Raw genomic sequence first — 56,519 nt, 5'->3', positions numbered from 1 at the left:
CAGGTGAAGAAGGCGGCGCTCCCGTGAAGAAGAGCATCCTCGCGCTGGCAGCAGCGGCGCTCGCCGCCCCATCGGCAGCAGCGGCGTACGAGCGGACCGAGATCCCGGGCGCGCGGAATTCGTGCCTCTACTGGGAGAGCAGGGGCATCTCCTGGAGCCCCGCCGCGCGGCTCGGCGGCAACCTGCCTGCGGAGGAGGCGCTGGATGCGATCCGCCTCTCCTTCGACGAATGGGAGTCGCAGGGCTGCAGCGACCTGGTCTTCGTCGAGAAGGGCGCCGCCGGTCGCGACGTGGGTTATACGCAGCGCGGCAGCAACAGCAACGTCGTGCTCTTCCGCGACGCGCCTTGCGACGAGGTGGTCCCCTCCCGCGATCCCTGCCTCGGCGACGGCTCGTGCGCCGACGAATACGATTGCTGGGACTACGAGAGCCGGCTCATCGCCGTGACGACCACGACCTTCTCCCAGTGCACCGGGGAAATCGTGGACGCCGACGTTGAGTTCAATGCAGCCGCCTTCGAGTTCACCACGGGCGACGGGGCTGCCTGCGGGGACCGGGTCGTCAGCGGCTGCGTGGCAACCGACGTTCGCAACACCCTGGTCCACGAGATCGGCCACATGATCGGGTTGGACCATTCGCGGGATGGGACCGCGACAATGTACGCGTCCGCGCCACATGGTGAGACGCAGAAGCGCAGCCTCGCCGCGGACGACGTGGAGGCGCTGTGCGACATCTACCCGGCCGGGGAGGCGACCTGGATCTGCGAGCCGGCACGACCTGCAGAGGCGTGCTCCTCCGGATCGGACAGCTCGGGATCCACGGGTAGTGGTTTGGGATGTGCCGCAGGTGGTGGTGGGCTGGCAGCGCTCGGGTTGCTGCCGGCGCTGGCGTGGGCGAGGAGGCGGAGGTCGCGGTGAGGTTTCGGTGGTTTCGTTGGGTCGTTGTAGCAGCGGCGCTGTGGGCACTCGCGCCGGCACCGGCCCGGGCCTACGAGCGGAGCCTCGTCGGAGGCACGCAGGTTTGCCTCTTCTGGGATGAGCCCGAACTGCCGTGGACCCTGGGCGAGCGGGGCGCGCGAGACGTGGATCGGGCAGCGCTGGAAGCGGCGCTGCAGCGCTCCTTCGACACCTGGGAGGCGGTGGAGTGCAGCCACATCGCCTTCCGGCAGGAGGCGCCGAGCGGCGCGCGCTCGGTCGGCTTCGACGAAGACGACGGGCGCGACAACCTGATCCTCTTCCGCAGCGAGCTCTGCGCGGAGGTGGTGAGCCGCAACGATCCCTGCTGGGACGACGGCGACTGCGCCAACGAGCACGACTGCTGGGCCTTCGGCGACGGCGTCATCGCGGTGACTACCACGAGCTTCCGCCAGGACACCGGCGAGATCCTCGACGCGGACATCGAGTTCAACGAGGGCTCCTTCCTCTTCACCGTCGCGGACGGTGCGCCCTGCGCCCGCGGCGAGACGGAGGGGTGCGTCTCCACCGACGTGGGCAACACCGCGACGCACGAAATCGGCCATCTGCTCGGCCTCGATCACTCGCGGGTGCCGGGCTCGACGATGTTCGCCTCGGCGCCGCTGGGCGAAGTGGCCAAGCGCGACCTCTCCACCGACGACATCGAGGGGCTCTGCTCCATCTACCCGGCGGGCGGGCGGGCCGACGTCTGCGAGGAGGCCTTCGGCCAGCGCCGGGAGGACGGCGGGGGCGGCTGCGCCACCGCCTCCGGCCTCGCCGGACTCGGCGCAGTCGGCGCTGCCCTCGGCCTGCTCGGATGGCGGCGCAGGCGCACGTAGATTGCGCTACAGCGCGCTGCGCAGCGCCGCGAGGAGCCGGTCGAGGTCGAAGGGCTTCTTGAGGATCGGGAGACCCTCCGGGGCCTTGGAGGGGTCCGAAGTGGAGACGATAACGGGGATGTTGGCGAGGGCCGGGTTGGCCTGCATCGCGCGCCAGGCCTCGGCCCCGGTCATCACCGGCATCGCGAGATCGAGCAGGACGAGGCAGGGCCCGCCGATGCAGGCCAGCTTCTCGAGGGCCGCCCTGCCGTCGCCTGCAGCCTCGACGCGGTAGCCCTCCTCCTCGAGGAACTCGACGAGGGAGTCGCGGATGTCGGCTTCGTCCTCCACCACGAGGATCGTCTTCTCGCTCAGCTGCATGGCGCTCCCGGAGTCGCGGTCGGCCCGCCGCTCGCGACCGCAGCGGCGTCGCGGGGAAGCTCGACCACCACGCTCGTGCCCGAGGCTTCGGACGATTCCACTGCGATGCTGCCGCCGTGGGCGAGCACGATCTGCCGGCTGATGAAGAGCCCGAGGCCCAGCCCGCTCGACTGTGCCGTCCGCCGCTCGTTCGCCTCGCGGAAGGGCTCGAAGATCACCGGCAGGATCTCCGCCGGGATCCGGCCCTCGTTGTCGAAGCGCGCCACGACGCTGCCGGGCGCCGCGCCGTCGATCCCGATTCGCACCGTCGAGCCGAGGCTGCGGTGGAGCAGGGCGTTGCCGGCGAGATTGGAGACCAGCTGCGCGAGTCGGTCGGCATCCCAGCGCCCCGTGGTGTCGCCGGCTACCTCGAAGACGATCGGCGCTGCGCCATCGGTCGCCTGCAGCTCGTCGAGGACGCTCCGGAAGAGGTCCGCCAGATCGATCGGCCGCGATGCCAGCGGAAAGCCTGCGCCCAGGCGCACCCTGGTGAAGTCGAGGATCTGGTCGATCATGCGGGACATGCGCCCGGCGCTCGACTGGATCCGCCCGATCGGCTTTGCCAGCTTCTCGCACTCGGAGCGCCGCTCGAGCAGCGACGCCGCCGTGCCGATCGCCATCAACGGATTGCGGAGATCGTGGCCGAGGATCCCCACGAAGAGCTCGCTGAAGCGCGCGTTCGCCTGCAGCTGCTCGATGAGCGCGTCGCGCTCGCCGAGCGCGGCTTCGAGGGCGGCGTGAGCGTCTTCGAGCGCTCGTCTGGCCTGTCCCTGCTCGGTGACCGAGCGCCGGAGGTCGGAGACCGCCGTGCGTAGCGCCGCTGCGAGCCGCTTGCGGTGCTCGATCTCGGCGGCGAGCTCCCCGGCGTGCCGCACGGGAGGAGGGCCTGCGCCCTGCTCGCCCGGAAAGACGTGGGTGTGCAGCGCGCAGATCGCGCGAATCGACTCGCCGTGCGTGTCCTTGAGGAAGCGGTCGACCACGTAGGCGCAGAGCAGGGCGAATTCGTGTCGATGGGAGAGATCGTTCCAGAGCTCCTCGAGCCGGATCGCTGCGGGCAGGTTCCCATCCCGCCAGAGGAGGTCGACCATCTCGCCGAAGGCGCGCACGCGGGGGGCGCCGCCTGCTGCGACCGCCGCGACGACGCTGGCGACCTCCTGCTCGAAGCGCCCGGGATCGGGCATGCCGTCGACCAGGAGCCTGTCGAGCAGCGCGTTCGCGTCGAGGATGGCGAGGCGCCGCGCGTCGGGATCGAAACCGGCCTCGGCGAGGAGCGCGCGGACCCGGGCGGCGTGGTCGGCGGTGACCACGGCGATGGCGGTTTCCCCAGCGGCGAGCCCCGCCCCGAGGTAGTCGGCGATCGCGAAGCAGAGGGCCTCGTCTTCCTCGTAGAAGCGGACGCCGTGGGCGTGGGCGGGAGGCGAGGGGAGCTCCTGCCAGCTGGTCTCGTCCGGGCGGAGCTGGTCAGGCTGGATCATCGAGGCCTCCTCGTGCGGGACCGTGAAGAGAGGTGCAATCCAGCCGAACGGGGCGCGGTGCCTCGAAATGCCCACCCGTGCCTACATAGGCGCCCCGGGCGGCGCCGGGCAGCCCCCCACCACCAGCCAGGGGCGGACGACCGGGACGGCGCCGGCTTGCTCGACCCAACGGGCGGGGGCGGCCCCCGGGATCCCCCGGATCGCCCCCTTGAATGCGGGGCGGCGGCGCTGCGTCTTCCCCTGCGTGGTGACGCTCGCGCCGGTCGGCGGGCCCCGGGACGAAATTCCGGAGCCCGGTGGTTCGGCGGGGGCATGGAGACCGGGCTCACGTTCGGCTTGCCCGGTCGTGAAGGGTAGGAGAGAGAAGGCCTCGTGATCGAAAGTCTCGGCTTCCTTCTCACCCATTTCACCTACGCCGCCCTCGTGCTCCTGATGCTGGCAGCGGGGCTCGGCCTGCCCATGAGCGAGGACCTCGTCCTCCTCGTGGTCGGCTACCTCGCGCGGACGGGGATCGTCGATCCCTGGGTCACGCTCTTCCTCGGCTACGGAAGCGTGATCGCCGGCGACTGGATGATCTTCCGCATGGGCCGCAGGTTCGGCCCGGCGCTGACGACGCATCCGCTCACGCAGCGGATGTTTCCGCCGCGGCGCCTCGCCCGGCTGGAGGCGCACTACGCACGGTGGGGCACGCTCACCGTGGTGGTGGCCCGCCACGTGGCGGGGTTGCGGGCACCGGCGTTCGCCCTGGCGGGCGCCGGAAAGATGAGCGAGCGGCGGTTCCTCTTGGCCGACGCTCTCTCCGCACTCGTGACGACGCCACTGATGGTGTGGCTCGGTTACGCGTTCGGGGACCGGATGGAGAGCCTCTTCGGCAACGTCCGGCAGGTGCAATGGGTGCTGCTCGGCGGCCTCGCCGCGACCCTTTTGGTCGCAGGCGCAGCGCGCTGGATGCGGCGGCGCCCGGTGGCAGCGGTCCCGGCGACCGCTGCGGTGGACGAAAACCCGGAGGCGGGGAAAGCGAAGGCTGCATGAAGAATCGGTGGACGACGATCCTGGCGGCGGTGCTCCTGGTGCCGCAGTTCGCGCTTGCAGACGAGATTCCGGCAGCGGCTTCCGCCGTGGAAGAGCAGCCGGTCGCGGCGGAGGCGATGCCCTTCGCCGACGGCGAGCGCCTCCTCTACGAGGTGAGCCTCCTCGGCATCACCGCCGGCGAGGCGGAGCTGCGGGTGGAGGGGCTCGCCGACGAGTGGCGCCTCCACGCCAGCGGCAAGACCGTCGGCGCCACCGATTCGATCTTCGGCCTCCGCCAGAGCGCGAGCTGCACCGTCAGCGACGAGCTCTCCCCCGAGGTCTGCCTCTTCACCTCGCGGCAGCGCAAGGGCATGCGCCGCAGGGAGATGCGCTTCGACAAGAAGACCGGCGAGGTGCGCGAGCGCACCCTGCAGGACGGCAAGCGCTCGGAGAAGACCCGGAAGTTCGGCGAGGGTGGCGTGCAGGACGCGCTCTCGGGGCTCTACCTCCTCCGCAAGGACCTGCCGGCGCAGGGGGAGACGATGAGCTTCCGCTCGCTGCGCAAGGGCAAGGCGATCACCGTGCAGGCGACGGCGATCGGCGAGGAGACCGTGGAGACCGAGGCGGGCCGCTTCCTCGCCACGGTCATCGACCTCCGGATCATGGACAAGGTGGACAAGGACGCCGCCACGCGCGCCAAGGTCTGGTTCTCGGCGGACGACCGTCGCTTGCCGGTGAAAATTTCGCTGGATGCGCCGGTCGGCAGTCTCGAGGCCGAGCTCACCGCCGCCTCCGGTACCCGCGGCGGCAGCCTCGCAGGACGCTGAGCAAGGGCAGGCGCTGCACTGCAGAAAGGCGACGCCCCGGTCACGCCATGCGTGCCGGGGCGTCTTTGCGTCAGGACACCGGCGGCCCCTGCGGCCAGGGGGAGGCTTCGGGGCCTGCCGACGCCTGTCGCTACTCGTTCGCCGCCGTGGCGTCGACGGGCGCCGTCTCCTCCGCGGCGGCCTCGGGGGCAGGGGTCGCCTCGGTCTCCAGCGGGATCTCGGGGACGGTGGGGATGGCCTCGCTCTCGGTGGCAGGGGCCTCGAGGGCCTGGTGCTCGGACTGCGCCTCCACCGGCTTCGGCTGCGAGGTGGCGCAGGCGGCGAGGGCGACGAGGGGGAGGGCGGTGAGCAGAACCTTGCGCATGGTGACTCTCCTTGCGGCCGGGCGGGGCCAGCGGTCGTTGAGCGCCGGGGCCGCGCGCCAGGGGGGCAGGCGTGCGGCCGACGGTTTGGATAGTTTGGTTTGATTATTTTGAGATGTAAAGAGTCCTGTCGGAGGTAGATAGCCCCGCTGGGGGCTTCCCTCTCCACCGTGTGCGCCCACCCTCCCGTGGTGCGCCTCCTTCCCGTCGCCTTCCTCCTGCTCGCCGCCACCACGGCATCCGCCCACGAGGAGCGGATCCGCACCGACCCGAGAGAGATGGCCGAAGGCGCCGAGCTCGTGCTCCGGGGGCGCGTGGTCCAGGTGGAGGCGGATCGAGGGACGCGGGGCCCGCGCTGGGTCTCGGTGGTGATCGAGCGGGCGCTCCGCGGGGATCCGGGAGCGGAGGCGATCACCTTCCGCGCGCCGCCGGAGCACGGACCGGGCTGGCTGGTGGGCGAAAACGCGCTCTTCTTCCTGCGGCGCTTCGACGGACGCTGGGTGCCCACCGCCATCGCGGCGGAGAGCCCGAAGGCGGGGCCGGACGGCGGCGCCGGTCTCGACGGGCGCTGGCAGCAGGCGGCGGGGGAGGAGGAGGCGGCGCTGGCCGCGGGGGAGGAGGAGGCGGCGCTGGCCGCGGGGGAGGGGCTGTCGTTCCCGGCACTCCTCGCCGGCGCGCTCTGCTTCCTCGGGCTGATCGGCCTGGGGCGCTGGCGGGCGCGCAACCTGGCGCTGCCGAAATAGCAAGAGCGCCCGCTGCCCTGGGGCAGGGGCGCTCTCGCGCAGCTGGACCTGGCGCCCGTTGCCGGGCGCGCTGGCCTACTTCTCCTCGAACTCGGCGTCGACGACGTCCGGGCCGCCCTTGGCCGCGCCACCCGCAGCGCCTGCGCCCGGAGGCGGCGCGCCGCCCACGTCGGGGCCGGCGCCAGCGGCTGCGCCGCCAACGTTCTTGTACATCTCCTCCGCCATGCGGTGGGAGACGGCGGTGAGCTCGTCCATCGCCTTCTGGAGATCCTCGGCGGAGGCGTTCCGCTCGAGGGCGGCGCGCAGCTCCTTGACCTTGCCCTCCACCTCGGCGGCGACCTCGGCAGGGAGCTTGTCCTTGTTCTCGGCGAGGAGCTTCTCGGTCTGGTAGGCGACCGTGTCCGCCTTGTTGCGGGTCTCCACCTCTTCGCGGCGCTTCTTGTCCTCCACCTCGTGCGAAGCGGCGTCCTGCACCGCGCGCTCGATGTCGTCCTTGCTCATGCCGGAGGACGCGGTGATGGTGATCTTCTGCTCCTTGCCGGTGGCCTTGTCCTTCGCGCTCACGTGCACGATGCCGTTGGCGTCGATGTCGAAGGTGACCTCGATCTGCGGCACGCCGCGGGGGGCGGGCGGGATGCCGTCGAGGTGGAAGCGGCCCAGGGTCTTGTTGCCCGCGGACATCTCGCGCTCGCCCTGCATCACGTGGACCTCCACCGAGGTCTGGCTGTCGCTGGCGGTGGAGAAGGTCTCGCTCCGGCGGGTCGGGATGGTGGTGTTGCGCGGGATCAGCTTGGTGAAGACGCCGCCCAGGGTCTCGATGCCCAGGGAGAGCGGGGTCACGTCGAGGAGGAGGAGATCCTTCACCTCGCCGGAGAGGACGCCGGCCTGGACCGCGGCGCCGATGGCGACGACCTCGTCCGGGTTCACGGAGCGGTTCGGCTCCTTGCCGAAGAACTTCTTCACCGCCTCCTGGACCCGGGGAATGCGGGTCGAGCCGCCGACGAGGACGATCTCGTCGATCTCGCCGGGCTGCTTGCCTGCGTCGGCCAGCGCCTTGCGCACCGGCTCCATGCTCCGCTCGACGAGGTCGTCGATGAGCTGCTCGAGCCTGGCGCGGGTGAGCTTGAGGGCCAGGTGCTTGGGGCCGGTCTGATCCGCGGTGAGGAAGGGCAGGTTGATCTCGGTCTCCATCGTGGAGGAGAGCTCGATCTTCGCCTTCTCCGCCGCCTCCTTGAGGCGCTGCAGGACCATCTTGTCCTTCGAGACGTCGATGCCCGTGTCCTTCTTGAACTCGGCGATCAGGAACTGCATCACCCGCTCGTCGATGTCGTCGCCGCCGAGGTGGGTGTCGCCGTTGGTGGAGATCACCTCCACCACGTTCTCGCCGACCTCGAGGATCGAGATGTCGAAGGTGCCGCCGCCGAAGTCGTAGACCGCGATGATCTCGTTCGACTTCTTGTCGAGGCCGTAGGCGAGCGCGGCAGCGGTGGGCTCGTTGACGATGCGCTTGACGTCGAGGCCCGCGACCTTGCCTGCATCCTTGGTGGCCTGGCGCTGCGAGTCGTTGAAGTAGGCAGGCACCGTGATCACGGCCTCGGTGACCGGCTCGCCGAGGTACTGCTCGGCGGCGCGCTTCAGCTTCTGGAGGATGCGCGCGCTGATCTCGGGCGGGGTGTAGTGCTTGCCCTTCACCTCGATGGCGGCGTCGCCGTTGGCGTCGCGCACCACCTTGTAGGGCACGCGCTCGGCCTCCTGCTTCACCTCGTCGTACTTGCGGCCCATGAAGCGCTTGACCGAGTAGACGGTGTTCTCGGGGTTGGTGATCGCCTGGCGGCGCGCCACCTGGCCGACCAGCACCTCGTCGTCCTTGGCGAAGCCGACGACCGACGGGGTGGTGCGGTGCCCCTCCTCGTTGGCGATCACCTTGGGCTCCTTGCCCTCCATGATCGCGACGACGGAGTTGGTGGTGCCGAGGTCGATTCCGATGATCTTTCCCACGTATTCCTCGCTGTTCGAATCTTCTCCCCGGCTGTCGGGGGCTTTCGAACCGCCACCTTAAGAACGGCATCGAACCTGTCAACGAAGGCCGGGGCGCTTTTTTCCCCAGGCGGTCTGGCCGCTTGGCGGGCCTCTGGTAGAGTCGGGGGCCCCCCTTTCGACAGTCGGAGCGAACGTGCGCGCGCCTGAAATCGCGCTGCCAGCCAGATTCGGCCGCTACACCCTCCTCGAGCGGGTGGGGGGTGGCGGCATGGCCACGGTCTTCCGGGCCTCGCTCTCCGGCGAGGGCGGCTTCGAGAAGGAGGTGGCGGTCAAGGTCGTGCGCCCCGAGCTCGCCTCCGAGGCCGACTTCGTCGAGATGTTCCTGGACGAGGCCCGGCTCTCCGCCAGGCTCGGCCACGCCAACCTCGTTCACACCTTCGACTTCGGGCAGGTCGACGGCACCTGGTTTCTCGCCATGGAGTTCGTGCGGGGGCCGACCCTCGCCCACCTGCAGCGGATCTGCCGGACCCGGGGGATCCGCTTCGGCCCCGCCCGCAGCGTCCACGTCGCCGGCGAGGTGGCCCGGGGGCTGGGCTACGCCCACCGGCTCTGCGACGAGCAGGGCCGCCCGCTCGCGCTGGTCCATCGCGACGTGTCGCCGCAGAACGTGCTCCTCTCCCGGGAGGGCGAGGTGAAGCTCGCCGATTTCGGGATCGCGAAGGCGGCGTGGCGCTCCACGGTGACGCGGCCGGGCCATGTCCGGGGCAAATGCGCCTACATGGCGCCGGAGCAGGCGCGCGGGCTCGCGCTCGATGCGGGGGCGGACGTCTTCGCACTCGGCGTCGTGCTCTGGGAATGCCTCACCGGGCGGCCGCTCTTCGACGGCGCTTCCGACGGGGCGGTGCTCCTCCAGGTGGTGCAGCGGGAGATCCCGCCGCCCTCGCGCTTCGCGCCGGAGGTCCCCGGATTCCTCGACGACCTGGTGCTGCAGTTGCTGGAGCGGGATCCGGCGCTGCGGCCTGCCAACGGCGACGAGGCGGCGCGGGCGCTCGCCGAGTGCAGGCAGCGGCTGGTGCGCTCGCCGGCGGAGACCGACCTGGCGGCGTTCCTCCGGGAGCTGTCGTCGGGGACCGCGGTCGTCGGCGCCGCGGGTCAGGGCGGGGCCGCGGAGCCTGCCTCGGTGGAGATCGTCTCGGCGGAGCTCGAGCCGGTTTCGCAGGGCTGGTTCGATCCCGAGGCGGCGACGGTGCAGCCGGGGGCGGTGCGCGAGGGGCCGGTGGCCGGGCTTCGGCCTCTGCCGCCGCCGGCGCCGGCTGCGACGGCGGTGGCGCTGCGGCCTGCTGGCGGAGGGCAGGAGGAGGCGGCGCGCGTCGGCGGGGGGACGCGGTGGCGGGGCCGCGCTGCGCTGGCGGGGGTGTCGCTGCTGCTGGTTGCCGGCGGGAGCTGGTGGGCAGCAGGGCGGCAGGGCTCGGTGGCGCCGGTGGCGGAGGCGACGACGATGGCGCCGGTCGCGGCGCCGGCGCCCGGCGTGGCGCAGGAACCCACGGCTGCAAAAGCGCCGCCGGTCGTGGCGGAGGAGCCGGACGAGCCGACGGAGCCATCCGCTCCGAGCGTGGGGGATCCGCCCGCACCCGCGGAGGCCGTCGGCACCGGGCAGGATGCTGCGCCAGGCGGCGGGGCCGTGGAGCGGGTCGCACCCCGGGCGCCTGCCGAAGCGGCTCCGGTGAGCCCCGCGCTCTCCGTTGCCGTGGCGGAACGGGCTGGCGGCGGAGAGGAGGCGGCAGTCCGCGCCGCGCCAGCTCCGGAGACGACCCGCCGACCGGCGCCGCGCAAGGCTGCTGCGCCGGAGCCGGCGGCGGATGCACCGGGGCCGCTGGGCCGGCTCGTCCTCTCGAGCTGGACGCCCGCGGTGGCCCTCGTCGACGGGGCGAAGCTCGCTGCGCTGCGGACGATGCCCGCGGTCTTCGACGTGCCCGCCGGGGCCCACCGGCTCGAGTTCCGCGTCGGCGCCTCGGGGATCCGCTGCGCGCTCGCCGTGGAGATTCCTGCCACCGGCCAGCTCGCCCTTCGGCTCGAGGAACAGGGCGTGGTCGAGCTGGCGCGGGATGCGCGCATCCCGCGGCGCTGCGCGGAGGACTGACCGTCCAGGCCGGCAGAGGAATACAGAAAAAATAAGCCGGGGCCGCCAGGCGCCTCCTGCCACGCTCGTCGTTTCACCAGCAGTTCGAGCACGGGAGGGGAGCTTGGGCTTCAGGCATCTGGCTGTGGTGGTATCGCTTTGCGGCGTCTTCGTCGGTTGTGGCGGTGGGGAGCCTCCTCCGCCCGCGGCGGGGGGCACCGGCGGCGGCGGCGCCGGGGGCGGAGCGGGCGGCATCGGGGGGATGGGCGGCGCCGGGGGGAGCGGTGGCAGCGGCGGCGCCGGGGGCAGCGCCGCGATCTGCGGAGACGGCATCCTCGAGGGGGACGAAGCCTGCGACGACGGCGAGGCGAACAGCGACAACGCCCCCGACGCCTGCCGCACCGACTGCACGGAGGCACGCTGCGGCGACGGCGTGGTCGACAGGGGGGAAGTCTGTGACGACGGCAACCGCGAGGCCGGCGACGGCTGCGGTCCCACGTGCCGCAACGAGCCCCATTGCGGCGACGGCGTGATCAACCAGACGACGGAGGCCTGCGACGGCGGGGACCTGGGCGGCGCCAGCTGCACCGGGCTCTCCTTCTCGGGCGGCACCCTGGGCTGCACCGAGGCCTGTGCCTTCGACACCAGCGCCTGCCTGCCCTTCGAGGATTGCAGCGTCGCCGGCGACGAGGACGAGAACGGCGACGCCGACTGCGCGGACGACGAATGCAGCGGGCATTTCGAGTGCCCCATTTGCGGCGACGGTGTCCTGCAGCGCGGCGAAGTCTGCGACGGCGCGGCCCCTGCCGGCGAGGATTGCAGCACCTGGGGCTTCAACAGCGGCACCCTCGGTTGCACGAGCGCCTGCACCGTCGACACCGGGGGCTGCGCCAACGTCGAGCGCTGTGGGGAGCCGGGCGACGAGGATGGGGACGGCGCCTACGATTGCGACGACCCCGATTGCGACCAGGTCGCGCCTTGCCCGGTCTGCGGGAACGGAGCGGTCGAGGCGGGGGAGAGCTGCGACGACGGCAACACCACCGCCGGCGACGGCTGTGACGCAAGCTGCGCCGAGGAGATCTTCGTCGTGGCGCCGGTCGGGCAGTCGAGCGCAAGGACCGGCAGCGTCCCCGCGACCAGCCCGACCTACGCGCGGATGGGGGAGGGCTGCGGTCGCCAGAGCGGCGGTGCGCACTACTACGTGCTCGTCGAGCTGGTGAACCCCGGCGTCCATCCGGTGGTCGTGAACGTTCTGGCGAATTGGGGCGGAAGCGTCGACGGCTTCCTCGAGATCTCCTCGGTGCCCTTCGATCCCACCGATCCGGCCGCCTCGTGCGTGGCGGCGAACGACGACTGGAACAACACCCTCGACAGCCTCGTCACCTATGTCGACGTGCCGGCAGGCGGCAGCATTGCCGTCCTCGCCACCACCTTCGATGCGCTGACCACGATGCCTTCGTTCACGCTCACGGCGGAGACCATCGCCGCCTGCGGGGACGGCCTGGTGGGGACGGGCGAGACCTGCGACGACGCCAACGACACCGCGGGCGACGGCTGCGCCGGTTGCCAGGTCGAGCCCGGCTGGGTCTGCGACGCGACGGGCTGCAGGCTCGCCGTCTGCGGCGACGGCGCCACCGAGGGGCTGGAGGAATGCGACGACGGCAACCGGGTGGACGACGACGCCTGCTCCAACGCCTGCGTGGTGGCACGGTGCGGCAATGGCACCGTCGACATGTCGCCGGCCCTGGCGACGGTGGAGAGCCCGGTGGTGACCAACCCCGGCGGCAACGCGGGCCACGTCTGCGACGACGGTGGCTCCTGCACCGGCCCCTGCTCGATCGACGTGAGCACCAACGGCAACGCGCCCGAGCACGGCATCTGCCAGAGCCTCGGCTACCTGCGCGCGGCGAGCGTGAGCTGGGGCGGCGGCGCCGGCGAGGACGACGACCCCATGCCGCACGCCTACAACTGGGAGTGCGTCGCCTTCGTCTGCACGGCGAGCACCAACCCGATCGACTACGACAACTGCGGCGTCGCCGAGATGCTCGACGCCATCACCTGCCTGGGGGCGCCGGCGATGGAGGCCTGCGACGACGGGAACACGGACGACACCGACGCCTGCACCAGCGCCTGCACGGTGGCTACCTGCGGGGACGGCTTCGTGCAGGCAGGCGTGGAGGCTTGCGACGACGGCAACACGGCCGACGGCGACGGCTGCAGTGCGAGCTGCCAGGCAGAGAGCCTGCGGGTGCCGGCAGCCGGAGGCCACGGCTGGCTCATCGGGTCGCTGGACTCCTCCGATCCGCAGTGGAGTCGCCCCGACGAGGCCTGCACCGCGACGGCGAACATGGTCCACTACGACGTGTACCACTACGAGAACCTCACCGGCGCGGCGCAGACCGTGACCCTCCACGTCGAGTGGAGCGGGGATGGCTACCTCCATGCCTTCACCAACGGCTTCGATCCGGCCCACCCGACGCTGGGCTGCACCGCAGGCAACGACGACGCGAACCCCAATGGCACGGGGACCAGCCGGCTCACCGTCGGCGTCGCCGCCGGTGACCACCTCTACGTGGTGGCCAGCACCCATGGAGCGGCCGCGACCGGGGCCTATACGCTCTACGTCCATTCGGCGCCGACCCTCGCCGAGACGGAGCCCAACGACAGTTCGCTCACCGCCAACCCGATCGCCGCCGGGGAGCAGCTCGACGCCGACGTCGGCCCGGGAGACCGCGACTACTACTCGTTCACGGTGAGCGCCGGAACCACGTACGAGATCGAGACCTACGCCGGGATCGCCGGTGGCTGCTTCCGCGTGAACGGGTCGAGCAACGACACGAAGATCGTCCTCTACGACGTCGATGGCACCACGATGATCCTCGAGGCGGACGATGGCGGCTGGGGCAATTGCTCCCTGCTCAGTTGGACGCCGCGGGCCAACGGCACCTACTACTTCCGCGTGCAATACGCCGATGATGCCGACGTCACCACGACGGTCGAGCCCTATTTCGTCGAGCTCCGGCAGCGGTAACGCCGCAGCGGTCGAGCGCTGAAGCGCCAGGGGCGCCATCCCGCGAGGGGTGGCGCCCCTTTCTGTTGGCAGCTTCGCTCCGGGCGATTCCTCGCACCGCATCGGAGACGCCGCGTGAGCGGACGGCCCGGAGCGGAAGCAAGGCGCTTCCGGGCGCCGCGGCCGATGGCCCGCGGCGAATCCACGCACTCCCTTCGAACGACTCCATTCACGCGTGACGAGCGTCGACGAGAAGCGCGGGGAATTCACTGACCGATCCATCTTCGAAAAGAATCCACAGGGTCTCCCGACGACAAAGTTGACCGTCCATTGACGCAATTCCACTCAAGCGAGACTATCCAAGCGATATCGCGGAACGAGGCCCGATGCGGACGATCCTTTCGCCAGCCGAAATCCAGGAGATGGAGCGCGAGCTCGGTGCGAGCGGCGTCACCGCAGCCGAGGTGCTGGCGATGTTCCGCTCGCGGGGCGTGCGCCTCAGCGAGGGCACGTTCCGCAAATACGTGCAGGTGGGGCTGCTTCCCCGCAGCAGGCGGGTCGGCACCAAGGGCAAGCACCGCGGGAGCCGGGGCGTCTACCCGGTGGCGGTGATCCGGCGGCTCAACGCCATCAAGGCGATGATGGCCGAGGGCATGACCCTCGACGAGATCCGCGGCAGCTTCCTCTACCTGCGGGGCGAGCTCGACGTGGTCGAGCAGGGCCTCGACGAGATTGGGGCGCGCCTGGAGCGCTCCGTCGCGGAGACGCAGCTGGCGCCGCGCCAGCGCGAGCGGTTGCAGCAGGATCTGGCGCGCGTGCGGGAGTCCGCCGCGCGCCTCACGGAACGGATCGAGCGCCTCGCAGGCCACCTGGTGGCGGCGCGGGCTGCAGCGCACACGGATCGGGAGGGAACATGAACAAGCTCGAGATGACGCTTCCCACGAACGACGAGAGCCAGATCGAGGAGAGCGCACGGCAGCGCTCGAAGACGATGTCCCGCAAGGAGATGGCGCGCGACCTGCGGCGCCGTCGGATGATGGGCCTCGTCGATCCCGAGGAGCAGCAGCTGCTCGGCGAGATCGAGTCGCACCGTCCCAGGACCCGCTCGCAGTGCGCGAACGGCCCGCGCCCCTGCATGTTCGTCTCCTGCAAGCACCACCTCTACCTCGACGTCAACCCGGAGACCGGCTCGGTCAAGGTGAACTTCCCCGACAAGGAGGTCTGGGAGCTCGAGGAGACCTGCGCCCTCGACGTCGCCGACCGCGGGGGGATCACCCTCGAAGAGGTCGGCGCGATCATGAACCTGACCCGCGAGCGGATCCGCCAGGTGGAGAGCCGCGGCCTCTACAAGCTGCGCGTCGCCACCACCGACGAGTGGGACGAGGAGCCCGCAGGCTGCGCCGGTCGTTGAACGGCAGGGCCGAAGCTGGTAGAGGGCGCCGCGGATCCCATCCCGGAGGCATCTCATGGCCGGCGTTCGGCGCGCTCTCCTCTCTGTTTCGGACAAGGCGCACCTCGTTCCCTTCGCCCAGGGGCTCGTCGCCCTGGGCTTCGAGCTCGTCTCGACGGGCGGTACCGCCCGGCAGCTCAAGGAAGCCGGCCTGCCGGTGAAGGCGGTGTCGGAGGTGACGGGGGCTCCCGAGATCCTCGGCGGCCGCGTCAAGTCGCTCCACCCGAAGATCCACGGCGGCATCCTCGCCCGTCGCGACGTCGAGTCCGACCTCGCCGAGCTCGCGGCGCAGCAGATCACACCGATCGACCTCGTGGTCGTGAACCTCTATCCCTTCCGCGAAGCGGTGGCCCGTGGCGCCTCCTTCGGCGCGTGCGTCGAGGAGATCGACATCGGCGGCCCGGCGATGGTCCGCGCCAGCGCCAAGAACGCGATGCACGTGGGCATCGTCGTCGATCCCGCCGATTACGACCGGGTGCTGGGCGAGCTCCGCGCAGGCGGCGCGCTCTCGCGCTCCACGCGCATGGAGCTGATGCGCAAGGCCTTTGCCCACACCGCTGCCTACGACGCCGCGATCTCCGAATACCTCGGCGGCCTCGCCGAGGAGGGGCAGGAGGCGCCGAAGGCGTCGAGCTTCCTCTCCGTGATCGGGCAGGAGGGCAAGAGCCTCCGCTACGGCGAGAACCCCCACCAGGCCGGCGCGTTCTACCGCACCCATCCCGCGCCGCAGGAGCCTTCGATCGCCTGGGCCGAGGTGCTGGGCGGCAAGGAACTCTCCTTCAACAACCTGCTCGATCTCGAGTCGGCGCTCGCCTGCGTGAAGGAATTCGACGAGCCGACCTGCGTGGTGATCAAGCACAACAACCCCTGCGGCGTCGCCAGCGCCGCCACGCCCGCGGAGGCCTTCCGCCTCGCCCGCGAGATCGATCCCACCTCCGCCTTCGGCGGCATCGTGGCGCTCAACCGCCCCGTGGATCGCGCCGCGGCGGAGGCCCTCAAGGAGCTCTTCCTCGAGTGCGTGATCGCGCCCTCGTACGACGACGAGGCCCGGGCCGCCCTGGCGGATAAGAAGAACCTCCGCCTCCTCGCCAACCCGCTCCTCGGCCAGCCCCGCTCGAGCTGGAAGCGCGCGGGCCGCGAGGTCCGCTCCTTCGTCGGCGGCCTCCTCGTCCAGGACCGCGACCTCGGCGAGGTGACCGAGGCCGAGCTACGCGTGGTGACGAAGCGGCAGCCCACCGCCGAGGAGCTGAAGGGCGCCCTCTACGCCTGGCGGGTCTGCAAGCACGTGAAGAGCAACGCCATCGTCTTCGGCGCCCCCGACCGCATCCTGAGCCTCGGCGCCGGCCAGACCTCCCGCGTCGACTCGGTGCGCATCGCCCGCCTCAAGACCCGCTTCCCCCTCGAGGGGAGCTCGGTGGCCTCCGACGCCTTCTTCCCCTTCCGCGACGGCCTCGACCAGGTCGCCGAGGCAGGCGCCACCTGCGTGATCCAGCCCGGCGGCTCGGTACGCGACAACGAGGTGATCGCCGCCGCCGACGAGCGCGGCATCGCCATGGTCTTCACCGGGATGCGCCACTTCCGGCACTGATCCCGGCGAGGTTTCGGGCCTTCCGAGGGACCCTGCCTGCCCCGTGCCGGCAGGGTCCGTCTCGTTCGGGCGTCGGATCGGGCCCCGCCGGTCCGACAGCCGTTGCGGTTCGTGCGGCGACCTGGCACAGCCGGTGGGTGCGATATCGGCCTGGGGGGCGCCATGCGGATCGACTGTCCGAAATGCGGAGAGGCCTTCCTCCTCGACCGCGAGCGCCTGCCGGCGGAGGGGCTTCGCGTCCCCTGTCCCCGGTGCAGGGGGAATGTGCTGCTGCGGCCGCGGCCCGCCTGGGGCCCGGGCAAGCAGCGGTCCCCGCGCCGCGCCGCCGCCGAAGCACCAGCAGCCGGATCCGGCGCCGGGACTTCCGCGCGCCAGGGCGAACCGCCCCTGGAGCCGGGCCAGGTGACGCCAGGGCCCGGCGGCTCCTTCCGTTTCACGCCGGGGCCGCGGCACGCGCCGGTGGCGCCAGCACCGCCGCCGGCGCCCGAGGAGGCGCCGCCACCCCCGCTGCCCCCGCCGCCCCGGGGCAACCAGAACCTCCTCCTCGCCACCCTCGGCGCCCTCCTGGTGGTGGCGGGGCTCGGCGCCGTTGCCGGCGTCGTGGCCGCCGGGTCACGCCCGTCGCCCGAGGATCACGCCGGGCAGGCCCGGCTCGCTGCCTGGGCGCTGGCGGAGCCCACGCTCGCCGGCAACGCCGCGGCCCGGCTCGCGGAGGGCAGGGCGGGGCTGGCCACCGACACTGCCGCCTCCCTGGACGCCGCCCGGCGCGCCTTCCGCCGCGCAGCGGTGCTCGCCCCGGCGGAGCGCGAGGCTGCCACGGGCTGGCTGGAGGCGGTCGCCCTCCTCGAGGCGCCGCTCGAGGATCCCGCCACCCGGCAGACGGCGCTCGACCTCGGCGCCTGGCTTCTCCGCGGCGGGCAGCCCGATCCCGCCATCGAGCGCGCCTGGGCCCACGTGCTCCTCTCCCTCGGCGGCGACGAGCGCCGCAAGCTGGCGCAGGTGCACGCCGCCCGGGCGGTGGAACTCTCGGGCAGGAGCCCCGGCGCGCTGGTCGCCCTGGCCCGCAGCTGGAGCGAAGCGTCCCCGTCGCGGGCCCTCGCCCTGGCCGAGGAGGCGCTCCGGATCGATCCGACCCGCTCCCGGGCGCTCCTCCTCCGCGGCCTCGCCAGGCTGCAGCTCGGCGATCCCGCCGGTGCCGCCGCCGATCTCCAGTCGCGGCTGCGGAGTGATCCCGCCGACGCGAAGGCCTTCCGGGCCCTGGCCGAGCTGGCCCTCTCCGTCGGATCCGTCGACGCGGTCCGCACCTGGGCCGAAGCGCTCCGCGCCACCCAGCCCGACGAGGCGGCGCTGCAGCTCGCCCGGATCACCTGGCAGATCGACGGGGACGCCACCGCAGCAGCAGCTGCCGGCAGGCTCCTCGATCGCGGCGCCGACCTCGACCCGGCCGTCCGCGCCGGCGCGGCAGCGCTCCTGCTCGCGGTGCGGCGCGCGGACGGCGACCTGGCCGAGGCGCTCGCCAGGACCCGCGACGCCGATCCCGCCAGCGCCGCCTCGCTCGCCTGGCAGCTCGCGCTCCACGCCCTCGACGCAGCGGCCCCGGCGGAGGCCGCCGCCTTCGCCGCGCTGCTGCCGGCGCAGGACCCTGCCGTGCGCCTGCTCCTGGGCCGGATCGCGCTCGCCGCCGGCAACACGGCGGATGCGATCGCCGCCTTCCGCGCCCTCCACGAGGAGAGCCCGTGGCGCCGCCTGCCGCTCCTCTTCCTCGCCGCGGCGGAGGCCCGGGCCGGTGGCGCCGCTGCGGCCTACGGCACCCTGCGGACCCTGGCCGAGCTCGATCCCGAGCGCGTGCGCCCGAGCCCCGGCCCCTTCTTCGAGCCGGTCCCGCTCCTCCTCGCCGGCCTCCACGAGCCGCTCCTCGCAGGTGGCGGCCGCGCTCCCTCCGACGCCCCCGCCCTCGCCGGCGCCGCGCTGCTGCGCCACCACCAGGGCGCCGCCCGCGATGCCGCGCGCCTCGCCGAGGAGTCCCTCCGCCTCGACCCGGACCAGCTCCTCGCGCGCCTGGTGGAATTCGAGGTGGCGCTCGAGCGCGGCGACACCACCCAGGCCCTGCGCCACGCGGAGCGGATCGGCAAGACCGAGCGGCTCTCGCCGGTGGGGCCGCTCCTCGCAGGCAGGGCGCAGGAGCGCCTCGGCAGGGAGCGAGCGGCGCACGCTTCGTATCTGCTGGCGATCGAGCGCCGGATCGCCTATCTCCCCGCGCTGCAGCGGCTGGGTGCGCTCGATGCGCGCTCCGCCGACCGGGAAGCCGCGGAGGCCCGCCTCCGCGAAGTGCTCGCCCGGGACCCGGACAACCGCAGCGCCCGCACGGCGTTGTTCCGGCTTCGGCCCGAGGCGGAAGTGCGGCGGTAGGCGAAGCCGCGTGGGAGTGGACGTGAAGGTTCTCGTCGTGGGTGGTGGCGGCCGCGAGCACGCCCTCTGTTGGAAGATCGCCCAGAGCCCGCGCTGCAGCGAGCTCCTCTGCGCGCCGGGCAACCCGGGCATCGCGAAGGTGGCGCGGCTCGTTCCCGTCGCTGCCGAGGACGTCGACGGGCTGGTCCGGCTCGCGAAGGAGGAGGCGATCGACCTGGTGGTGGTGGGCCCCGAGAAGCCCCTCTCCCTCGGCCTCGCCGACGCGCTGGCCGAAGCGGGCATCCGCTGCTTCGGCCCGTCCCGCGCCGCCGCCGAGATGGAGAGCTCCAAGGCCTTCGCCAAGGGGATCATGGAGCGCGCCGGGATCCCCACCGCGGCCTTCGGCGTCTTCGAGGATCCGGCGGAGGCGAAGGCCTTCGCGGCGAACCACGCCGGCAGGGTGGCGGTGAAGGCGGACGGCCTCGCCGCAGGCAAGGGCGTCGTGGTCACGGAGACCCAGCCCGACGCGGAGGCGGCGATCGACGAGATGCTCGTCGGCAGGGCCTTCGGCTCGGCGGGCGCGCGGGTGGTGATCGAGGAGAAGCTGGAAGGCGAGGAGGCGAGCGTCATCGCCCTCGTCGACGGCGAGCGCTTCGTCGTCCTCGCCCCCGCGCAGGATCACAAGCGGGTGGGGGAGGGCGACACCGGCCCCAACACCGGCGGCATGGGCGCCTACTCACCGACGCCGGCGATGAAGGACGCGGACCTGCAGATCGTCGCCGATCGGGTGCTCGGCCCTGCGGTCCGCCAGCTCCGGGCGGAGGGCCGGCCCTTCCGCGGCGCCCTCTACGCCGGTCTGATGATGACCGCGCAGGGCCCGAAGGTGATCGAGTTCAACGCGCGCCTCGGCGATCCGGAGACCCAGCCGATCCTCGCCCGCCTGGAGAGCGACCTGCTCCCGGCCCTCGACGCCGCTGCCCGCGGCGACCTCCGGGGCGTGGAGCTCTCCTTCAGCCCCAAACCCGCGCTCACCGTGGTGCTCGCCGCTGCGGGCTACCCGGGCTCGGTGCGGACCGGCGATCCGGTCGAGGGCCTCGATGCGGTGGAGGAGGACGCCGACCTGGTGGTCTTCCACGCTGGCACGAAGGCGGACGGCGGCAGGGTCGTCACCAGCGGCGGTCGCGTCCTCGGCGTCACCGCCAGGGGCAAGGACCTCGGGGAGGCGCGGGCGAAGGCCTATGCTGCCTGCGAGAAGATCCACTTCGCCGGGATGCAGCTCCGGCGTGACATCGCCCACCGGGCTTTTGCGAAGGAGACCGAATGAGCCAGCAGCCGCGTGTTCTCATCCTCATGGGTTCCGATTCCGACTGGACCGAAATGGCAGGGGCTCGTGACGCTCTCGCCGAGTTCGGCATCGCCTGCGACGTCCGCGTCTCCTCGGCCCACCGCACCCCGGAGCGGACCCACAAGCTGGTGACCGAGGCCCCGGGCCGCGGCATCGAGGTGATCATCTGCGGCGCCGGCGCAGCGGCGCACCTCGCCGGCGTGGTGGCTGCCACCACGACGCTGCCCGTGATCGGCGTGCCGCTGGCCGGCGGCTCGACCCTCGACGGCCTCGACGCCCTCCTCTCGACCGTGCAGATGCCCGGCGGCGTCCCGGTCGCCACGGTTGCCATCGGCAAGGCCGGCGCGAAGAATGCGGGCTACCTCGCGGTTCGCATGATGGCCCTCAAGGACAAGGAGCTCGCCGCCCGCCTGCAGACCTTCGTCGCCGACATGGCGAAGCAGGTCGAGGAGAAGGACCGGAAGCTCCAGGAGAAGTTGTAAGCTGCGGCGCAGGATCCTCCATCGCTACGTGTTCTTCGAGGTGGTGCCGCCCTTCCTGGCGGCGCTCCTCTTCCTCACGCAGCTCTTCTTCGTCGCCCGTCTGCTGGCGCAGGCCGACGTGATCTTCGGATCCGGCGTGCGCCTGGTCGACGTCGGCAGGATCCTGCTCTTCGTCCTCCCGTCGATGCTCTCGTACGGGATGCCGATCGCCTTCCTCCTCGGCATCCTCATCGGCCTGGGCCGCCTCGGCGACGATCGCGAGATCACCGCCCTGGCGGCGACCGGCCACGGGCCGCAGGCGCTCCTGGCCACGCCGCTCCTCCTCGGCGCCGTGCTCACCGCGGTGATGCTCGCGATCACCACGTACGTCGAGCCGAAGGGGATGCTCAACGCCCGGCTCCTCACCAGCGAGATGATCAAGCGGAACCTCGCCGGCAACGTGAAGCCGGGGGTCTTCTACGAGGATCTCTCCGACCTCACCCTCTTCGCCGGCGAGGTGGACCAGAAGACCGGTGCGCTCCGCAGCGTGCTGGTGGAGGACGCGCGGGATCCGAAGCAGCCGATCCTCGTCCTCGCGCCTGCAGGGCGCCTCGACGCCAGGGGACCCGGCGGCGCGCTCACCCTCGAGCTGGAGGGGGGCGAGCTCCACCGGGCGCAGCCCCGCACCGACGACTACGCGATGGCCTCCTTCGAGCGGGCGCGGGTGGCCGTGGTGGCGGGGGACGAGATCTCCCGCAAGAACAAGATGAAGCGCCCCGGCGAGCACCTCACGCCGCCGGAGCTCCTCGCGGACGCCGACTATTGGACCGCGCGGGGCAAGGACGTCCGCGATCGCTACGTGGAGTACCACCGCCGCTTCGCCCATCCCTTCGTGATGCTGGCGCTCTCCGTGGTGGGCGTCGCCGTCTCGGGCTCGGCGTCCGGCAGGCGCAAGGGGGGCAGGGCCAAGGCCTTCGCCTGGACCCTGGGCTCGGTGGTGGCCTACTTCGTCCTCGGCAAGGTCTTCGCCACGCTGGGCAGCCGCGGCACGCTCCCCGCCGCGATCGCCGCCTGGGCGCCGGTCCTCCTCATCGCCGCGATGGGCGTCCTCCTCCTCGAGTGGAAGCGCCGCCGCGGGGAGGCGGCATGAGGCTCGTGCCCGGCCTCCTCACCCGCTACCTCGCCCTCTCCTACGTGCGCGCGGCGATCGCCACGCTCTTCGGGGTGGTGGCGGTGGTCCTCGTCGTCGACATCGCCGACCGCGCCTACTCCTTCCGCGGGGCGGGGTGGTTCGCCAACGTGGTCCGCCTCTACGCCAACCTCTCGGTCGATCTCGCCTACCAGGTGGCGCCCTCGGCGCTCCTCCTCGCAGCGGGGATCACCGTGAGTGCGATGCGCCAGAACGGCGAGCTCACCGCCTTCCACGCCCTCGGCAACTCGCCCCGCCGGATCATCGCCGCCATCCTCACCGCGTGCGCGCTGGGCTGCGCTGGGCTGGTCGTGCTCAACGAGGTGGTGGTGGTGGAGGCGGCCCGCAAGGCCGACGAGATCAAGGCGACCAAGTTCCGTCGTTCGGGCGATTTCCGCGCCTACCTCGAGCCGCAGCACTGGTTCCGCTCCGGCAACCGGCTCTACAACCTGCGCGGCGTCGACGACGAGGCGTTCACCGACGTGAGCCTCTACGAGCTCGACGGCTCCTTCGGGCTCCAGCGGCGGATCGACGCGGCGCGGATGGTTCCCACCGAGGACGGCAAATGGCTCCTCGAGGAGGCGGTCGTCTCGCGCTTCGGCGCCGGCGAGCGCACCGCCCGGGAGCGCCACGGGGCCCTTCGCGTCGACCTCCCCGAATCGCCGGAGGACCTCCGCGTCCACGGCGGCAAGCCCCGGCAGATGGGGCTCTTCGCCCTCTGGGAGCAGGTGCAGGTCCGCGAGCGGATGGGGCTCTCCAGCCTCGAATACCTCCACGAGCTCCACAACCGGATCGCCTATCCCTTCGCCGCGCTCCCGGGGGCGCTGCTCGCGATCCGCCTCGCCCTGCGTCGCAACCGGAAGGGCCACCTCGCGACCGCGCTCGCGGAGGGGATCCTGATCTCGCTGGTGGTCTTCTCGCTGCTCACCGTCTTCCGGGCACTGGGAATCTCCGGCAGCCTGCCGCCGGTGGTGGCGGCGTGGATGCCGGTGGCGCTCCTCGGGCTGGCGGGCGTCGCCGTGGGCGGGGTGGAGAGCTGGCGGGAGCGCCGGCCGGTCGCCGGCTCGATCGCCCCTGCATCCGGCGTTTGACCCAACTCTCGTCGCTGCCGTACAAGGTTCCGTTCATGTCGGGTGGGGACGGGCGAAGATGAGCGTGCTGGCGGGGGCGATCGAGAAGAGCGGGCGAGAGCGGGCGGTCCTTGCGCTTCGGCTCCTGCTCGACGTTGGTCTCGCGCTCTTCACCTTCAGCCTCGGCTTCCGCATCGCCCCGGTGCAGATCGCGCTGGCGGTGGTGCTCGGCGCCACGCTCGCGCTCCACGCCCTCGGGCACCGGGTCCTCCGGCCCACCGCCTTCGACAAGCCGCTCCTCCTCTACGGGCTCGCCCTCGGGCTCGGCGTGGTGGCGCAGGCTGCCTCCGGCGCCTCCGTCCTCGCCCCCGACGCGCTGGGCGTCTACCGCCTCGCAGCAGGTATCCTCCTCGTCGGCGCCATCGGCGACAGGGAAAGGGCGATCCGCCTGGCCAGGATCTTCGTGGTCGCCGTGGCGCTGCAGGGGCTCTACGGCGTGGTGCAGCACTACACCGGCATCGACTGGGTCCACTGGAAGAAGCCCATCGTCCACCACGCGCCCTTCTCGGACGATCGCTTCCTCGTGGTCGGCACCTATTCGCGCCACTCGACCCACGCCTTCGTCACCACCGCCGGCCTCACCTTCCTCTCCGCCGCGCTCCTCACCAGGGCGCTCGGCAGGCGGAGCTGGATCCTGGCGTTGCTCGCGATCCCCACCGGCCTCGGCAACCTCTTCACCTTCGTGCGCACGGCCTGGGGGGCTCTCGCCGCAGGGCTGGGGACGATGGCGGTGGTGGGGCGCCACTTCAAGCAGGCGCTGCGGATCTTCGCGGTGCTGGCGGTGCTGGGCGGCGTCGTCGTCGCCGCCTCGCCGGCGCTCCGCGAGAAGGCCTCGCGCGCGATCGATCCCGACTACACCAACAACTGGCACCGCGGCTTCATGTGGGCGCGGACGCTGGAGATGATCGTCGATCACCCGGTGACGGGCATCGGCGCCGGCACCTTCACCCCGCGGACCCACGACTACTACGACCCGCTGGTGGAGTATTGGCCGGTCCGCTGCCACACCCACAACAACCTGCTCTTCGTCTGGGCGGAGAGCGGGCCGCTGGGGCTGCTCGCCTTCGTCTGGCTCTTCGGCGCGGTCCTCGCGGCGCTGCGGCGCGGGGCCAAATCCCTCGCCCCGGAGGACGGCGAGGCCCGGGCGGTGATCCTCGGCGCCGCCGGCGTGGTCGGCGTCTTCCTGGCCTGGACGGTGCTGCAGGATCCCCTCTACGACGGGATGATCGCCTATACCGTCACCTTCGCCATGGCGGTGGGCCTGGCCGCAGGCGGCAAGGCCGCGGCGCCGATGCCCTTCGAGTCGGTGGCTGCGGTAGAGCCGCCGGAAGCGGTCCCCGCCGAGGAGCAGGCCCCGCCGGCGCGGACCTCCGCTGCCGTCGCCGCCGCCGCCTTCTCGTGTGCCGCCCTCGGTGGACTCACCGGCCTGGAGGCGGTGACGCCGGCGCAGGCCCACGTCGCCCTCGTGATCCTCGCCGTTCTCGGCCTCGGGCTCCTGCCGATCGTCCCTGCGGCTCCAGCTGCTGCGCTGCGGGGAACGGCGATCTTCGCCGGCGCCGCGGTCCTCGCCTCGCGCCCCTTCACTGCCGTGCTCGATCCCGGTACCGCTGCGTGGTGGGCGAGTCCCTCCGCTGCGGTGACCCTGGCGGCGCTGGTCGCCGGCAGCGCCGGCACCACGTGGTCGATCCGCCGGCCCGGACTGGTCGGCCCCGCGCCGGTGGCAGGCGCGCTCACCGTGGCGTGGGCGGCGGTCTGGATCACGCTGCTCGAGTACGTGCTCTTCCGCTGGTTCAACGTCGAGTACAACCCGGGCCGGCCCTTCTCCTACAACTTCGCCGTGGGCGCCTGCGCGGTGGGCGTGCTCTTCGTCGCCTGGGCAGGTCCGCTCGGCTTCGGCGAGGCGAGGGTGGTCGGCGTGGCGCAGCGGCTGATCCGGCTCCCGGCGGTGGTGGTGGCTGCGGGGCTCCTCGTGATCGCGGCGGCGGGCCTCGGCCGATGAAGTTCGACGTCTGCGGCATCCCGGTGGACCGGTGCACCACCGAAGCGGTGGTCGAGCGAGCGCTCGATCACGTGGCAGGCGGCGAGGGCCCGCTCACCATCCTCTCCTGCAACGTCGACATGGTGGTGAAGGCGCACCGCGACCCGGATTTCGCCAGGGTGCTGGGCAGCGGGGACGTGGTCACCGCCGACGGCATGCCGGTGGTCTGGCTGGGCAGGCTCCTCGGCGCCGACTTCCCGGAGCGGGTGGCAGGCTCGGATCTGGTGCCGCGGATCGCGGCGGCCTGTGCCGCCCGGGGCCACTCGGTCTTCCTCTTCGGGGCCGCCGAAGGCGTCGCCGAGGCTGCAGCGGCGCGGCTCCGGGAGGCGCACCCGGCCCTTCGCGTCGCCGGGGTGCTCTCGCCGCCGTTGGGCTTCGAACGGGATCCGCAGGCCCTCGAGGCGGCGCTCGCCGCCGTGCGGGCCGCGGCGCCCGACGTGCTCTTCGTCGCCCTCTCCGCGCCGCGGCAGGAGCGCTTCGTCCAGGCCCATGCTCGCGCCCTCGGGGCGAAGGTGATCCTGGGGATCGGCGGCAGCCTCGACATGCTCGCGGGCCGCGTGCGCCGGGCGCCTTCGCTGGTGCAGCGCACGGGCACCGAATGGCTCTGGCGGCTGGCGCAGGAGCCGCGGCGCCTCGCGCGCCGCTACCTCGTCGAGGACGCGGCCTTCGCCCGCATCGCCGCGGCGGAGCTGTGGAAACGGCGGGGTCCCGGCGCGTCGGCTGGTTGACAGCCTGTTCGCTTCTGTCACGATGCCGCGCCCTGCGTGAGAGTCCTTTTCGCCAGCGATGCCGCCGGTTTCGGCGGCGCAGAGATCCTCGCCGCCCAGCTCGCCGCAGCGCTGCGCGGGCAGGGCATCGACGCGACGTTCGTTGCCGCGCAGCCCGACCCCCGCCTCCGCGCCCACCTCGGTGCCGTGCCGCTCCACGAGGCGCCGCTCCGCCACAAGGGCAGCTACCGCCTCCGTTCCCTCGGCGCCGCCCTCGACCGGTCGCGGGTCGATGCGGTGGCCCGCGCCCTCGAGCGGCACCGCCCCGACGTGGTGGTGATCAACCAGCCCGATCCGGAGGACGGGCTCGTCCTCGCCGCCGCCGGCGCCCGCTGCGCCAGCACGGTGGGGCTCCTCCATCTGCCACAGCCGCTGGCCACCCTCGGCGTCGAGCGGCTGCGGACGTTGCGGAGGCTGGTGGCGCGGCGGAGCCTCCGCGGGCTCGACCGCGTCGTCGCCGTCTCGGCGGCATCCGCTGCCGAGGCCCGGGCGGCCTGGGGCGTCGAGGCGACTGCGTGCCCGAACGGCATCCCCTTGCCTGCGCCCCTCCGCGAGGGCGAGCGGACGGAGGCGCGGCGCGCCCTCGGCCTCGGTGCGGACGAGCGGGTGATCGGGGCGCTGGGCCGTCTCGATCGCCAGAAGGGCTTCGCCGATCTGCTCGAGGCGGCGGCGCACCTCCCGCCGGAGGTCCGGGTGGTGATCGGCGGCGAGGGGCCGAGCCGCGCCGAGCTGGAGGCGCTCCGTGCTGCACGGCGCCTCGAGGGCAGGGTGCTGCTCCCCGGGTGGATGGAGAGCCGCTCGCTCCTCGCGGCGGCGGACCTCCTGGCGATGCCCTCGCGCTTCGAGGGCCTGCCCCTGGCGCTCCTCGAGGCAGGGGCCCTGGGGCTCGACGTGGTCGCCACGCCGGTGGGCGGCATCGCCGAGGTGCTGGAGGCCTCGGCTCTCGTCCCGGTCGGCGATCCGGCGGCGCTCGCCCGTGCCCTCGCCGCTGCCCTCGAGGGCGACGGGATGCGGGCCCGCCGCCTCGAGGCGCGGGTCCGCAGCGATCATTCCATCGAGGCGATGGCGGCGCGCTTCATCGCGCTGCTTCGCAGGAGCGAGAATTGAAGCGTCGCGTCCTCTTCCTCACCACCGAGCTCCCCTGGCCCGTGGACGGCGGCGGCAAGCTGCGCACCTTCGAGACCCTGGCCTGCCTCTCGCGCTTCGCCGAGGTGGAGGTCCTCTCGGTGGTGGAGGAAGGGCCGATCGAGGCGCAGCGGAGCGCGCTCGCCGCGGCGCTCCCCGGGATCACCGTGCTCCCGCCCGTGCGCCATCCGGTGCGGATCCGCAGGAAGCCCCTGGCCCTGGCACGGACGGCGCTCGCGCAGCTCCTCCACGCCGAGCCCTATCTCGTCGCCAAATTCCGCAACCGCTCCTATCTGGCAGCGGCGGAGGAGCGGGCCCGGCTCTACGCTCCCGACGTGATCTGGTGCGACCACCTGAACGTCTTTCCCGCAGCAGCGCGTGCCAGCGCCGCTTCGCGCGGCGCCAGGGTGATCCTCGACGAGCACAACGTCGAGTCCGATCTCTTCGCCCGCGCCGCCGGGGCCTCGTCCCTGCTCGCGCGGGCCGCCAGGCTCGAGGGGCGCCGCGCTGCAGGCTACGAGGCGCGGGCCCTGCGTGCGGCGACGCGCACCATCGCCATCTCGCCGGAGGACGCGGTGCGCCTCTCCGCGCTGGGGGGCGGGGATCGGGTGATCACCTGCCTCCCCTCGGTGGGCGACCTCGGGCAGCAGCCGCCCACGCCGCCGGCCGCAGGCGAGCGCGTGGTCTTCCTCGGCACGCTCTCCTGGCCGCCGAACGCCGAGGCGGCCCGCTTCCTCGGCGTGGAGATCCTCCCGCGCCTGCGCCATCTCGTGCCCGGCGCCGTGGTGGTGATCGGGGGCAGGGGGCTCGCCCCGGCGCTGGAGCGCGAGCTCCGCGGCGCCGGGGTGGAGCTCGCGGGCTACGTCGCCGACCCCACCCACTTCCTCCGCTCCGGCGCCGTGGCTGCGGTGCCGCTGCGCTCCGGCAGCGGGATCGCGATGAAGCTCCTCGACTCGCTGCGGGCAGGCGTCCCCACCGTCTCCACCACGAGTGGCGCGCGGGGGCTCGCGGTGGCCGACGGCAAGGAGCTCCTCCTCGCCGACGACGCCGACGGCTTCGCCGCAGCGATCGCGCGCCTCCTGCGCGATGAGGCCCTGCGGGCACGCCTCGTCGCCGGCGCCCACGACTACCTCCTGCGCCACCACAGCAGGCAGGCGCTCGCCGCCTCGTATGCCGAGGTGATCGAGGGCGCCCTCGATTGGCCCGCCGCGAAGGGCTCTGCTAGAAGCGCGGTCGGGCCATGAAGATCTCCGTCGTCATCCCCTGCTACAACGCCGCGCCCTGGATCGGCGCCGCCCTGCGCAGCGCCGCGGCGCAGACCCTCGCCCCCCACGAGATCCTCGTGGTCGACGACGGATCGACCGACGGCTCCCTGGAGGCGATCACCGCCAGCGGCGTCGAGGTGCGGCTCCTGCGCACCGCGCGGCGCGGCGGGGCGGGCGCCCGCAACGAGGGGATCCGCGCCGCCACCGGCGATTGGATCGCCTTCCTCGACGCCGACGACGTCTGGTACGCCGACCACCTGGAGCGGGCCCGCGCGCTCCTCCGGGACGAGGTGGCCTACCTCGCCCACTACGATCACCTCGGCCTCGATGGCAGCTTCGCGCAGCAGGAACCCTTCTGGCCGATCGAGCAGCCGACCAACGGCCTCGACGAGCGGGACTTCCTCCGGCTCTTCCTCGGCAACCAATTCTTCCCGTCCGGCGCGCTGGTGGTGCGCCGGGACCACCTCCTCGACATCGGCCTCTTCGACGAGAGCCAGGTGCGCCGCCACGATCTCGAGCTCTGGCTGCGCATCGTCGCGGGCAGGCGCTGGTGCTTCGATCCGGTGGCTGCCTACGGCTACCGCGTGGATACGCCCGGGAGCCTCTCCAAGAACCTCGCGAGCCGAGAGCGCTGGTTCCTCCTCGCGCTCCTCAAGAATCGCGACGCGCTGCGCGGACCGGAGATGGAGCGGCTGATCCGCCTCGGGGCCCGGCGCGCGATGAGCCACGCCCATCTCCACGGCGACGCGAGCGATCGCCGGGAGGCCGCCGCCCTCGCCATGGAGCACCTCGCGCCACGGGACCTCGCCGTCTTCCGCGCAGCGGCGCTCTGCCCGCCGCTCTTCGCCTTCCTCAACCGCACCCGCCAACGCTTCGGTGGGCCGATGGCGCCGCCGTGAGCGACATCAAGCACGCCCGATGGATCGAGGTCGCCGACGGCGACCTCGGGCAGCGTTCGGTCCGCGGCGGCCTCGTCACCCTGCTGGCGCAGGGCGGCAAATTCGTCCTCACCCTGGGCTCCACCGCGGTGCTCGCGCGGCTTCTGGCGCCGGAGGCCTTCGGCCTCGTGGCGATGGTCGCCGCAGTCACCGGCTTCGTGCTGGTGATCAAGGACCTCGGCCTCTCCACCGCGACGGTGCAGCGCACGGCGATCCGCCACGACCAGGTCAGCGCGCTCTTCTGGATCAACGTCTGCGTCTCGCTCCTCCTCGCCCTCGTCACCGCTGCTGCAGCGCCGCTGGTGGCCTGGTTCTACGATGAGCCCCGCCTCGCGTGGATCACCGCTGCCCTCGCCGCCTCCTTCGTCTTCGGCGGCCTCACCCAGCAGCACCAGGCGCTCCTCCGCCGGCAGATGCGCTTCGGCCCGCTGGCGCTGGTGGAGCTCGGCTCCCTCGCCACGGGGATCGCGGTGGCGGTCGCCGGCGCGTGGGCGGGTTGGGGCGTGTGGGCGCTGGTCGCCCGCGAGGTGGCCACCGCGCTGGCCAACGCGATCTTCGTCTTCGTCGCCTGTGGCTGGCGCCCCTCGCTCCCCCGCCGCACCGCGGGGCTCGGCGAGCTGGTGCGCTTCGGCGGCAACCTCACCGGCGCCAACCTGGTCAACTACCTGGCCCGGAACCTCGACAACGTGCTCATCGGCCGCTTCGTCGGCGCGGGCGCCCTGGGCGTCTACTCCCGGGCCTACAACCTGCTGATGCAGCCGCTCGTGCAGATCAACCAGCCGCTCTCGTCGGTGGCGGTGCCTGCGCTGAGCCGCATCGCCGACGATCCGCCCCGGCTCCGCCGCGTCTTCCTCCAGCTCCTCGAGGCGGTGGCGCTGGTCACCATTCCCGCGGTGGGCTTCCTCGTCGCCGCTGCGGACGACGTGGTGCTGCTCGTGCTCGGGCCAGGCTGGGAGGAGGCGGGGCGGATCTTCGCGGTGCTGGGGCTGGTCGGGCTGGTGCAGCCGGTGAGCAACGCCACCTCGTGGCTCCTCGTGGCGCAGGGGCGCGGCGCCGAGCTGCTCAAGGTCGGCGCGGTGAACGGCTCGCTCTCGATCCTCTCCTTCGTGGCGGGGCTGCGATGGGGCGCGTTCGGCGTCGCGGCGAGCTACGCCATCTCCGGCCTGCTGGTGCGCACGCCGATCCTCTTCTGGTACACCGGCCGCGTCGGCCCGGTCCGCGGCGGCGAGCTCGCCGGCGTGCTCTTCGCCCCGGGCCTCGCGGCGCTGGCGGCGATGGCGGCGGTGCACGGCACCCGGGCGGCGCTGCCCCTGGAGCCGCTGCCCGCGGTCCTGGCCTGCGGCGCAGCGGCAGCGCTCGCGGCGCTCGCCACCATGGCGCTGCTGCCCGGCGGCAGGCGTGGCCTCGGGCACCTGCGCACGCTGGCCGGCACGTTGCGCGGGGCCAGCCCCCGCGCCGCAGGAGCGCCCTCGGCATGAACGTCGCGGTCATCAACACCGTCTGCCTCAACACCGGCGACGCTGCCATCGCCGAGGCGCTGCAGGCCAGCGTGCGCGAGGCCCTGGGCCCCTGCGACTTCACCGTCTTCGACAGCAACCCGGAGGCATCGGCCCGCCTCTATCCGGGCTGGCGCTTCCGGCAATCGCTGACGCCCCTGCTGCAGCCGCGCCTCCCGATCCGCCTGCCGAAGGGCGAGGCGATCGCGCGCCGGCTGCCGCCGTTGCGCCTGCGGGCAGCGGCTGCGCTGGAGGCGGCGGGGCGCGGCGCGCTGGCTGCGCCGGTGCTGCGCGCTGCCGAACAAGAGGCGCTGCGCACCTGGGCCGCGTCGGATCTCGTCGTCGCCCACGGGGGCACCTATCTCGTCGAGCATTACGAGCTGCACGCGCGCATCCTCGAATTCGAGCTGATCCTCGCCCTCGGCAAGCCCCTCGTCCTCTTCACCCAATCGCTGGGGCCCTTCCGCAAGCGGCTCTACCGGCGGCGGCTGCGGCGGATCTTCGAACGGGCGGCGCTGGTGCTGCTCCGCGACGAACGCTCGCTCGGGCACCTGCGTGATCTCGGCGTCCGCTCCGATCGGCTGCACGTGGTTCCCGACGCGGTCTTCGCCCTCGCCGACGACGAGCGCCTCCGTGCGGCGGAGGCGGCGCAGCTGCCAGCGGGCGAGCGGCTCCGGGTGGCGATCTCCGTCCGCGACTGGCCCTACATCGGTGAGGCGATGGAACGCTACGAAGCGGGCATCGGCGCCCTCGCCACGCACGTGGTGGACCGCCTCGGCGGCGAGGTGATCTTCGTCTCCACCTGCCAGGGCGTCGCCGACTACTGGACCGACGACTCGCGCACCGCCGTGCGCATCGCCGAGCGTCTGCCCGCCCACGTGCGCGCTTCGGTGGAGGTGGACCGGGGCTTCCACGATCGCCGGGCCCTCGGCGCGCTCTTCGCCTCCTGCGATCTGGTGGTGGCCACCCGCATGCACGCCGCCATCCTCGCCCTCTGCGCCGGGGTGCCGGTGCTGCCCATCGCCTACGAATTCAAGACCGAGGAGGTCTTCCGCTCGTTGGGCATGGGCGCCTTCGTGACCCGCATCGACGAGGTGCAGGGCGGGGTGCTGGTCGAGCGCTTCGACGCGCTGCGCGAGGCGCTGCCCCGGCTGCGCGGCCCGTTCTTCCGCGAGGTGCTCGCCACCGCGGCGCGTGCCCGCGGCACCGCTGCCCGGATCCGCGCCGCGGTCGAGGGGGCGCCGCGATGAAGATCGCCTACTTCGTCGGCGCCTTCCCGAGCGTCTCCGAGACCTTCGTCCTCGATCAGATCACCGGCCTCCTGGCCCGGGGCCACGAGGTGGAGGTCTACGGCGACGCGCCGTCGCCGGGGGCGGTGGATCACCCCGAGGTCGAGGCCTGGGACCTTCTCTCGCGCACCCGGCACCGGCCGGCGGTGCCGCGATCGCTTCCCGCGCGGCTCGCCGGCGCCCTGCCGCTGCTCCTGCGCGGCGGCGCGGTGGCCCGCGCCACCCTGCAGCGCCGCTTCGGCCGCGAGGGCGCCAGCCTGCGCCTGCTCTACGCCAGCGCCCCCTGCACCGGCGCGCGCTACGACGCGATCCACGCCCACTTCGGCCCCAACGGCCTCCTCGCCGCCAGGCTCCGCCTCGCCGGCGCGATCCGGGGGCCGCTGGTCACCACCTTCCACGGCTACGACCTCACCTCGTGGCAGGGCGCCTACGCCGATCTGATCGAGGAGGGGGACCTCTTCCTGCCGATAAGCGACCGCTGGCGCGAGCGCCTCGTCGCCCTCGGTTTCGACCCGCGGAGGATCGCGGTCCACCGGATGGGCGTGGACACGGCGGCGCTTCCCTTCCTCCCGCGCAGGGCCCCGGCAACGGGGCCTGTGCGCCTGGTGAGCGTGGCCCGGCTGGTGGAGAAGAAGGGGATCGCCTACGCCATCGACGCAGTAGCACAGCTCCGCGCGGCAGGGCACGGGGTCGACTACACCGTGGTCGGCGACGGCCCGCTCCGGGCGGAGCTCGAGGCGCGCATCGCCCACCACGGCGGGGGCGACGCGGTGCGGATCACCGGCTGGCGCGACCGAGGCGAGGTGGCGGCGATCCTCCGCGACGCCCACGTGCTCGTGGCGCCGAGCGTCACCTCCGCCGACGGCGATCAGGAGGGGATCCCGGTGGCGCTGATGGAGGCGATGGCCTGCGGTCTGCCCATCGCTGCCACCCGGCACAGCGGGATCCCCGAGCTGGTGGAGGAGGGGGTCTCGGGGCTGCTGGTCCCCGAGCGCGACGCGACGGCCCTGGCCGAGGCGCTGCGCCGGCTGATCGCGCAGCCCGATCGCTGGGAGGCCATGGGCCGCGCGGGCCGCGCCAGGGTCGACGCCGAATTCGACATCCACCGCCTCAACGATCGGCTGGTGGAGCTGCTCTCGAGAGCAGGGGGAGCGTAGATGGTCGCCGTTCCGAACGAGCTCGCCGGACAGCAGGCCCGCGACGTGGATGCGTTCCTCAATCCGCGGGCCACGCCGTCGACGCTCGACAACTTCCTGGTGCGCCGCGCGCTCCTCGGCGCCATCGATCGGCACCTGCCCCTCCTCCACGGGACGCTCCTCGACGTGGGCTGCGGGCAGATGCCCTACCGCAAGCGGATCCTCGCCGCCGGCAGGGTGGAGCGCTACGTCGGCCTCGATCTCCCGGCCAGCGGTTACGGCGAGCCCGACCTCACCTGGGATGGCGAGACCATCCCCCTCGGCGACGCGTCGGTGGACGCGGTGCTGGCCACCGAGCTCCTCGAGCATTGCCCCAGGCCGCACGCCGTCCTCGCCGAGATCCACCGGGTGCTCCGCCCGGGGGGAGCGCTCCTCTTCACCGTGCCCTTCCTCTGGCCGCTCCACTGCGTGCCCCACGACGAGCACCGCTTCACGCCCTTCGCCCTGCGGCGTCTCCTGGGCGAAGCGGGCTTCGGCGGGGAGCGGATCGAAGCCCTCGGCGGCTGGGACGCTGCGCTGGCGCAGCTCCTCGGTCTCTGGGTCCGCCGCCGCCCCATGCCCCGGCCGCTGCGGGGGCTGCTCTCCATCGCCGCCTGGCCCGTGGTTGCTGGGCTGGGCGCCCTCGATCGGCCACCGGCGGCGTTCCGGGAGAGCACCATGCTCCTCGGCCTCTGCGGAACCGCCCGGAAGCAGCCACCGGGGGATGTGGTAGAAGGCGGTGGGGACGACGCTCGAGGGGGCAGAGCGTGAACAGAGCTGCACGTGCGGTGGGCGCCACCGCAGCGATCACCGACCTTTTCCTGCTGCTCGCCGCCTATTTCGGCGCCTACGAGCTGCGCTACCAAATGGGCTGGTTCCCGGGGGTCTACAACTGGGACCGCTACCTTGTCCTGCCGCTGGTGGCGATCCCCACCTGGCTCCTCGTCGGCCAGCTCGCCGGGCTCTACACCGGCAGGCCCCGCAGCCTGCGGCGGGAGCTCGCCTCGATCACCTGGGCGGCGCTCGCAGGGGGCCTGGTCCTCGCCGCGCTCGCCTTCCTCCTCAAGCAGCAGCACCAGAGTCGGCCCCTGGTGGTGCTCTACATGGCGCTGGCCTGGGGGCAGGCCTGCGGCGTGCGCATGCTGGTGCGCCTCCTCGCCATGGGCAGGCCCGACGAGACCTGCCACGTGATCGTGGTGGGCAGCGGCGACGCGGCGGAGGAGATCTGCGCCAAGCTCCGGGCCCGCAGGAACGTGGCCGTGGTCGGCGTGATCACCGAAGCGCCCGGCGGCGCCGTCCCCAGCGGCGTGCGGCGGCTCGGCACCGTGGAGGAGAGCGAGACGATCCTCCGCCACGAGGTGGTGGACGAGGTGATCTTCGCAGTGCCGCGCAGCCACCTCGCGGAAGTCGAGCACGCCTTCGCGGTAGCGGAGGATCTCGGCCTCGACGCCAAGCTCTGCCTCACCTTCCTGCCCCACCGGATGGCCAAGCTCGACTTCGACGAGCTCGACGGCACGCCGCTCCTCTCCTTCTGGACGGCGCCCGCCCATCCGGTGCAGCTCGCGTTGAAGCGCGCCTTCGATCTACTGGTGAGCGGCGCCGCGCTCCTCCTCTGCGCGCCGCTCTTTCTCGGCATCGCGCTGGCGATCAAGCTCGACTCGCAGGGGCCGGTCTTCTTCGGCCAGGTGCGCAGCGGCTTGAACGGCAGGGCGTTCAAGCTCTGGAAGTTCCGCTCCATGGTGGTGAACGCGGAACAGCGCCTCTCGGATCTGCAGGCGCAGAACGAGATGGACGGGCCGGTCTTCAAGCTGCGGCGCGATCCTCGTGTCACCGCCGTCGGCGCCTTTCTCCGCCGCACTTCCCTCGACGAGCTGCCGCAGTTCTGGAACGTGCTCGTCGGCGAGATGAGCGTGGTGGGGCCGAGGCCGCCGCTGCCCCACGAGGTGAAGCACTACCAGCGCTGGCAGCGCCGCCGCCTCTCGGTGAAGCCGGGCATCACCTGCATCTGGCAGGTGAGCGGTCGCAACGAGATCGACTTCGAAACCTGGATGAAGCTCGACCTCGCCTACATCGACCAGTGGTCCCTCTGGCTCGACCTCAAGATCTTCTTCCGGACGATCCCCGCCGTCCTCCTCGGCCGCGGCGCGCGCTGACCCACGCTGCGGGGATTGCCTCGTCGCGTCTCGCCCTTAGCTTTGGCGCGCGGGGCGCCCATCGCCCCTCGTTCGTCCAGAGGGGGGAGCATGCCGGTCATCCGGCCCTTTCGCGGCATCCACTACGACTTCGCCCGGCACGCCGACCTGACGCCGCTGCTCTCGCCTCCCTACGACGCGGTGGACGAGGCGCGCCGAGCCGCGCTCGAGGCGCAGAGCCCCTGGAACGCCGTCCACCTCGAGGCGGAAGGGCAGCGGCCGGGCGACGGCGGCGCCGAGAACCGCTTCAGCCGCAGTGCCCGCTACCTCGAGGAGTGGCGCGCGCAGGGTGTCCTCGTCCGCGACGACAGGCCGGCGATCTACGCCCTCGAGCAGCGCTTCGAAGAAGGGGGCGAGCAGCGCGTCCGCCACGGCTTCCTCGCCAGCCTGGAGCTGCAGGAGCTGGGCTTCGGCGTGCTGCCCCACGAGCAGACGCTGCCGGCGCCGGGGGAGGATCGCTTCCGCCTCTACCGCGCCGCGCGCGCCAATACCTCGCCGATCTTCTGCCTCTACGCCGACGACGAGGGCGAGAGCGAGGTGATCCTGCAGCAGGCGCGCTCGGGCAGGCCCAACGCCACCGGGACGCTGGGCGGGGTGGAGAACCGGCTCTGGCGGATGGAGCAACCCGAGGTCGCCCGCGGCCTCACGCGGCTCCTCGCCCACCGGCGCGCCTTCATCGCCGACGGCCACCACCGCTACGAGATGGCGCTGGCCCATGCCCGGGCCTGCGAGGCGGAAGGCGCCCCGGCGAGCGGCGCCCACCGCACCATCCTCGCCTGCTTCTGCCCGATGAGCGATACGGGGCTGGTGATCCGGCCGGTGCACCGGCTGGTCACCGGCCTCTCCGTCGAGATCGGCCGGCTGTTGCTCCTCCTCGACGAACACTTCGACGTGGAGGAGCTGGTGGAGGACGTGCGCAAGCCTGCGGGGCTCGCGTGGGCGCAGCGCCGCCTCGCCGAGGCGGGCCGAAGTGGGCACGCGCTGCTGCTCCTCGCCGGCGCCGACCGCAAGGCGCGGCTCCTCCGGCTCAAGGAGGGCGTCGACCTCTCCCACGTGACGGCGCTCCCCCGGAACCCGACGCTGCGCACCCTCGACGTGGCGCTGCTGCAGGGCCTGGTGCTGCGCCACACCCTCGGCCTGCGCGAGGAGGCGGCGGGGTGGGGCGAGCATCTCGCCTACGTTCGCGACGAGGCGGAGCTGGTCACGCGCGCCTTTGCGGGCGCCGACGCGCTGGGCTTTCTCGTGAACCCCACGCCGATGTGGCAGGTGCGCGCGGTCGCCGAGGCGGGGGAGCGGATGCCGGCCCGGACCACCTTCTTCCATCCGAAGGTTCCCGCGGGCCTGGTCTTCCATTCGATCGATCCGCACGACCCCGCTTGACGGGCCGAAAGGCACACGTGCTACCATGCCGCCATTCGTTCGGCGTGGTGGGGTGTTCGTCCTGGATCCGGTGGGGTCGGCAGGGATGGTGCGGTTTGTCCGCCGTCCGGCCAGCGCTCTCCGTTGCAGGTGAAACGCTCGTCTGCACGGGATTCTTCCCGGGGACGGAGCGGTCTGCCCGCTGTCTGCCGAGCGCACGCCCGCACGATCTGCGCGCCGTCGGTCCGGGACGCGCTTCCTGCGCTGCCTCCGTGGCAGGCCGGCCTCGCCCTGCGGCCTGGCCGCGACACCTCGGCCCCAGCCTTACTGCCCCCCTCCGGGGCCGTGCCGGTAATTCCTGCGGCCAGGGGGGCTCCGCCCGCCATGCTGCAGGGCGATCCGGGGCGCTGGCGCCTGCCTGCCCGGCTGCGGATGGGCCCGTCTCGTCTTGGCACGCTGCTGGCAGAAGGATCCCGGCGTGAGCGCACTGCTGCTGGCCAACGGACACGCTGTCGAGGTCGAAGGGACCTCGCCGGTCGTAGACCGGGCGAGCCGGGGCGCTCCCCGCGGCAGGACTCCCGGCAGGGGTCCAGCTGCTGGTACAGCCCGCATCCGCCGGTGTTCGCACGTTCGCCCGTGTGCCCGAGCGGTTCTTCCTGCCTTCTAGCTCCTGCGGCGAGCACCCCGCCACGCCGGACGGTGCGCAGCGAGCTTCCCTCCTTTCCTTCTCGACCTGGAACGACTGGTTGGCGCCAGCGCAACGCCTTCGTGCGCCAGATTGTCGCGCGGTGCACTTCCCCTGATTTTCCGCGGAGGGGTGGGTCGGAAATCCCCACGCAGTGGGGAAGATGGGGAGGGTGGCGACATCTTCCCCGTTCGCCGGCCCGAACGGGGTGAACGCGGAGGTTCGCGGCGGCGAACCGGGCGGACCGCCCCGGGATCGGCGAACCGGCCCGGCGCTGCGGCAGAATGGAGCAGGGGCCTCCGGCGGTTTCCGGGCAGCGAACCTTCGTTGCTTTCGCACCGCGGCGGACTATGCTCGCCGCGAACCCGAGGCTCCGAAGCCCCCGAGGAGGAATCTTGCTGCCCGCTCCCATCCGCGGCCGCCGTTTGCGCCGTACCGAGACGCTCCGGCGGATGGTCCGTGAAACCGAGCTCGACGCCGGCGACTTCATCTATCCGATCTTCGTCGAGGAGGGCTCCGGCCTCCGCCGGCCCATCCCCTCGATGCCCGGGATCAGCAACCTCTCCATCGACACCGCGGTGGAGGAGGCGAAGAAGGCCCGCGACCTCGGCATCCCCTCCCTCCTCCTCTTCGGGATCCCGCCCCACAAGGACGAGATCGGCAGCCAGGGCTACGCCGAGGACGGCGTCATTCCCCGGGCCCTGCGCGCGATCAAGGAAGCGGTGCCCGAGCTGGTCCTCGTGACCGACGTCTGCATGTGCGAGTACACGACGCACGGGCATTGCGGCGTGATCCACGACGGCGACGTGGACAACGAGCGGACCCTGCCGCTGCTGGCGAAGACCGCGGTGGTCTACGCGCAGGCAGGCGCGGACATCGTCGCTCCCGCCGACATGATGGACAACCGCGTGGCGGCGATCCGCGGGGCCCTCGACGAGAGCGGCTTCGGCCACACGCCGATCATGAGCTACGCGGCGAAGTACGCCTCCGCCTTCTACGGCCCCTTCCGCGACGCCGCGCAGAGCGCGCCCTCCCACGGTGACCGCCGCGGCTACCAGATGGATCCCGCCAACGGCAGGGAGGCGATCCGGATGGTGAAGCGCGACGTGGAGGAGGGCGCGGACCTGATCATCGTCAAGCCGGCGCTGGCCTACCTCGACGTGATCCGCGACGTCCGGCAGGCCCTCGAGGTGCCGGTGGTCGCCTACAACGTCTCCGGCGAGTACGCGATGCTCAAGGCCGCCGCGCAGAACGGCTGGATCGACGGCGAGCGCGCCGTGCTCGAGAGCCTCACCTCGATGAAGCGCGCCGGCGCCGACCTCATCATCACCTACCACGCGCTGGAGGCTGCCCGGGCGCTCGCCCGGCGCTGATCATGGCCACGGGCTCCGGCAAAGGGCCGGTACGAAGTGCGCGCCGCGGCGGCTCCCCCTATCCGAGGGCGGAGGTGCTGCCGCGTGTCCTCGCCAAGGCAGCCGACCTCCTCGTCGCCGGCCTCTTCGCCTGGATCGTCCCCACCGTGGGCGGCGTCCTCGGGATCGTCTACCTGCTCCTCGCCGACGCGATGCCCAACGGCCAGTCGCCGGGCAAGCGGCTTCTCGGCGTGAAGGCGGTCCACGTGCCGACGCGGCAGTCCTGCAACGCCAGGCATTCGGTGATCCGGAACCTGCCGGTGGCGGTGGCCTTCGGCCTCGCCTTGAACCCGATCCTCGCCCTGGTGGCGGTGCCGATCGCGCTCTTCGAGCTCTACATGGTCGCCACCGATCCCCTCGGGGTGCGGATCGGCGACGTCTTCGCCGACACCCAGGTGATCGACGCCAAGGTCCCTCTCGAGACCACGGTGCCGACCCACGCCTCGACGCTGATCCGCCGGGCACCCCTCGCTGCCCCCGACGTCGGCGACGTCGAGGCACAGACCCGCTCACCGTGAGAAGGCGGCGCATCGGCGCCGCCGCCGAACCCTCACCGCGTGCGAAGGAATCGGCCCGGCAGGCGCCTGCCCTATTCCTTCGCTCGCGCTTCGCGGGTCGAGAAACGCTCCTTCTTGCGATCGCTCCGCCTTCGGCTTCGCTGGAGAGTTTGTTTCACAAATTCTCACCGGCACCACCTTCGCTCCACCGGGGGGCTGCCCGGCAGGAGCGCGCCCCTCCACGTTCGTCTCCCCACCACCGCGCGGGCGAAGCCCGCGTCGGAGAGGCAAGCACATGCGCATCGCGCTGACCCACAACCTGCGGCTGACCGATTCCGAAGACGAGGCCGAATTCGACACCGCGGCGACCATCGACGCCCTCGCCGGTCACCTGGAGCGGCTCGGCCACCGGGTGGAGCGGCTCGAGGTGAGCGGCCCCGCCTCGCGGACGGTGGCGCGGCTCGAGGCCTGGTCGCCGGACCTCGTCTTCAACACCGCAGCAGGGCGGCGCGGGCGCTTCCGCGAGGCCTTCTATCCGGCGCTCTTCGAAGAGCTGGGCATGCCCTACACCGGCAGCGATGCCTACGCGCTGGCGGTGACCCTCGACAAGCAGCTCTCGAAGATGATCGTGGCGCAGCACGGGATCGCCACGCCCGCCTGGCAATTCGTGGAGCGGCTCGAGGATCTCGAGCTCCGCCGCTTCCGCTTCCCCGTGATCGTGAAGCCGAATTTCGAGGGCTCGTCGAAGGGCATCACCCAGGAGTCGGTGGTCGAGGAGGCGGCGCTTTTGCCGGTGCGGGTGGCGGAGATGCTCTCCCGCTGGCCCGCCGGCGTCCTCGTCGAGGAGTTCGTGGCGGGGCGGGACATCACCGTGCCCTACCTCGAGGCCTTCGCCGACGCGCCCTCGCAGGGCGTGCTCGCCCCTGCCGAATATCTCTTCGACCCGGCGGTGATGGCGGGGCGGCGCCACGCCATCTACGACTACGAGCTGAAGACGAGCCTCGAGGACGCGGTGGCGGTGCGGGCGCCGGCGCAGATCGGCCGCGAGACCGAGGCCGTGCTCCGCCTCACCGCGCGCCGGGTCTTCGGGCTCCTCGGCTGCAAGGACCTCGGCCGCATCGATTTCCGGATCACGCCGGAGGGGGCGGTCTACTTCCTCGAGGTGAACGCGCTCCCCTCGCTCCAGCCCGGCTCCTCGATCTACGCCTCGGCGAAGCTGCAGGGCCTCGACGAGAAGGGCGTGGTCGAGGCGGTGGTCCGCAACGCGGTGAAGCGCTACGCGATCAAGGACTCGGGGCGCTCCAAGGCGCGGCCCCGGAAGTCGGGACCGCTCAAGGTGGGCTTCACCTACAACGTGAAGCGGGTCACCCCGACCATCGACGGCGCCCAGGACGCAGAGGCCGAATACGACTCCCCGAAGACCCTGCAGGCGATCCGCGACGCGATCGCCTCGTGGGGCCACGAGGTGATCGATCTCGAGGCGACCTCCGAGCTGCCGAGCCTGCTCTCCAGCACCTCGGTCGACGTGGTCTTCAACATCGCCGAGGGCTTCAAGGGCCGGAACCGCGAGAGCCAGATCCCGGCGCTCCTCGAGCTCCTCGACATCCCCTACACCGGCAGCGATCCTTCGGCGCTGGGCATCGCCCTCGACAAGGGCCTCGCCAAGCGCATGGTCCGCACCCACGGGATCCTCACGCCGCAATACTTCCTGATGCACACCGGCAAGGAGAAGCTGCCGAAGGATCTCCGCTGGCCGCTGATGGTGAAGCCGGTGGCGGAGGGTTCCTCGAAGGGCGTGATCTCCAAGAGCGTCTGCGAGAACGAGCAGGAGCTCCGCGAGGTGGCCCGGGAGATGGCGCTCAAATACCGCCAGCCCGCGCTGGTGGAGGAGTACATCTCCGGCCGCGAGTTCACCGTGGGGCTCCTCGGCGAGCGCAGGCCCCGGGTGCTGCCGCCGATGGAGATCGTCTTCGTCGACCAGACGATGAAGAACCCGATCTACAGCTTCGAGATGAAGCAGGATTGGGACAATCGGATCCGCTACGACGCCCCGGCGCAGATCGACGAGAAGACGCGGCGCCGCCTCGAGGACGCCGCCCGATCCGCCTTCACCGCCCTCGGCTGCCGCGACGTGGCCCGCATCGACTTCCGCATGGACGAGCAGGGGCGGATCTATTTCATCGAGTGCAACCCGCTTCCCGGCCTGACGCCGGGCTGGAGCGATCTCGTCCTCATCTCGCAGTCGGCGGGCATGGACTACCGGACCCTCATCGGCGAGATCCTCTCCGGCGCGATCCGGCGCTACACGCAGCGGGAGCGCGAGCGCCGGGCGCAGGAGAACGCCCGGCCGAACGCGGCGCTGGTGCAGGTGGCAGAGGCGGGCAAGCGCGCGGGCTAGCGCCACCGGACGCACCGCCGAAAGGACGCGTCGCATGGGCTCGAGCGATCGGCAGGAGCGGGTGCGGGCCCGGGAGCTGGGCCTGCCCCTGGGGCGCTACCGCCCCGGCCCCCACAACGCGATCACCGACGTGGAAGGCGTGCTCGTCGGCCATGCCACCATCGTGCGCGGCAGCGGCAGGCTGGTGCCCGGGCGTGGTCCCGTGCGCACCGGCGTCACCGCGATCCTCCCCGCTGGCGGAGGCGTCTTCGACGAGCGCGTCGTCGGTGGCGGCTTCGTCCTCAACGGCGCCGGCGAGCTCTCCGGCCTCACCCAGCTGATGGAGTGGGGGCTGATCGAGACGCCGATCCTCCTCACCAACACGCTCTCGGTGGGCGCCGTCTCCGACGCGGTGGTGAATTGGCTGGTGGAGCGCCACCCCGGCATCGGCGCGGAGCACGACGTGCTCATCCCGCTGGTGGGCGAGTGCGACGACTCCTGGCTCAACGACGTCGCCGGCAGGCACGTCCGGCAGGAGCACGTCTTCGAGGCGCTCCGCTCCGCGAAGGGCGGCCCGGTGGCGGAGGGGAACGTCGGCGGCGGCACCGGCATGATCACCTGCGACCTGAAGGGCGGCATCGGCACCGCCAGCCGCAAGCTCCCGGAGAAGCAGGGCGGCTATACCCTCGGCGTGCTGGTGATGAGCAACTTCGGCCGCCTCGCCGATCTGCGGGTGGCGGGCCTGCCGATCGGCGAGCACCTCGCGCGCAAGCTGCGGGGGATGGCGGTCCGGCGCAGCCTCTACGGATCGATCATCGCGGTGGTGGCCACCGACGCGCCGCTGCAGACCCACCAGATCAGCCGGCTCTGCAAGCGGGTGGCGCTCGGCATCGGCCGCGTCGGCTCCTACGCCGCCCACGGCTCCGGCGAGATCGTGATCGGCTTCTCCACCGCCAACCGGGTGCCGCGCCGCTCCCGGAAGATGGTCTACCGGATCAAGGTGCTCCTCGACACGCGGATGGATCCGCTCTACCAGGCGGTGATGGAGTGCACGGAGGAGGCGATCCTCAACGCGCTCTGCATGGCCACCGGGATGGAGGGGGCGAACGGCAATTTCTCGCCGGCGCTGCCGCTGGACGAGGTGCGCGACTACGCAGCGCTCCTGCGCAAGCCGATCCTCCGGCCGACGCCACGTGACGAAGAATAGCTACATGCGGCGGATCCGCAGGTAGCGCCGTATCTCCGGCCATTGGCTGTAGAGCGCCCAGCCTGCCACCAGCAGGCCGAGGCCGAGGGCGACAGGCCAGCTTCCCGATTCCTGCCGGTGCCGGCAGCGCGTCAGATCTCTCATCCCTTCGCCTCCATCGCCGGCTGCAGCCCACCGCCTGCTGCAGCGACCTCGAGCACCAGCTGCACCGCTGTGTCCAGCGCCGCCGCCACCGGCGGGGAGAGGCCGAAGCCCTCCTGCACGTCGAGGGGCTCGCAGCCGACGATGCGTGTGGGGGGCAGGGTGCCGCCCAGCGAGCGCAGCGCCGCGAAGACCGAGGGGAGCTCCATCCCGTGGGCATCCGGCTGCGCCAGCGCGGTGATCCCCTCGAGCGCCGGGTCGATCACGTAGAGCGTCCCCGGCGCGCGGCCCCGCGGCACCGCGTCGACGATCACCAGCAGATCGACCGGATCGAGGAGCTCGTAGGCCAGGTGGAGGCCGCGGATGCCGAAGTCGATCGCCCGGGTTCCGGGCGGGAGAGCCAGGCGGGCGAGGCGGCGCGCCACCTCGACCCCGAAGGCGTCGTCGCCGAAGAAGACGTTTCCGACCCCAGCGATCAGGACCGAGCTCACGTTCCCTCCGCGATCGTCTCCACCTCTTCCGGAAGGTAGTAATGGAAGCGGCCGTACCACTCGTGCAGCTCCGCTGCAGGGTCGTCGTCGAGGGTGACCGCCAACCAGGTCGCCCCCTCCGCGTCGACCTCCACACGGTGGACGGTGGCGGCCATGCCGGCGAAGAGGAGGTCGTGCGCGTCGGTGCGCCGCTTGCCCGGGCGCAGCCGGACCTTGTCGCCGGGGCCGGGCCTCCGCACCTCGTTCGCTACCCTGGGCAGGGGCAACATCTCCGCCTCGTCCGCGAGGCGCCGCGCGCCGTGCAACCGCTCCCAATCCCCCGGCGCCATCCGTTCCACCCGGTCGACGATCGCCGCTGCCCGGGGATCGGTGGCACGGGCGATCCGCTTCTCCTCCTCGGTGAGGGTGGCGGTCCGCAGGCCGAGGAGCTCGTCGATCTCGGTGGCGTCGTGGAGGTCGCCGGGGCTCTCGGGCGCTATCTGCGGGTGGTCGTAGAGGATGATCGGGGCTGCGAGCACCAGCTGCCGCTCGCCCCTGGCGCCGGCGAGGACCGGCCAGCTCCCCTGGCCCTTGCAGGCAGCGGCGGCAGCTGCTGCCTCCGGGGGCGGATCGAGGAGCGAGACGAAGGCGCCCGCCTGCAGCCCGAGGAGGAGGTGGGTGGAGAGCAGGGCGCTGCGCAGCGCCTCGTCGCGGCTCACCCGGGGGTCGACCGGGGTGTGGTTCTCGACCCGGATCACCAGCCTGCGGAACGGCGCGCCGGCGTCCTCCACCCGAAGCCGGACCCGATAGCAGAGCTGCGCGGTGTGGCGGTGAAGCCGCCCGCGCACGTCGCCTGCTCCGTCCCGGAGCTCCTCCATCGTGGCGCGCGCAGGCTGGTCGAAGAAGAAGGCGTGGTCCGTGCTCCCGCCCAGGTCGAACGACGCGGCGATCGACTCCTCCTGGAGGAGCCCCTCGTCCCAGGCCAGGTGGAGCTGGCCGTCGATCTCCAATCGCCCCACCGGCTTCCACGTCCGGCTCTCGCGATCGGCCACCTCGTACCGGCGTGCCTGCACCCGGAGGAAGCGGAGGAGCCCGTCGAGCCGGGGCGTGGCCTTCGCCTCGAAGAGCGTGCGGCTCTCCATCCACCAGGGGTCGGAGCCGTTCGCCTCGCTCCAGCTCCGCGGCGCCACCACGCCGAAGGACCAGCGGATCTGGTTCTTCGGCGCGTTCGCCCGGTAGGGATAGAGCACGTAGCCCTCGAAGAGCACCGCATCGGCGACGGCCTTCGCCCTGCCGAAGCCCGGCGCCCCGTCCGCCCCGCGCGTTTCGCATCCGATCATGTCGCCCTCCGTGGCAGCTCCCTGCTCGCAGCCTGCAGGGCGGCGAAGAAGGCGCCGATCGCCTCATGGACCTCGCGTCCACCCTCGAAGCCCTTCCAGTGCCGGCGCAGGGAGGCGGTGAGCTCGTAGCAGCGGTCGATCGGCACGAGCAGCGCCTCGATCCGGCTGCTGCCCCGGGGGCCGTGCAGGAGCACCGCCTCCACGTCGGCCTGTGCCTCGGCGAAGAGGGGCGAGGCGGCGAGCAGGTGCGCGGCCTGCGCCTCCTCGAGCTCCACCTCGGTGCTTCCCGCGGGGCTCGGGTAGATCGCGATCCAGCGCTGCCGGTCGCCGTGGAGGAAAAGGAAGGCGAGGCGGACCGGGATCCCGGCGGCGAGGAGGTCGCGCTCCTCGATCGCACCGGCTTGGTCGCGGAGCACCCGGCGCGGCACGGAGCGGAAACCCCGCGCCGCCTCGTGGTCGAAGAGCACGGCGCAGGCCGGGCAGGCGCAGCAGATCCGCCGGCGCTGGCGATCGACCAGGTGGCGGTGCTCCGTATCGATCGGCACGGCGCAGAGCTCGCAGCGGGGCGCGCCGTCCTCGCGGAGCACCCGCCTGCGCACGAAGGGGCGCAGCGCCCGCACCGGGATCACGGGACCACCGGAAGCGAGGCCCGCGCGCCCTCGAGCTCGATGCGGGTGATCTCCGGCGCCGCCGCCTCGAGGGCGGCGCGGATCGACTGCTCGAGGGTCGCCTGCGAGGAGGCGCAGCCGTCGCAGCTGCCGGTCAGCCGCAAGGTCACCGCGTGGTTCTCGTCGATGGCCACGAGCTCCACGCCGCCCTCGTGCAGCCCGAGCTGCGGCCGGACCCGGTCGAGCGCCTCGGTGATCCGGATCCCGATCGGCAGGGGATGGAGGCCGTGGAGGAGCAGGAGGCTGGAGACGGGCTCGTCGGCGCAGAGCGCGTCGGCGAGCCGCACCCCGTCGGCGCCCGCAGCGCGGGCATGGGCGAGGAGCTGGCCGAGGGCGGTGCCGTAGACGGAGACGAGGCGCCGCACCAGCTCCTCGACCTGCACCCACGTCTGCGGCGCCGCCCCAGCCGCGAGCTGCTCGAGAAGCTCCTCGATCCGCTCCCCGTCGCGCGGATCCGCCCCTGCGCCTCCCCCCGGCACCTGGACCATCGCTCACCTCGCTGGTGGTTCACGCCGAGCATGGTGCTCGCGCACCGGCTGCGTCGACGCCCCATCCGGCGCCGCATCGTGGCCTCACCGCACGGGGGCTTCAGCCCGGCGGAAGGGCAGGGCCATTGTCGGTGGACCGATGCCAGCGGGGGGAGCGGGGCCATGGCGAAGAAGCAGGCGGTGGGGGAAGTCCACGTCCTCTGGATCTCGGAGGGCATGAGCTGCGACGGCGATTCGGTCTCGATGACCGCGGGGCAGCTGCCCAGCATCGAGGACCTGGTGCTGGGGCTCGTGCCCGGGCTGCCGAAGGTGGTGGTGCACAACAAGGTGCTCGCCTACGAGACCGGCGAGCAATTCGTCGAGGCCTTCCGCAAGGCGGCCCGCGGCGAGCTCGACCCCTTCGTGCTCGTGGTGGAGGGCTCGATCCCCAACGAGAACATCAACGGCGAGGGATTCTGGACCTCGTTCGGCAACGACCCGGAGACCGGGGAACCGGTGCCCCTCAACGACTGGCTCGACCGGCTCGCGCCGAAGGCGTGGGGCGTGGTGGCGGTGGGCACCTGCGCCACCTACGGCGGCATCCACGCCATGGCGGGAAATCCCACCGGCTGCATGGGGCTCGCCGACTACCTCGGGTGGAGTTTCCGCTCGAAGGGGGATCTGCCCATCGTCAACGTGCCGGGCTGCCCGGTGCAGCCGGACAACATCATGGAGACGCTGCACTGGCTGCTCCAGCACGCAGCCGGCACGCTGCCCGTGATCCCGCTCGACGATCAGCTTCGCCCGACCTGGCTCTTCGGCAAGACGGTGCACGAGGGCTGCGACCGTGCCGGCTACTACGAGCAGGCGGATTTCGCCGCCGACTACAACTCGCCCAAATGCCAGGTGAAGGTCGGCTGCTGGGGACCGGTGGTCAATTGCAACGTGCCCAAGCGCGGCTGGATGAGCGGCATCGGCGGCTGCCCCAACGTCGGCGGCATCTGCATCGGCTGCACGATGCCCGGCTTCCCGGACAAATTCATGCCCTTCATGGATCAGCCGCCGGGCGCCGCGATCTCGTCGCAGCTCATCGGCCCCTACGGCCGGATGATCCGCCGCCTCCGCGGCATCACCAACAAGACGATGAACGCGGAGCCGAAGTGGCACCACGACGGCCCCGAGCTCACCAGCGGCTACGACCCGCGCTGGCCCCGCTAGCCCCTACCTCGAGGAGATGAGATGGCCGTTTCCACTGGCGGAACCGAAACCAACCGCAAGCTCGTCGAGATGGCGTGGGATCCGGTGACGCGGATCATCGGCAACCTCGGTATCTACACGAAGATCGATTTCGAGAACCGCGAGGTGGTGGAGTGCAGGAGCACCTCCTCGATCTTCCGCGGCTACTCGGTCTTCATGAAGGGCAAGGATCCGCGCGACGCCGGCTTCATCACCAGCCGCATCTGCGGCATCTGCGGCGACAACCACACCACCTGCTCGGTCTACGCCCAGAACATGGCCTACGGCATCAAGATGCCGCCGATGGCCGAGCTCATCTACAACCTGGGCGAAGCGGCCGAGTACATGTTCGACCACGCGATCTTCCAGGACAACCTGGTCTTCGTGGACTTCTGCGAGCGGATGGTGAAGGAGACCAACCCCTCGCTCCTCGAGAAGGCGGAGAAGACGGCGGCGCCCAACGCCGCGATCCACGGCCACGCCACCATCGCGGAGATCATGCGCTCCTACAACCCGTTCACCGGGGCGATGTACCGCGAAGCGCTGCAGATGAGCCGGCTCACCCGCGAGATGTTCTGCCTGATGGAGGGGCGCCACGTGCATCCCTCCACGCTCTATCCCGGCGGAACGGGAACGGTGGCGACGCCGCAGGTCTTCACCGACTACCTGACCAAGCTGCTCAAATTCGCCGACTTCGCCAAGAAGCTGGTGCCCCTCAACGACGACGTCTTCGACTTCTTCTACGAGGCGCTGCCCGGCTACGAGAAGGTGGGGCAGCGACGGATCCTGCTCGGTTGCTGGGGATCGTTCCAGGATCCCAACGTCGTCGACTACCGCTACGAGAACATGACGAAGTGGGGCCGGGCGATGCACGTGACGCCGGGCATCGTCGTCGACGGCAAGCTGATCACCACCGATCTGGTCGAGATCAACCTCGGGATGCGGATTCTCCTCGGCAACTCGTTCTACGAGGATTGGATGGGCGAGGAGACCTTCGTCGCCAAAGACCCGCTCGGCAATCCGGTCGATCAGCGCCACCCCTGGAACCAGACGACGCTCCCGCAGCCGCAGAAGCGGAACCTCCAGCAGGGGCCGTACAGCTGGGTGATGAGCCCGCGCTGGTACCGGAAGGAGACGGGGGATCACCTCGCCCTCGATACCGGCGGCGGCCCCTTGGCCCGGCTCTGGACCACGGCGCTCGCGAACCTGGTGAAGACGCCCTACGTGCAGGCGACCGGATCGAGCGTGAAGATCCAGCTGCCGAAGACCGCCTCGCTCCCCGAGATGGAGCTCGAGTGGAAGGTGCCGCAGTGGGCCAACACCATCGAGCGGGATCGGGCCCGGGCCTATTTCATCGCCTACGTGGTGGCGATGGCCTTCTGGTTCATCGAGCAGGCCCTCGAGCGGATCGGGCAGGGCGACGTGAAGGTCTTCCAGGAATTCGACGTGCCCGACGAGGCGATCGGCTGCGGCTTCCACGAGGCGGTGCGGGGCGTGCTCTCCCACCACCTGGTGATCCGCGAGGGGAAGATCGCCAACTACCACCCCTATCCGCCGACCCCCTGGAACGCGAGCCCGCGGGACAGCTTCGGCACCCCCGGCCCCTACGAGGACGCCGTGCAGGGGCTGCCCATCTTCGAGGAGAACGGGCAGGACGACTTCAAGGGGATCGACATCATGCGGACGGTGCGCTCGTTCGATCCCTGCCTGCCCTGCGGCGTGCACATGTTCCTCGGCAACGGCCGCGTGATCGAGGAGCGCCACGCGCCGATGATGGGCCTCGGGGTCTGAAGGGGGAGGCGATGGGCCGGAAGGTGAAGCGGATCGGCAACATCCGGGTGGGCAGGCGGGACGTGCGGCCCGATTTGCCTTCACACGTGCCCCGGGTGCGGCAGGGCAACCAGCGCGGCAACACGGCGGAGCAGGAGGGGATCATCCCCGAGGGACGCGGCGCCAGGGGCACGGCGTCGCGCTCTACCGGGATCAACCCGGCGCTGCGCAACCCGATCGACCCGCGGATGCCGAACCTCTCACCGTCGTAGGCGCGATCGCGCGTACGGTCCCTGCGGTGCCCCGGCAGCGCACCGCTCGCGAGGCACTGGCGGATCAGCTGCAGGCGCGGGCGATCAGGAAACCGACGCCGATCACCACGGCGAGCACGAAGCCGACCACGTTGGCGATGAGGCGGCGCGCGAAGAAGGCGCCGCCGAGGTAGAGCAGCCACTTCCGGTTGCTCTCGGATTCGAGCTGGCGCTGCGCCCAGCCGAGCACGTCCTCGCGCTGCGGCGCGGGCTGCTGCTCGGGGATACCGAGCTGCCGGCGCACGTCGGCGGCGACGTCTTCCGGCAGCGCCTCGCCCCGCCACGCGGGGACGGTCGCAGCGATCTCCGTCTCCGCCGTGCGCGCAGGGACCTCGCGGGCCAGGCCGATCGGCCCATTGCCGGCGAGGGTGGAGAAGCGCGCGCTGCGGGCGCTCTCCCGGGCCGGCTCCGCGTCGGCGGCAAAGGGCGCCTCGCCGCGCACGAGCACGCCGTCGCCGCCGACCGCACGTGGCGGCGCGGAAGGCGCGCAGGCGGCGCACGCCTCCGTCTCGTCGGCGAGCGCCGCGCCGCAGAGCGCGCAGGCGAGGGCGGCTGCGCGCTCCATCGAGGCGAAGCGACCGTTTCCCCCGAGCTGCGAGGATTCCTCGCGCGCCGGCCGCTGCCCCTCGAGATGTTTGAAGCGGCGCAGCGGGCTCAAGGCGCCACCACCTGCGCCACCGCCTGGTTCCCTTCTGGCCGGGAGGCGGGCCTGGTGCGATCCTGCGCCCAGGCGCGCAGCTTCGCGATCTCCTCGCGCAGCGTCACCGAGAGCGGCATCGTCTCGCCGAGCGCCCGCTCCACGTGGGCCTGGGCGAGATCCCGCCCTTCCGCGAAGGCCTCGTAGAGACCGGCGACGATCGCCTGCTCGATCTCCGCGCCGGAGAAGCCCTGCGAGAGCTGCGCGAGGCGCTGCGCGTCGAACGCCGCCGGATCCCTGCCGCGCCGCCGCAGGTGGATCGCGAAGATCTGCGCCCGCTCCGCGGTCTGCGGCAGATCGACGAAGAAGATCTCGTCGAAGCGGCCCTTGCGCAGGAGCTCCGGCGGCAGCGCGTCGATCTTGTTGGCGGTGGCCACCACGAAGACCGGCGCGGTCTTCTCCTGGAGCCAGGTGAGGAAGTGGCCGAAGACGCGGGAGGTGACGCCGCCGTCGGTGTTGCCGGAGGAGGAGAGCCCCGAGAGCCCCTTCTCGATCTCGTCGATCCAGAGCACCACCGGCGCCACGCTCTCGGCGACCTTGATCGCCTTGCGCATGTTCTCCTCGGAGGAGCCCACCAGCCCGGAGAAGATCCGCCCCATGTCGAGGCGCAGGAGCGGCAGGCCCCAGGTGCTCGCCACCGCCTTGGCGGTGAGGCTCTTGCCGCAGCCCTGCACGCCGAGCATGAGCAGCCCCTTGGGTTCGGGCAGGCCGAAGCGCCGCGCCGCGTCGGTGAAGGCGTTCTGCCGCCGCGCCAGCCAGCTCTTGAGCTCCTCGTAGCCGCCCACTTGCCCGAGGTCTCCCTGCTCGGAGAAATACTCGAGCAGCCCGTTCTTCCGGATCACCTGCTTCTTCTCGTCGAGGATGAGCTGCAGATCGGAGAGCGAGAGCTTCTGATCGAAGGCCACCGCCTTGGCGAAGGCGTTCTCCGCCTCGGCGAGGGTGAGCCCGCGCGCGGCCTGCACCAGCTGGAAGGCGTGCTCCCGCTGCAGCTCCACCGCGACCCTGCCACCCTGGCGGACCACGCCGACGATCTCCTTGAGCAGGTCGAGGAGCTCCCGGGTGGTGGGCAACGGCACGTCGATGACGGTGATCTCCTTCTCGAGCTCCGGCGGCAGCGCGAGGGTGGGGGAGACCAGGCAGACGGTCTTGTAGGTTCCCTTGAGGTGGAAGGCGAGCTCCCGCAGCCGCCGGACGATGGCCGGCTCGGTGAGCCACGGGTGGAAGTCCTTGAGCGCCACCACCGCCGGCACGTTGAGCTGCTCGATTGCGTCGAGCACCTCCATCGGATCGGCCTTCTTCTGCGGGCGCTCGGGCTTGCCGGCGGTGACCCGGCAGAGACCGGTGGTCACCGACCACGTGTAGTAGGACTTCCCGTGGCCCCGCGCGAGCTTGTCGACGATGCCGTCGATCCGCTGCTCCTCGGAGGTGACGAGCCAGAGCAGGGGGTAGCGGGCCCGGACGTGGACGTCGAGGTCCTGGACGAAACCGGCGGTGGGGAGGGTGGGCGCGGTGGGCTGGGTCACGGGCGCAGCCTACCAGAGCGCCGTTGCGTCGGCATGTTCGGCGGGGAACGTTGCGTCCGCTCCCACCTCGGCCCACCGCTCCGGCCGGAGGCCAGTGCCCGGCCTGCAGGCAGGCGGGTGCTTACCGTTGGGGTGTGGCGGCGGCGAGGGCATCCAGGTGGTCGAATGCGGCGTTCGCGGTGGCTTTCGCCGTGACGCTCTATTTCTTCTACGAGGTGGTGGCGCCCTTCGTGGTGCCGGTGCTGGTGGGGGCCTTCATCGTGGTCCTCGGCGCCCCCGCCCACGAGCGGCTGGTGCGCCTCCTCGGCGGCCGCAGGAGCCTCGCCTCCTTCCTCTCCTCCTGCGGGGTGATGCTCCTTCTCCTCGTGCCCGCCAGCGGTTTGCTGCTCCTGCTCACCCAGCGGGTCATCGAGCTCCTCGACGAGGCGCGGGAGCTGCTCGGCCCCCACGGCATCGACGACCTCCTCGGCGGGCGGATGCCCGACGCGCTCTTCCCGGTGGTGGAGCGCCTCGGCGCCTGGGGCATCGTCGGGCAGCTCGATCGGCTCATCGACGCAGCGGCGGGCTGGCTCACCGGCCTCGCCCCCGGCGTCTTCGGCGCGACCACGCTCCTCGTCGTGGACGGATTCCTCGTGGTCGTCTCGATGTACTACTTCTTCCTCGACGGCCCCCGGCTCCTCGCCGAGGCGGCGCAGCTCTCGCCGCTGGAGACGCGCTACGAGCGGGAGTTCCTCCGGGAGTTCCGGGCGGTGGCCCACACGATGATCGTGGTGAACCTCGTCACCTCGATCATCCAGGGCGTGGTGGGCGGCATCGGATTCTGGCTGGTGGGGCTCCCGGAGCCGCTGGCGTGGGCGGCGCTGATGGCGCTCCTCTCGCTGGTGCCGATCGTGGGCACGGGACTGGTCTGGGTTCCCGCCGGCATCGGCCTCCTCGCAGCGGGCCGGACGTGGGAGGGGCTCTTCCTCTTCGGCTGGGGGATCCTGGTGATCGGCTCGGTGGACAACCTCCTCCGGCCCCTCCTCGCCAAGGGGCGGATCCGGCTCCACCCGCTGCTGATCTTCGTCACAATCTTCGGCGGCATCGCCGCCTTCGGTCCGGTGGGCGCGGTGCTCGGGCCGCTGGTGGGCTCGATCTTCACCGCGATGATCCGGATCTGGAAGCGCGACTTCGTCCCCCGGATCGCCGGCAGCCTCGCAGCGCCGCCGGACGAGGAGGAGGCCGTCACCCAGCTGCCCCGCGCCGCGGCGGAGCCGAAGCTCGAGCGCTCGCAGCTCTCGTGACGAGAGCGACCGATGGCTTGCAGATGGCACGCCGCAGCGGGTTGACGGAAGGCGCGTGCCTCTGGGCAGATGGGCCCATGCTCGATCTTCCGACGATCCTCGAGGCGGTCCGGTCCGCCGGTGGCACCGCCGCCTTCGACGCAGACGGCACCCTCTGGGCCGACGACATCGGCGAAGCCTTCCTCCGCGATCTGGAGGCGGCGGGCCGCGTTCCCGGGGGAACCTGGCGTGGCTACGAGGCCCGCCTCGCCGCAGACGTGGTCGACGCCTATGGCTGGGCGGTGACGGTGATGGCGGGGCTCGAGGAGGCGGAGGTCCGGGAGCGGGCCGAGGCCTTCTTTCCCCGCCACTTCGCGCGGCGGCTCTTTCCCGTGGTGCGGGAGCTGGTCGAGGAGCTGGTGCGCGGCGGGGTCCGGGTGGCGATCGTCTCCGCCTCCAACCGCTGGCTGATCGAGGCGGCGGCCCGGGCGCTGCGGGTGCCCCACGTCGCCGGGGTGGAGGTGGAGGTCGAGGCGGGCAGGCTCACCGACCGCCTCGTCACGCCGCTGCCGGCGCTCGCCGGAAAGGTCCACTGGGCCCGGACGCTCCTCGGCGGCGCGCCGGCGCTGGCCGTGGGGAACGGCGCCATCGATCTGCCGCTGCTGCAGGATGCGGCGCACCGGCTGGTGATCTGCCCCAGCGACGATCTCCACACCACCCTCGCTGCCGAGGGGCGGCGCGCGGGCTGGCAGGTGCTCGCCCTCGACCATCCGTGCAGCGGGGAGCCGCTGCCGTGAAGCGGCTCGCAGCGTCGTTGCTCGTGGTCCTCGCGCTCGCAGCCTGCGGCGCAGGGCAGCGCAGGACCCTGGAGCCCCGGGACGTGGACGCGGCGCTCGGCGCGGATCCGAACCCCTTCCGGGCGACCCGGCTCTCCTGGGTGGAGACGGGGGACGAGCGCTACGACCGCTTCTTCCGGGAGGCGGCGGCGCTGCAGGGGGCGATCCATCTCGGCGAGCGCGCCCTCGCCGGCGACGGGGATCCGGGGCGGATCCTGCCGGTGCTGGAGGCGCTCGAAGGCCGCGCGGAGGTGGCGCTCGCCACCGGCGCTACGCTCCTGCCCGGCGCACGGGCGGATTTCGCGGAAGACGAGCTGAAGGCGATGGCGATCGAGCCCGCGCTCCACGAGGCGATCGGGCAGCTGCGCCATGCGGCGGCGCAGGCGCCCGATCTGATCGGCCGGCTCCGTGCGGCGCGACGGGCGGACGGCGTGCCGCAGGAACCGGGCAGGGGCGGCACCGCCGCGCCCTGAACGATCAGCGCCGGGCGAAGGCGAGGACCCGGGCGAGCTGCGCCCGGCGGGTCTGGAGCCGCTCGCCGACGAGGCGGAAGAAATGCTCCACCGGCCGCGCCCCAGGCTCGGTGATCCCCAGCGCCAGCGGTGCGGAGAGGAGCCTGCCCGCAGCCGAGATCACGAAGAGCACGTGGAGGTTGGAGAGGCTGCCGCCGAAGAGGTGGATCGTCTCGGGGAGCCCCTGCGCCAGCAGGCCACCCACCGCGGAAGCCGCGGCGAAGGCGAGGCCGCCGGCGGTGGAGAAGGCGGCGAGGTAGTAGGGCCGGCGCTCCCGGGGCGCCACCGCCAGCGGAAGCTCGAAGGCCGCGAGCATGTGGCCCGCCCAGAGCCCGCCGGCGAGGATCACGTCGAGCGCCAGCGCCACGAAGCGCGACTCGGCGGTGGGGAGCAGCCAGATCAGGGGCACCACCGGCAGGGCGAAGGAGGTGACGACGAGCACCGGCCGCGCGCCGATCCGATCGATCACCTTGCCCCAGAGCGGCGAGACGAGGACACGCATCACCGCCACCGCGACGCCGTGGGCCGCGATCAGGGCGAAGCCCATCTTCAGATTGGTGAGCATGTGCACCGCGAAGAAGCTCGCGGAGATTCCGATCGCCGCGTTCCAGGCGAGCTGGTAGCGGAGGAAGGGGCGGGAGGCGGGGTCGCGGAGAGCGGCGATGGCGGCGCCGAGGTCGAAGCCGCTGCCGCCGCGGCGCACCTCCACCGGCACGTCCTGGTGCCGGCGGAGGAGGAAGAGGGTGACGAGCCCCGCGACGCAGGCGAGGGCGGCGAGGCCGGCGAGGGCCACGGGCTCCCAGCCGCCGCGGCGGGAGACGTCGAGGAGCAGGCCGGCGCTCAAGGCGCCAGCGGCGCCGGTGATCGTCACCAGCGAGAGGCGTTTGCCGAAGTAGCGGCCGCGCAACGCGACGGGGACCACCTCGCCCATCCACGCCACCCAGGCGTTGGTGCCCACCACGGTGAAGATGGCTGCAAGGCCCGCCACCGCCATGAGGATCCACCGGCGCGTCTCCTCCGCGACCGGGAGGAAGGGCAGGGCGACGAGGGGCGCGTAGACGAGCCGGCCCAGGGCGTAGCCGGCGATGGCGACGCGGCGGCTGCCGAGGCTCGAGGTGAGCCAGGCGGAAGGGAATTGCACCAGCTGCGCGAGGAAGGGCAAGGCGCCCAGCATCGCGATCACCAGCGGGCTGCAGCCGAGGAAGATCGCCCAGCCGGTGAGGACCGAGCCGCCGACGAAGGAGGTGACGAGCTCGGCGACCATGCCCTCCGCGGAGGAGTAGCGCAGGGTGCGGTAGAGCTGGCGGCGTTTGCGGCGCGTCGTCGGCTGCTTCACGTCCGCTACGGGCCGCGCGAGGAAGGGCGCGACGCTGGCGGGAACGGAGGAGCCGGGACGGAAGACGGGGGCACCGGCGACGATGGGATCGTGCGGTGCGGTATCGGGGCGGCGAGAAGAGGGTCGTGAGCGCACGTAGGTCGGGTGACGGGGGGGAATCTATCCCGTCTCCCGGGCCAACACTAACCCCGGACAGGACAATCCATCAAATGCCCGACTAAGCTTTGCGCCTAAGTCATTCTACCGGATCGGTTCTTTGCTGTCCATAGCTTGCTGCACGAAATTTGTCGGCTGATCGGCAGGGGGCGCCAGGGACGCAGAAAGGGGCCGGCGGCGCCGACCCCCTTCGCTCGGCAACGTGCCTGCGCTCAGGCCGCGGAGCTGCTCCCGCCACCGGACTCGCCGCCGCCGGACTTCTTCGTGGAGCTGTAGAGATCCTTGTACCAGCCGCCACCTTTGAGCTGGAACGAGCTGCGGCTGACCAGGCGACTCATCGACCCGGTCTCGCCGCAGGACGGGCAGGCCTCCGGCGCGGGGTCGGAGATCTTCTGCATCAGCTCGGTGGTGTTGCCGCACTTCTCGCAACCGTACTCGTAGATGGGCATAGGGCGTCGGAACGTAGTTGGGGTTGAACCGTGGTGCAAGGGGCTGAACGGAAGGGGAACCGCTGCTTCAGCTCCGCTTCTTCCCACCGCCCGGCTTGCCGCCGGGCCGCCTCGGTGCACCGGGACGTGATGGGGCGCCGGGGCGCGATGGTGCACCGGGGCGCGATGGTGCACCGGGGCGCGATGGTGCACCGGGGCGCGATGGTGCACCGGGGCGCGATGGTGCACCGGGGCGCGATGGTGCACCGGGGCGC

At 72.1% G+C, this 56,519-nt stretch carries 50 protein-coding genes and 1 pseudogene (1 of these 51 cut by a window edge); 38 read left to right on the top strand and 13 right to left on the bottom strand.

Going from position 1 to position 56,519, the window contains the following annotated elements; all coding sequences use genetic code 11:
• The 3 genes in view from ACESMR_RS16665 to ACESMR_RS16655 are tightly spaced (each overlapping or abutting the next) and all read left to right on the top strand, a layout consistent with a single transcriptional unit that may run on beyond the window.
• A protein-coding gene (locus ACESMR_RS16665) for a hypothetical protein (protein ID WP_373048235.1) crosses the window boundary here: on the top strand, window positions 1-27 show its end. Its footprint begins 552 nt before the window's first position; 27 of the gene's 579 nt are visible here — the last part of the coding sequence; the start codon falls outside the window, past its left edge; the stop codon is at window positions 25-27.
• Complete coding sequence (locus ACESMR_RS16660; RefSeq protein ID WP_373048234.1) at window positions 24-917, top strand: myxosortase-dependent metalloprotease, MXAN_2677/MXAN_2678 family; 894 nt, start codon at window positions 24-26, stop codon at window positions 915-917. Before ACESMR_RS16665 ends, ACESMR_RS16660 begins: the two co-directional genes overlap by 4 nt.
• Window positions 914-1,792: a myxosortase-dependent metalloprotease, MXAN_2677/MXAN_2678 family gene (locus ACESMR_RS16655; RefSeq protein ID WP_373048233.1), complete on the top strand. Its 879-nt coding sequence runs from the start codon at window positions 914-916 to the stop codon at window positions 1,790-1,792. Before ACESMR_RS16660 ends, ACESMR_RS16655 begins: the two co-directional genes overlap by 4 nt.
• Before the next feature lie 6 nt (window positions 1,793-1,798).
• Here the strand turns inward: ACESMR_RS16655 and ACESMR_RS16650 are convergent, their stop codons facing one another.
• Window positions 1,799-2,152: a response regulator gene (locus ACESMR_RS16650; RefSeq protein ID WP_373048232.1), complete on the bottom strand. Its 354-nt coding sequence runs from the start codon at window positions 2,150-2,152 to the stop codon at window positions 1,799-1,801.
• Complete coding sequence (locus ACESMR_RS16645) at window positions 2,143-3,666, bottom strand: MEDS domain-containing protein (protein WP_373048231.1); 1,524 nt, start codon at window positions 3,664-3,666, stop codon at window positions 2,143-2,145. The genes ACESMR_RS16650 and ACESMR_RS16645 overlap by 10 nt, the downstream gene beginning before the upstream one ends.
• A gap of 372 nt (window positions 3,667-4,038) precedes the next feature.
• On the opposite strand from ACESMR_RS16645, the gene ACESMR_RS16640 reads away from it, so the two are divergent.
• On the top strand, window positions 4,039-4,698 hold the full coding sequence (locus ACESMR_RS16640; RefSeq protein WP_373048230.1) for a DedA family protein: 660 nt from the start codon (window positions 4,039-4,041) through the stop codon (window positions 4,696-4,698).
• Window positions 4,695-5,504 (top strand): DUF3108 domain-containing protein, encoded by an 810-nt coding sequence (locus ACESMR_RS16635; RefSeq protein WP_373048229.1) that lies wholly within the window; start codon window positions 4,695-4,697, stop codon window positions 5,502-5,504. Before ACESMR_RS16640 ends, ACESMR_RS16635 begins: the two co-directional genes overlap by 4 nt.
• 130 nt (window positions 5,505-5,634) lie before the next feature.
• On the opposite strand, the gene ACESMR_RS16630 is transcribed toward ACESMR_RS16635, so the two are convergent.
• The gene (locus ACESMR_RS16630; RefSeq protein ID WP_373048228.1) at window positions 5,635-5,868 is read right to left on the bottom strand and encodes a hypothetical protein; all 234 of its coding nucleotides are present in this window, start codon (window positions 5,866-5,868) and stop codon (window positions 5,635-5,637) included.
• 189 nt (window positions 5,869-6,057) lie between these two features.
• Between ACESMR_RS16630 and ACESMR_RS16625 the strand changes: the two genes are divergently transcribed.
• Window positions 6,058-6,609 (top strand): hypothetical protein, encoded by a 552-nt coding sequence (locus ACESMR_RS16625; protein ID WP_373048227.1) that lies wholly within the window; start codon window positions 6,058-6,060, stop codon window positions 6,607-6,609.
• Window positions 6,610-6,684: 75 nt separating this feature from the next.
• On the opposite strand, the gene dnaK is transcribed toward ACESMR_RS16625, so the two are convergent.
• On the bottom strand, window positions 6,685-8,607 hold the full coding sequence (gene dnaK, locus ACESMR_RS16620) for a molecular chaperone DnaK (RefSeq protein WP_373048226.1): 1,923 nt from the start codon (window positions 8,605-8,607) through the stop codon (window positions 6,685-6,687).
• A gap of 175 nt (window positions 8,608-8,782) precedes the next feature.
• Between dnaK and ACESMR_RS16615 the strand changes: the two genes are divergently transcribed.
• From ACESMR_RS16615 to ACESMR_RS16490, 26 genes and pseudogenes are all read left to right on the top strand, one after another.
• Complete coding sequence (locus tag ACESMR_RS16615; protein WP_373048225.1) at window positions 8,783-10,729, top strand: serine/threonine-protein kinase; 1,947 nt, start codon at window positions 8,783-8,785, stop codon at window positions 10,727-10,729.
• Window positions 10,730-10,832: 103 nt separating this feature from the next.
• Window positions 10,833-13,739, top strand: coding sequence for a DUF4215 domain-containing protein (locus tag ACESMR_RS16610; RefSeq protein ID WP_373048224.1), 2,907 nt, complete (start codon window positions 10,833-10,835; stop codon window positions 13,737-13,739).
• A gap of 365 nt (window positions 13,740-14,104) precedes the next feature.
• Window positions 14,105-14,635 carry a MerR family transcriptional regulator gene (locus tag ACESMR_RS16605; protein ID WP_373048223.1) on the top strand — a complete coding sequence of 177 codons (531 nt, stop codon included), beginning with the start codon at window positions 14,105-14,107 and terminating at the stop codon, window positions 14,633-14,635.
• The gene (locus ACESMR_RS16600) at window positions 14,632-15,129 is read left to right on the top strand and encodes a sigma factor-like helix-turn-helix DNA-binding protein (RefSeq protein WP_373048222.1); all 498 of its coding nucleotides are present in this window, start codon (window positions 14,632-14,634) and stop codon (window positions 15,127-15,129) included. The genes ACESMR_RS16605 and ACESMR_RS16600 overlap by 4 nt, the downstream gene beginning before the upstream one ends.
• Window positions 15,130-15,184: 55 nt before the next feature.
• Window positions 15,185-16,756, top strand: coding sequence for a bifunctional phosphoribosylaminoimidazolecarboxamide formyltransferase/IMP cyclohydrolase (gene purH / locus ACESMR_RS16595; protein WP_373048221.1), 1,572 nt, complete (start codon window positions 15,185-15,187; stop codon window positions 16,754-16,756).
• Window positions 16,757-16,918: 162 nt separating this feature from the next.
• A pseudogene (locus ACESMR_RS16590) lies at window positions 16,919-17,002 on the top strand (zinc-ribbon domain-containing protein); the annotation flags it as partial.
• A gap of 156 nt (window positions 17,003-17,158) precedes the next feature.
• A complete protein-coding gene (locus ACESMR_RS16585; RefSeq protein ID WP_373048308.1) occupies window positions 17,159-19,165 on the top strand; it encodes a hypothetical protein in 2,007 nt (668 codons plus the stop codon).
• 22 nt (window positions 19,166-19,187) lie between these two features.
• The gene (gene purD / locus ACESMR_RS16580; RefSeq protein WP_373048220.1) at window positions 19,188-20,468 is read left to right on the top strand and encodes a phosphoribosylamine--glycine ligase; all 1,281 of its coding nucleotides are present in this window, start codon (window positions 19,188-19,190) and stop codon (window positions 20,466-20,468) included.
• Window positions 20,465-20,971, top strand: coding sequence for a 5-(carboxyamino)imidazole ribonucleotide mutase (purE, locus tag ACESMR_RS16575; RefSeq protein ID WP_373048219.1), 507 nt, complete (start codon window positions 20,465-20,467; stop codon window positions 20,969-20,971). Before purD ends, purE begins: the two co-directional genes overlap by 4 nt.
• Window positions 20,972-20,999: 28 nt before the next feature.
• A complete protein-coding gene (locus ACESMR_RS16570; protein ID WP_373048218.1) occupies window positions 21,000-22,100 on the top strand; it encodes an LptF/LptG family permease in 1,101 nt (366 codons plus the stop codon).
• Complete coding sequence (locus ACESMR_RS16565; protein ID WP_373048217.1) at window positions 22,097-23,230, top strand: LptF/LptG family permease; 1,134 nt, start codon at window positions 22,097-22,099, stop codon at window positions 23,228-23,230. Before ACESMR_RS16570 ends, ACESMR_RS16565 begins: the two co-directional genes overlap by 4 nt.
• Before the next feature lie 58 nt (window positions 23,231-23,288).
• A complete protein-coding gene (locus tag ACESMR_RS16560) occupies window positions 23,289-25,268 on the top strand; it encodes an O-antigen ligase family protein (protein WP_373048216.1) in 1,980 nt (659 codons plus the stop codon).
• Entirely contained in the window at window positions 25,265-26,035 is a 771-nt protein-coding gene (locus ACESMR_RS16555) for a WecB/TagA/CpsF family glycosyltransferase (RefSeq protein ID WP_373048215.1), read from the top strand. The genes ACESMR_RS16560 and ACESMR_RS16555 overlap by 4 nt, the downstream gene beginning before the upstream one ends.
• A 36-nt stretch (window positions 26,036-26,071) precedes the next feature.
• Window positions 26,072-27,181 carry a glycosyltransferase gene (locus tag ACESMR_RS16550; RefSeq protein WP_373048214.1) on the top strand — a complete coding sequence of 370 codons (1,110 nt, stop codon included), beginning with the start codon at window positions 26,072-26,074 and terminating at the stop codon, window positions 27,179-27,181.
• Window positions 27,178-28,443, top strand: a complete 1,266-nt coding sequence (locus ACESMR_RS16545; RefSeq protein WP_373048213.1) for a glycosyltransferase — start codon at window positions 27,178-27,180, stop codon at window positions 28,441-28,443. The genes ACESMR_RS16550 and ACESMR_RS16545 overlap by 4 nt, the downstream gene beginning before the upstream one ends.
• Window positions 28,440-29,363 carry a glycosyltransferase family 2 protein gene (locus ACESMR_RS16540; protein ID WP_373048212.1) on the top strand — a complete coding sequence of 308 codons (924 nt, stop codon included), beginning with the start codon at window positions 28,440-28,442 and terminating at the stop codon, window positions 29,361-29,363. The genes ACESMR_RS16545 and ACESMR_RS16540 overlap by 4 nt, the downstream gene beginning before the upstream one ends.
• The gene (locus ACESMR_RS16535; protein ID WP_373048211.1) at window positions 29,360-30,880 is read left to right on the top strand and encodes a lipopolysaccharide biosynthesis protein; all 1,521 of its coding nucleotides are present in this window, start codon (window positions 29,360-29,362) and stop codon (window positions 30,878-30,880) included. Before ACESMR_RS16540 ends, ACESMR_RS16535 begins: the two co-directional genes overlap by 4 nt.
• Window positions 30,877-32,148 (top strand): polysaccharide pyruvyl transferase family protein, encoded by a 1,272-nt coding sequence (locus ACESMR_RS16530; protein WP_373048210.1) that lies wholly within the window; start codon window positions 30,877-30,879, stop codon window positions 32,146-32,148. Before ACESMR_RS16535 ends, ACESMR_RS16530 begins: the two co-directional genes overlap by 4 nt.
• Window positions 32,145-33,344, top strand: coding sequence for a glycosyltransferase (locus tag ACESMR_RS16525; RefSeq protein ID WP_373048209.1), 1,200 nt, complete (start codon window positions 32,145-32,147; stop codon window positions 33,342-33,344). The genes ACESMR_RS16530 and ACESMR_RS16525 overlap by 4 nt, the downstream gene beginning before the upstream one ends.
• Window positions 33,345-34,133 carry a class I SAM-dependent methyltransferase gene (locus ACESMR_RS16520; RefSeq protein ID WP_373048208.1) on the top strand — a complete coding sequence of 263 codons (789 nt, stop codon included), beginning with the start codon at window positions 33,345-33,347 and terminating at the stop codon, window positions 34,131-34,133.
• Window positions 34,130-35,515, top strand: coding sequence for a sugar transferase (locus ACESMR_RS16515; protein ID WP_373048207.1), 1,386 nt, complete (start codon window positions 34,130-34,132; stop codon window positions 35,513-35,515). Before ACESMR_RS16520 ends, ACESMR_RS16515 begins: the two co-directional genes overlap by 4 nt.
• Window positions 35,516-35,605: 90 nt before the next feature.
• A complete protein-coding gene (locus ACESMR_RS16510; RefSeq protein WP_373048206.1) occupies window positions 35,606-36,934 on the top strand; it encodes a DUF1015 domain-containing protein in 1,329 nt (442 codons plus the stop codon).
• A 1,062-nt stretch (window positions 36,935-37,996) separates the two neighbouring features.
• Window positions 37,997-38,971 carry a porphobilinogen synthase gene (hemB, locus tag ACESMR_RS16505; RefSeq protein WP_373048306.1) on the top strand — a complete coding sequence of 325 codons (975 nt, stop codon included), beginning with the start codon at window positions 37,997-37,999 and terminating at the stop codon, window positions 38,969-38,971.
• 74 nt (window positions 38,972-39,045) lie between these two features.
• Entirely contained in the window at window positions 39,046-39,528 is a 483-nt protein-coding gene (locus tag ACESMR_RS16500) for an RDD family protein (protein ID WP_373048205.1), read from the top strand.
• A gap of 274 nt (window positions 39,529-39,802) precedes the next feature.
• On the top strand, window positions 39,803-41,905 hold the full coding sequence (locus ACESMR_RS16495) for an ATP-grasp domain-containing protein (protein ID WP_373048204.1): 2,103 nt from the start codon (window positions 39,803-39,805) through the stop codon (window positions 41,903-41,905).
• Between the two features lie 34 nt (window positions 41,906-41,939).
• The gene (locus ACESMR_RS16490; RefSeq protein ID WP_373048203.1) at window positions 41,940-43,091 is read left to right on the top strand and encodes a P1 family peptidase; all 1,152 of its coding nucleotides are present in this window, start codon (window positions 41,940-41,942) and stop codon (window positions 43,089-43,091) included.
• Here ACESMR_RS16490 and ACESMR_RS16485 read toward each other — a convergent pair whose 3' ends face one another.
• Genes ACESMR_RS16485 through ACESMR_RS16465 form a run of 5 tightly spaced genes read right to left on the bottom strand, consistent with a single transcriptional unit; the run spans window position 43,092 to window position 46,198 of the window.
• Window positions 43,092-43,235 carry a DUF6893 family small protein gene (locus tag ACESMR_RS16485; RefSeq protein WP_373048202.1) on the bottom strand — a complete coding sequence of 48 codons (144 nt, stop codon included), beginning with the start codon at window positions 43,233-43,235 and terminating at the stop codon, window positions 43,092-43,094.
• Entirely contained in the window at window positions 43,232-43,723 is a 492-nt protein-coding gene (locus ACESMR_RS16480) for a hydrogenase maturation protease (protein WP_373048201.1), read from the bottom strand. The genes ACESMR_RS16485 and ACESMR_RS16480 overlap by 4 nt, the downstream gene beginning before the upstream one ends.
• Window positions 43,720-45,042, bottom strand: a complete 1,323-nt coding sequence (locus ACESMR_RS16475) for a hypothetical protein (protein ID WP_373048200.1) — start codon at window positions 45,040-45,042, stop codon at window positions 43,720-43,722. Before ACESMR_RS16475 ends, ACESMR_RS16480 begins: the two co-directional genes overlap by 4 nt.
• A complete protein-coding gene (locus tag ACESMR_RS16470) occupies window positions 45,039-45,671 on the bottom strand; it encodes a DUF5947 family protein (RefSeq protein ID WP_373048199.1) in 633 nt (210 codons plus the stop codon). The genes ACESMR_RS16475 and ACESMR_RS16470 overlap by 4 nt, the downstream gene beginning before the upstream one ends.
• Window positions 45,668-46,198, bottom strand: coding sequence for a NifU family protein (locus ACESMR_RS16465; protein WP_373048198.1), 531 nt, complete (start codon window positions 46,196-46,198; stop codon window positions 45,668-45,670). Before ACESMR_RS16465 ends, ACESMR_RS16470 begins: the two co-directional genes overlap by 4 nt.
• A gap of 162 nt (window positions 46,199-46,360) precedes the next feature.
• Here ACESMR_RS16465 and ACESMR_RS16460 point away from each other — a divergent pair, with 162 nt between their 5' ends.
• From ACESMR_RS16460 to ACESMR_RS16450, 3 genes are read left to right on the top strand one after another with little or no spacing between them, the layout of a single operon-like run.
• On the top strand, window positions 46,361-47,395 hold the full coding sequence (locus ACESMR_RS16460) for a hypothetical protein (RefSeq protein ID WP_373048197.1): 1,035 nt from the start codon (window positions 46,361-46,363) through the stop codon (window positions 47,393-47,395).
• Between the two features lie 21 nt (window positions 47,396-47,416).
• Window positions 47,417-49,204 (top strand): nickel-dependent hydrogenase large subunit, encoded by a 1,788-nt coding sequence (locus ACESMR_RS16455; RefSeq protein ID WP_373048196.1) that lies wholly within the window; start codon window positions 47,417-47,419, stop codon window positions 49,202-49,204.
• Window positions 49,205-49,215: 11 nt separating this feature from the next.
• Window positions 49,216-49,455 (top strand): hypothetical protein, encoded by a 240-nt coding sequence (locus tag ACESMR_RS16450; protein WP_373048195.1) that lies wholly within the window; start codon window positions 49,216-49,218, stop codon window positions 49,453-49,455.
• A 64-nt stretch (window positions 49,456-49,519) separates the two neighbouring features.
• On the opposite strand, the gene ACESMR_RS16445 is transcribed toward ACESMR_RS16450, so the two are convergent.
• Together ACESMR_RS16445 and ACESMR_RS16440 are read right to left on the bottom strand one after the other, a co-directional pair.
• Complete coding sequence (locus ACESMR_RS16445) at window positions 49,520-50,152, bottom strand: hypothetical protein (protein WP_373048194.1); 633 nt, start codon at window positions 50,150-50,152, stop codon at window positions 49,520-49,522.
• The gene (locus ACESMR_RS16440) at window positions 50,149-51,714 is read right to left on the bottom strand and encodes an AAA family ATPase (RefSeq protein ID WP_373048193.1); all 1,566 of its coding nucleotides are present in this window, start codon (window positions 51,712-51,714) and stop codon (window positions 50,149-50,151) included. Before ACESMR_RS16440 ends, ACESMR_RS16445 begins: the two co-directional genes overlap by 4 nt.
• A 179-nt stretch (window positions 51,715-51,893) precedes the next feature.
• On the opposite strand from ACESMR_RS16440, the gene ACESMR_RS16435 reads away from it, so the two are divergent.
• From ACESMR_RS16435 to ACESMR_RS16425, 3 genes are all read left to right on the top strand, one after another.
• Window positions 51,894-52,997: an AI-2E family transporter gene (locus ACESMR_RS16435; RefSeq protein WP_373048192.1), complete on the top strand. Its 1,104-nt coding sequence runs from the start codon at window positions 51,894-51,896 to the stop codon at window positions 52,995-52,997.
• A 77-nt stretch (window positions 52,998-53,074) separates the two neighbouring features.
• Window positions 53,075-53,773 (top strand): HAD family hydrolase, encoded by a 699-nt coding sequence (locus ACESMR_RS16430; protein WP_373048191.1) that lies wholly within the window; start codon window positions 53,075-53,077, stop codon window positions 53,771-53,773.
• Window positions 53,770-54,285 carry a hypothetical protein gene (locus tag ACESMR_RS16425; protein ID WP_373048190.1) on the top strand — a complete coding sequence of 172 codons (516 nt, stop codon included), beginning with the start codon at window positions 53,770-53,772 and terminating at the stop codon, window positions 54,283-54,285. The genes ACESMR_RS16430 and ACESMR_RS16425 overlap by 4 nt, the downstream gene beginning before the upstream one ends.
• 4 nt (window positions 54,286-54,289) lie before the next feature.
• Here the strand turns inward: ACESMR_RS16425 and ACESMR_RS16420 are convergent, their stop codons facing one another.
• Together ACESMR_RS16420 and ACESMR_RS16415 are read right to left on the bottom strand one after the other, a co-directional pair.
• Window positions 54,290-55,660 (bottom strand): MFS transporter, encoded by a 1,371-nt coding sequence (locus tag ACESMR_RS16420; protein ID WP_373048189.1) that lies wholly within the window; start codon window positions 55,658-55,660, stop codon window positions 54,290-54,292.
• A gap of 368 nt (window positions 55,661-56,028) precedes the next feature.
• Entirely contained in the window at window positions 56,029-56,265 is a 237-nt protein-coding gene (locus tag ACESMR_RS16415; protein WP_373048188.1) for an FmdB family zinc ribbon protein, read from the bottom strand.
• Between the last annotated feature and the right edge of the window lie 254 nt (window positions 56,266-56,519).

The organism is Vulgatibacter sp. (genome assembly GCF_041687135.1).
Classification (GTDB): domain Bacteria; phylum Myxococcota; class Myxococcia; order Myxococcales; family Vulgatibacteraceae; genus JAWLCN01.
Note: the sequence above shows the minus strand (reverse complement) of the source record. Positions and strands in the feature narration are given on the sequence as shown.

What these genes read in the sequence shown, in the direction of transcription:
- ACESMR_RS16475 (WP_373048200.1), bottom strand. Translation starts at nt 45,042, where the DNA reads ATGATCGGATGCGAAACGCGCGGGGCGGACGGGGCGCCGGGCTTCGGC.
- ACESMR_RS16635 (WP_373048229.1), top strand. Translation starts at nt 4,695, where the DNA reads ATGAAGAATCGGTGGACGACGATCCTGGCGGCGGTGCTCCTGGTGCCG.
- purE (WP_373048219.1), top strand. Translation starts at nt 20,465, where the DNA reads ATGAGCCAGCAGCCGCGTGTTCTCATCCTCATGGGTTCCGATTCCGAC.
- ACESMR_RS16455 (WP_373048196.1), top strand. Translation starts at nt 47,417, where the DNA reads ATGGCCGTTTCCACTGGCGGAACCGAAACCAACCGCAAGCTCGTCGAG.
- ACESMR_RS16605 (WP_373048223.1), top strand. Translation starts at nt 14,105, where the DNA reads ATGCGGACGATCCTTTCGCCAGCCGAAATCCAGGAGATGGAGCGCGAG.
- ACESMR_RS16485 (WP_373048202.1), bottom strand. Translation starts at nt 43,235, where the DNA reads ATGAGAGATCTGACGCGCTGCCGGCACCGGCAGGAATCGGGAAGCTGG.
- ACESMR_RS16430 (WP_373048191.1), top strand. Translation starts at nt 53,075, where the DNA reads ATGCTCGATCTTCCGACGATCCTCGAGGCGGTCCGGTCCGCCGGTGGC.
- ACESMR_RS16465 (WP_373048198.1), bottom strand. Translation starts at nt 46,198, where the DNA reads ATGGTCCAGGTGCCGGGGGGAGGCGCAGGGGCGGATCCGCGCGACGGG.
- ACESMR_RS16560 (WP_373048216.1), top strand. Translation starts at nt 23,289, where the DNA reads ATGAGCGTGCTGGCGGGGGCGATCGAGAAGAGCGGGCGAGAGCGGGCG.
- ACESMR_RS16495 (WP_373048204.1), top strand. Translation starts at nt 39,803, where the DNA reads ATGCGCATCGCGCTGACCCACAACCTGCGGCTGACCGATTCCGAAGAC.
- ACESMR_RS16565 (WP_373048217.1), top strand. Translation starts at nt 22,097, where the DNA reads ATGAGGCTCGTGCCCGGCCTCCTCACCCGCTACCTCGCCCTCTCCTAC.
- ACESMR_RS16415 (WP_373048188.1), bottom strand. Translation starts at nt 56,265, where the DNA reads ATGCCCATCTACGAGTACGGTTGCGAGAAGTGCGGCAACACCACCGAG.
- ACESMR_RS16525 (WP_373048209.1), top strand. Translation starts at nt 32,145, where the DNA reads ATGAAGATCGCCTACTTCGTCGGCGCCTTCCCGAGCGTCTCCGAGACC.
- ACESMR_RS16645 (WP_373048231.1), bottom strand. Translation starts at nt 3,666, where the DNA reads ATGATCCAGCCTGACCAGCTCCGCCCGGACGAGACCAGCTGGCAGGAG.
- ACESMR_RS16450 (WP_373048195.1), top strand. Translation starts at nt 49,216, where the DNA reads ATGGGCCGGAAGGTGAAGCGGATCGGCAACATCCGGGTGGGCAGGCGG.
- ACESMR_RS16555 (WP_373048215.1), top strand. Translation starts at nt 25,265, where the DNA reads ATGAAGTTCGACGTCTGCGGCATCCCGGTGGACCGGTGCACCACCGAA.
- ACESMR_RS16510 (WP_373048206.1), top strand. Translation starts at nt 35,606, where the DNA reads ATGCCGGTCATCCGGCCCTTTCGCGGCATCCACTACGACTTCGCCCGG.
- ACESMR_RS16540 (WP_373048212.1), top strand. Translation starts at nt 28,440, where the DNA reads ATGAAGATCTCCGTCGTCATCCCCTGCTACAACGCCGCGCCCTGGATC.
- ACESMR_RS16600 (WP_373048222.1), top strand. Translation starts at nt 14,632, where the DNA reads ATGAACAAGCTCGAGATGACGCTTCCCACGAACGACGAGAGCCAGATC.
- ACESMR_RS16490 (WP_373048203.1), top strand. Translation starts at nt 41,940, where the DNA reads ATGGGCTCGAGCGATCGGCAGGAGCGGGTGCGGGCCCGGGAGCTGGGC.
- ACESMR_RS16530 (WP_373048210.1), top strand. Translation starts at nt 30,877, where the DNA reads ATGAACGTCGCGGTCATCAACACCGTCTGCCTCAACACCGGCGACGCT.
- ACESMR_RS16650 (WP_373048232.1), bottom strand. Translation starts at nt 2,152, where the DNA reads ATGCAGCTGAGCGAGAAGACGATCCTCGTGGTGGAGGACGAAGCCGAC.
- ACESMR_RS16460 (WP_373048197.1), top strand. Translation starts at nt 46,361, where the DNA reads ATGGCGAAGAAGCAGGCGGTGGGGGAAGTCCACGTCCTCTGGATCTCG.
- ACESMR_RS16630 (WP_373048228.1), bottom strand. Translation starts at nt 5,868, where the DNA reads ATGCGCAAGGTTCTGCTCACCGCCCTCCCCCTCGTCGCCCTCGCCGCC.
- purH (WP_373048221.1), top strand. Translation starts at nt 15,185, where the DNA reads ATGGCCGGCGTTCGGCGCGCTCTCCTCTCTGTTTCGGACAAGGCGCAC.
- ACESMR_RS16520 (WP_373048208.1), top strand. Translation starts at nt 33,345, where the DNA reads ATGGTCGCCGTTCCGAACGAGCTCGCCGGACAGCAGGCCCGCGACGTG.